Genomic DNA, 57264 nt, shown 5'->3' on the forward strand with positions numbered 1-57264 from the left:
GATTATCATGCCGATTTCTTAGTTCTAGACCACAATCCACTTGATGATATTAAAGCACCCCAGCAAGAAGATAAAGTCGTTTACAAGGGTGGAATTAAAGAAGTTTAATTTTTAAATTGAAACCAAATTAAAACACCAATTCCAAATCAATGGAATTGGTGTTTTTTAGTTTAAATGAGTTAATTTAGAAATTCTTAAACGTAGTTTCTAATTGTTGTAAGGAAGCTTTAGATTGGTAATAAGCTTTTTTATTAACCCGTCTTTGACTACCCTGGGTACTGACCCATTTTTGTAAATTAGATTTAACAATTTCCTTTTGTTGATTTAATTTGCTGTAATTCGGGGTTAAGTAATTAGCTCTTAACTTCTTGATGTCCTTATTACTTAAACCAATTACCTTGTGCAAATAATTATCCATATTACCATACTTAGCTTCAATCGTGCTATAGAAACGGTTTAATTGATTAATTTGGGTGACATAATTTTGACGTCCCTTATTTAAGCCAATGTAATAAGTGGATAATAAGTAGTCGTTATAAATGTTGCGCTTATTAACACCTAAAGCCGATAGCAATAGGACGCTGACGGTTCCGGTTCGATCACGACCACCGATACAATGGTACATAATGGCACCATTCTTGTTGTTCATGGCTGCTTTAAAAATATCCTTGTAAGAATTAACAGCAGATTTACTGAAGGCTAGTGGATAACCATAACGGTAAATTTCACCGTATTTATTTTTAGCAGGGGTGGTAGCAATCTTTTCCTTTAGTGAAATGACCGGGATGTTTTTAATGGGGATGTTTAAGCCAACACTATCTTTGACACCTTCACCTGGATCGGCAGCCTTTTTAATTTCCTGTGATTCACGAAGGTCAATGATTTGTTTAATGTTTAATTGATGGGCAGCTTTAGCGCCTTTTTTGGTTAATTTAGCTAAATCACTACCGCGAATCAAGCGCTTAGGCTTGACTGAGAAATTACCATCAGCAGTGGTGACACCACCAATATCGCGAGTATTCCATGATCCTTGTAAATCATTTGAATAGTAAAAATCCTGTCTTTGTTTAGCGGCTTTAGCGACTCTGACGTTACTTAGATATTGATTATATTTGCTTGAAATGCTGCTGGCAGCATAAGCTTGTGTCGTTGAGTGTTGCTGGCTATTGATTGCATTGAAACCAAAGAAACTTAGTCCGGCAATCGCAGCAATTGATAACTTAGTTGCTTTTCTCATTTCATGATTACTCCTTTAAAATAGACTAACGTTATATATCATACCTTTAATTGATTATTTCTTCAATTATTTTTAGAAAACATAAAAAGCAAATCTAAATCGATCGATGTCGGATGCTTGAATTTAAGTTAAATTAATTTTCAGCGTGATTAATGGCACCGTTGATGTCATCCTTTGAAAAATCATGTTTCATAAATTCTTCACTAGTTGATGGTAATTCCTGATTTAATTTGGGTAGTGCTTGTAAACTAAGTTCACCGTCTTTAACGTTAAATCCTAAGACGTGGCCACCAATGCTTAAATCATCTGCTAAGAAATGAAGATGGAAACCACCGACTGAAGGGCCATTAAAAATTTGTGGAGCGTAGTAACCAATCAAAGTTCCTTCCTTGTTTGTAGCGTAGCATCAAAAGTAGCTTGTTTATCAGCCATTTCAACTAAAGTTGGATAGGGCTCGTTTGCTTTATTGACTGATCTAGTATGAATATTTGAAAAAACACCGTGAATTTTGACCGCAAAGAAAATGTTTTGGTAATCATTTTGGTTAAAGATGTAGTCAGCTAATTCGGACTTATTAATGTTTTGAATCTGATTCAAACGGGTAAAGTGGGCAAAATGAACATCAGCAAATGGTACCATTTCCATACCAGTTAGCTTTTGAATTTTCCCACTGCCTTTTACTTGGTAACCCTGGCCGTTTAAAACAATTAATTCACCATCGAGTGAATCGGCGGTGCCAATTCCAGTGTCACCATGTTTTAAAATATCATTCAATGATTTCGTTCCTTTAAATAATCCGGGGACCATTAATGCAAGGGTGCCATATTGGTACAGTGTTTGATAATTCATTTTAAAAACCTCCTTATATAATTAATTATATCTTATTGTTGATATCAAGCGGTGTAAAGCAAATGAGTTTAAATTAGAATGAGATTATTAAGTGATTAAAATTATTTATTAATTCGATTAGGTATATAATGAACATATAGACCATTAGTTATTAAAAGAGGTAATTCGATGGATAATGCAATTAGTAAAAGTAGTAGACCAAAGCATAATTATCTGAGTATTGCGCTGCGAACAATATTATCCTTCATTGGAGTTAGTTTAATTGGTCTAGGCGCTGCCTTGATGCGTGAAGGACACGTTGGTCTGGATCCTTATACCGCCCTTAATATTGGTGTATCTGGTCATTTAGGGATGGAACTTGGGACCTACCAGTTAATTTCTAACCTAGTCATCTTTGTTTTTATTTTGATTTTTAATATTAAGCAAATTGGAATTGGGACGATTTTGAACATGGTTCTAGTTGGATATGAAATTCAATGGTTTTCAAACATCTATGAAAATATTTTTGGAGCTCAAATCAATTTCTTCGTTATTATTGTTGATGGTGCGATTGGACTATTATTCTTTACACTAGGAACTTCAATCTATATGTCGACTAAATTAGGGGTTGCTCCATACGATGCAATTGCGCCGACAATTTCAGAACGATTTCATATTAAGTACCAATATGTAAGAACAGTTCAAGATATCCTCTTTATGGTAGCTGCTGTTATTGCTGGCGGTGCTTATGGAATAATGACGATTGTAACAGCATTCTTTGCCGGTCCTTTAATCACTTTCTGGAATAAAAACGTCAGCGAATTTATCATGGAACATGTTAATCACTTCAGTAATGAACCATCCGTTAATAACGTTGAAAATGGGGTTTTAGGTGCTAGTCGTCAAAGTTATAACTGGTTGCATCGTGCATACCGTTCAACTGTATATATTCAAAGACATTTATCTGGTTATACTGATCAAGAATTAGAAGAGATTATTAATGAAAATAATCACCAGTTAAGACAAAATTTGATCTTTATGAAGCATCTTGAAAAACTTCACCATTCATTGAATGAAGAATTAAAACGCCGTGGTTTGAACCAAAAATAATTTAAAATAAAGTAAAATAAAACAGGGGATGAATTAATCATCCTCTGTTTTATTTGGTTTAATTAATATTATCTAACGACAACTGCGTATTGATGACATTTATTATAAACGTTCATGAAATGGGTCGTTGATACCCAGAATACCTTGTGTGAATCACTGGCATATTTATATGGATCAGCAATTAAAAAGGCACCGTATTTATAACCAACGATGGTTAACATGTGGCCAGTTGGATTACCATTCATATTTCTAGAACCAGCAAAAGCAACCGCATTATCGTGTTTAACTTCAGAAATTAACTGGGTTCTTGAAGCACCTGAAATATCATGGGTTGCTTTATCATATTCACGACCGTATTTAGCAAGCGGGTATGGCAAAATGGTCCATGATACATTAGTGGGGTTGTGCTTAAATGGATTTCCTCTAAAACCATACTTAGGATTATTGCTTCGTGGCATTTTATCAATAAAACTCTTGGTACTAATAAAACCACGGCCTTTAACTGACAAAGCAGTCTTTAAACTGATGGCTTCACAGGCATTTGGTGCGAAAGTAGGGTAAAGTTGACTATTGTACGTATATGGCAAAATATATGTAGAAGGTTTCTTTAATGCCTCGGCATTGATCCAACCATAATTGGTTCCTTTACGGCTAACTTTAAAGTAGGTTCTTCGATTGGACTGTGCAATTTCATTAACCTGCATTAATTGGCCGGAAAGACCTGATGCCTTGCGTTTAACTTTAGTTCCCTTAACGTAAGGTTGTTCCCACATTTTCCAATGACTACCATTAATGACCCTAGCGTCATAATTTCTAGCAGAGCTGATGGAATAATTGGAATTTGCAGAAGCCTTACTGTTTACCATTAAAAGGCCTAAAATAATGAAAAATCCCATTAAAAGGATTCGATTTATTTTATGCAAATTAAACAACTCCTTGTAATGAAATGATTATACAAATACATATTTTAGCATTGATATATAACAGATTAATGACGTGAATGTTAAGTTTTAGATACTAATTATTAAACAAAGGTGCAATGTCATTTTGATATGCATCGTCGATGATTTGGGATGCTTTGCGGCTCAACTGTTGGGCGTATTCCGGAGTATCATTACCGTTTTCATATTCATTACTAAAAGCAACGTGACAAGCAGCCTTTAAGTTCGTCTTTAATTGATCTTTGTCAGGAGTTTGGTAAGCTTTAGAATTAAGTCCCATATTGAGGTAAGCACGAAGGGTCATTAAGACTTCACTAGTTAATTGGTCTTTACTTTGAGCAGCTTGATAAGCCTTTTCAAATAGATTATGTTGAATTTTAATTGCAATTTTAATGTTGGTTTGATGTTCTTCTTGTTGTTCTGGCATCATGATGTTCCTTTCATGTAATAAAAAACATTCCATTGTTTTAAATGGAATGCCTTCATTTAATTTAATAAAATGAAATTACTTAGCTTCGAGGCTAACTGAACCATTATTGTTAGAAGCTTCGTATCGGCCTGGTTTAGTACTATTTTTATCAATTGCAGATTTGATTTCATCAATATCAACGTCGCCAGGGTAGAATGAAACAACGCTGCCCTTATATGCTAAGATTTGGTCACGTGATTTGAATTGAGTCATTTCGTCTTTATTTACATCGTATGCCATAATTGAATTACCTTCCTTTTTGTTATTCAGATTACAATTTTATTTTAACACCAGCCCTTCATTTTTTCATTGTTTTGTTTTGCAAAAAAAGTTTGAAATAAATTAACTAAAATACTTGAAAAATTAAAATATTGTTATATAATTATAAATAATCAATGAGAAACATTTAATGATTGCCCCGTAGTTCAGTTGGTAGAACAACTGCCTGTTAAGCAGAAGGTCACTGGTTCGAGCCCAGTCGGAGCAGTTAGATTTATGATGCCGTTCTGGTGTTTATAAATCTCATTTTTATAAATAAACTGATTTCTTTTGATTATTGCCCCGTAGTTCAGTTGGTAGAACAGCTGCCTGTTAAGCAGAAGGTCACTGGTTCGAACCCAGTCGGAGCAGTTGATGATAAATATTTCTTTTGTATTTATGATCTTTATTGTTGAACAATTGCATATTTTGATAATTGCCCCGTAGTTCAGTTGGTAGAACAACTGCCTGTTAAGCAGAAGGTCACTGGTTCGAGCCCAGTCGGAGCAGCTAATTAAAGGGAATCATTGATTAAATGATTCTTTTTTATTTACATTCATTGTTTACAAGTGTAAACTACTAATTGAATTGAATATTAACGAATAAACTTTTTATTTACAGTTTTAGTTTACATTTGTAGATTGAGGAGATGAAACGATGGAACAATTAGAGCAGATTACTAATTCTGAATGGAAAATCATGCGTGTAATTTGGACGCTTGGCCATTCAACCAGTAAGCAAATTACATCTTTGCTTAGTGAAAAAGAAGATTGGAAAGCTTCAACTGTTAAAACTTTATTAAGACGCCTTGATCGAAAGGGATTTTTAAAAATTGTTCGAAAAGGGCGAACCTATGTTTACTATTCAAAAATTGATGAGCAGACGGCTGCTAATGACGCTGTTTTAAATATTTTTCATAATATTTGTGCAATGCATGCTGGAAAAGCTCTGAATAGTGTGATTCAGAACGTTCCAATTAGTAAAAATGATATTCAGGTGTTAATTCAAACTTTGCATCAAAAAGCCAAAACGGCACCTGATAAGGTTCCATGTAATTGTTTGAAACATCAAGATTGCGAAGGGAGGAAAATGAGCTATGAACATGAAGAATGATGATGATCAAAAAAAGATGAATATGGATGATCACAAAATGGACGGCAAACATAAGATGGATTGCTGCAAGAACATGAGTGACAAAGATATGAAAAACATGGATATGAAACACCATGATAACCAAAAAATGAGTGGCATGAAGATGAATCATAAGAACATGAAGATGGATAACCATAACATGAAGCATATGGATCATATGGATATGAACTCAAAATCTGGTCACGACTCAATGAAAATGAACGGCATGAATATGGATCACCACTCAATGAACATGGACCATGGATCAATGGATATGGACCACATGGACATGGGCAATGGCGGCATGATGATGCATGGCGGCCACATGATGAATATGGGTAATCTAAAACAAAAGTTCTGGGTATCATTAATTGTGATGATTCCAATCATTTTAATGTCACCAATGATGGGCATGAAATTACCATTCACCATTCAATTTCCAGGATCCGATTGGGTTGTTGCCATTTTAGGTAGTTTCATGTACTTTTACGGCGGGAAACCATTCTTTAGTGGCGCTAAAGGTGAAATGGAAAGCCATAAACCAGCAATGATGTCATTGATTACGCTTGGCATTACGGTTGCTTACGCTTACAGTATTTACGCAACCATTGCAAATGATATTTTCCACGTTACCCCCATGGTTAATAATTTCTTCTGGGAATTAGCAACGTTAATTGTCATCATGTTACTAGGCCACTGGATTGAAATGAATTCAATCATGAATGCCGGTTCGGCATTGAATGCCCTTGCTAAATTACTTCCAGATAGTGCTCACTTAGTTACATCAAACGGTGACACTAAGGATGTTTCTGTAAGTGATTTAACCCAAGGAAATTATGTTCTAGTGGAACCAGGTGAAAAAATTCCTGCTGATGGTGATATTAAAAAGGGTCAGACCTTAGTTAATGAATCATTGGTTACCGGTGAATCCAAGAAACAATCTAAAAAGGTAAATGATAAGGTTATTGGTGGTTCAATCAATGATAACGGAACGATTACCGTACAGGTCACCGGCACTGGTAAATCTGGCTACCTTTCTAAAGTAATGAACATGGTTAGCCAGGCTCAATCAAGTAAATCGAAAGATGAGAATATGGCTGATCGGATTTCGGGTTACCTATTCTATGCGGCCCTTGCAATTGCAATCATTGCAACTATTATTTGGATTCCAATCAATGGCTTTCCATTTGCCATTTCAATTGCCGTTTCAACCCTTGTCATCGCTTGCCCCCACGCACTTGGTTTGGCAGTACCCCTAGTTGTTTCTAGAAGTACTTCGATTGCTGCTCGAAACGGGCTATTGATCAGAAACCGCAATGCTTTGGAACACGTTAAAAATATTAAGTACGCGCTAATGGATAAAACGGGAACATTAACCCAAGGCAACTTCAAAGTTAACCATTTTGAAAGCCTTGACCAAAATTATTCTAATGAACAGGTTTTACAAATTATCGGTAGTTTAGAACAAGGGTCAAGTCATCCACTAGCAGAAGGGGTTTTAAACCTTGTTCACAGTAAGAAAATAAACCTATCTAGCGTTAAAGATGAACAACAGGTAACTGGCGCTGGAATTGCTGGAACGATTGATAATCAACGCTATGCATTACTAGCTAGTTCATATTTGAACCAACACCAAATTGCATATAACCATGATTTATTCGATCAGTTATCCAGCCGGGGGAATTCTGTTAGTTTCCTTCTTCAAGATGATCACGTTATTGGGATTTTAGCTGAAGGTGATCAAATCAAGGCTAATTCTAAAGAAATGGTTCAGTACTTGAAGGCTCATCATATTATTCCAGTCATGCTAACTGGTGATAACCAAAAGACAGCTGCATCGGTTGCCCACCAATTAGGCATTGATAAGTATGAAGCTGAATTACTTCCTGAAGACAAACAGAAGATGGTATCTAGATACCAAAATGATGGTAAGGTTATCTTTATCGGTGATGGAGTTAACGATGCACCTAGTTTAGCTAAAGCCAATATTGGGATTGCCATTGGATCTGGAACTGATGTTGCCATCGATTCTGCTGATATTGTATTAGTTAATAGTGACCCTAAGGATGTTATCAGCATGCTTCAATTAGCAACTAAGACCAATCATAAGATGGTGGAAAACTTATGGTGGGGTGCTGGTTACAATATCATTGCTTTGCCATTAGCTGCTGGTGTTCTAGCATTCATTGGGATTGTCTTAGACCCAATGGTGGGTGCCATTATCATGTCATTGAGTACCGTCATTGTTGCTTTGAATGCCATGACGCTAACGATTAAAAAATAATTTTAAATGAAACTAAAAAAGCACTTCATTATGAAGTGCTTTTTTTTATTCACCATGCTTTTTACCCCGCATGACATGGTCAGAATGGGCAATCGTTTCATTAACGACATCTAAAATATGCGGATCATTTAACTGGTAGTACCTTGCTTTACCAATTTGTTCTGAACTAACGAGCTGAAATTTTTTAAGGTGAGCCAGTTGATGTGAAACAACGGATTGTTCAACGTTTAAAATTCCACCAATTTCTTTAACGTTAAGTCTCTTTTGCTCTAATAAGTGTAACATTTGAAGCCTAGTTGGATTACTTAATAGTTTAAATATTTTTTGTGATTCCTTTAGGTGTTTTTCATCGATTAAATGAATTGAATCTTGCTTCAAGAGAAACCCCTCCATTTAAATTAATTACAGCTTATTATAGCTTATTTTCGGCCTTCTTGAAATGATTCCAAACCCTCACTAAAGATGAAGTAAACTAAGATTAAGGCGGCAACTGAATCTGCCCACCACCAATTCAAAAGGTAGGTTAATAGTGTTCCTAATAGGACGGTACCAGCCATGTATGCACATGTAATGTTACACATGCCATCTTCAACTAGTGCGTTAGAGTGGAGTGCTTTTCCCATTTTTCGTTTTAAAATTGTTAAAATGGGCATTAAGATGACCGAAGCAACTGAGATTAGTAGACCGGATAAACTATTATCAGAAGCTTGGTGGGTAAAAAGATTATAAAGAGAAATGACGACAATATAGACTGATAGCAAGATTAAAACAGATCCAACAATTAATGATGATCTTTTTTCAGCTTTCATAATTGACTGTGAATCATCACCGTTCATTTCCTTCTTTAATCGCCAGATGAGGGCGCTCCCCGAAATGATTTCTAAAAAGCTGTCCAATCCAAAGGCAATCAATAGAATTGAGTGGGCTTGTAATCCAGATATGAAACCAACAATGAATTCAAATGCCATCCAAGCGGTCGAAAAGTATTCAATCATCAAACCATTGTTAACTAAGTGTTTGTTATTTTCCATTTTTATTTTCTCCTTTAAATATGTTTTAAATAACATATGTTAATAATAACATATTTATAGCAAAATAAAAGAGTTTAATCAATTTGATTAAACCCTGAAAAATATTATTTATTAGAAGTATAAGCATGCGAATGCTTTTTAATATATTCTTTGCTCATATCATAAAATTGATCTTGAGCCTTATGACTACCGTTTAATAAGTCTTTGCTGATAATATCGTATCCAACTCCAGCTGTGAAGTACATGTATCTGCCATCAGTCTTGTAATTGTGGATTTGATTGATATTCATGTGGTGTTTGGCATACCATAATTTGATCATACGATATAAAAAACTGCGGAGTGGGATGGTATATGTAGCATGGTACGACATTGAAGTTGCGTTTAAACTATGCATGTCATCAAAAAGATGTTCATCCACTTGATTCATTCTCATCTTACGAAGCATTAATAAACCTCCTTTCATAAAAATTCATTACTTTCAATTATAATCATTTTCATAAAAAATTAAAATAAAAAAAGCACGCTAGTAAAAACTAGTGTGCTTATTTCCTCAGCAACAATTTATCTACTTTTATTGAATTAATTTCGATCCTTAGAGAACAAGTACTGAACCAACTACAAAAGCAACTAATAGAGAACCAATTGAGATATCTCTAGTGCGTTTCATATTAACTGCTTTATGGTTGCTTTGGATTCCAAACATTACTAATGAATATAATAATGTTAGAACGGCTAGAACGATGAAAACTGTTATGCCTAAGGTTACCATATATAATACACCTCCATGTGTTATATACAGTACATTTAGGAACAATCTTAAGACACTATATATACTAGAACCTCGTGTCCGCACTTAACTCAAAAGTTAAGAACTAAAACATATTGCGTCTTAGTACGTTATCAATGTTAGGAGTATGACCTTTTCTAGCAAGATCAATTCTTCTAACGAACATGTATACTAAAGCAACAAAAATAACCAACATAACTAAGTTTGCCATATACGAGCACCTCCAAGTGTTTATATACAGTACATTTAGGAACAACGAATTTTAGAGGGACTATATATACTAGAACCTCGTACCCCCTAGAACTGCGCAGCATTGGTTTGCTTAGCTTTTGAAAATGAAATTAATCATTTCACGGTGTGTCCATAGCCTTATATTCAGTTGTAAGTTACTGCTTCACCAGCAACTTATGACTATAATATACTTTTAAAAGTATATTTGCAACCTTTTTACCTATTTTTATTTCTTTTTTTAATATAAAATGATAAGATAAAGTTTGAAAGGGTAATTGTACTCTTTATTAATGGCATAGATTGAAGTTGTAGAGGAGGACTTTTTATGGCTCGTCGAGTTCGGAGAAATATGTCACAATTGCAAAAGTTAGAAAAGGATGCTTCTAATTTGGAAATGCATTTGAATGATGTTTCCCAAAACTTCTTATCAAAAGTGGTAAGTGAAGCAAATTCTGACCAGGCAAAGAAATTTGAACATCAAGATGTTATTAATATTGATTTGCCTCGTCAAAAAGCTCAGCAAAGAAAGCTTGCTAGGATGCGAAAACAAATTCGTGATTTACAACAATCACAGAAGGAAGCTTAATCTGAACTAACTTTTGTTAGATTAAAAAAGAGTATTCCTATCGTTAATATTAACTATTATTGATAGGAATGCTCTTTTTAGTTTGTTCTAATAGGCGACATCCTTTATCAAAAGCATATTTTCTTTTATAATGTGATTGTTTATCTTTGACTTAATTCTATGAAAGGAAAGAATATAAATGACATTTAAAGAAGAAATTGATGATATTTTAGAACGTAATCAAGATCTTAAAAAGTGGCGGATTGATACTTCTAAATCCGCTTGGGATCAAATCGTAAAAAAATTACAAGACTTAGCTGCTCACGGTTATACCCAGTATGAATATGAAACTCACCATGAAAATGATGATAACCAAGATAACGTTAATGATTTAATTAGTACTTACTGTATTCGGGAAGATATTGAAATTAGAAACTATACTAAGGATCAAGATGGTTTCTTTTCATGGTTAAATGCCGATACTAATACCAATGTTGCTGTGATGTCATGGTATCAAATTCAAAATGATCACCAGACAGATGATAATACACTAGGTGATAAACTGTACCGAATGGCTCGTGAATGGAACCATAAAAATTTCCCAATGGGTGATTTTAATGACAAAATGCTAACCCACGTTAAAAATATGATTAAACATAATGCAGAACAGCAGGCTGGTTTAACACTTGTTAGAAAAGATGATTTCGATCACTACGTCACTAACAAACAAATGGAAAACCTAGCTCAATATTTTGAAAAACAGGGATTCAAGATTAATATCAAAAATAGATACAATGGTAATTTAGCCTTTGTCGTTAGATTTTAGGATAAAATCTTAATCATAGAAAGTGGGGCGGTCATGTGACTGTCCCATTTTTATTTGGATTTTTAAATCATAATTGTTGCATCTTGTGTGACACAATGCATATACTAGCTATGATTAATAATAAAGGAAGTGATACTATGATTTCTAACCGTTTAAGAGACTTAATTGATGAACGTCATATTAGTATTTCAAATTTATCTCGTCAAGTGCACTTATCAAGAAATACTATTTATAATTTAATTAATAACCAAAATTTACATGGTTATCAAATTCAGACGTTGAATAAAATCTGCAGTTTCTTCCATGTAAATATCGGTGATGTTTTAAACTTTGTTGAAGATAAATTGACCGTTAAATTTGACCCGAAACAGGTTCGGATGACTCAATCTGTTAATCATAAAGCTTTTTATGTTTCCGTTGATTGTTCAATTATTCACCACAAAAAGGAAATTGGTACCGTTAAATTAATGACCAAAATTGATATTACTTATCACCATGTGATTCGTTTGATTTACCAAATTGATAGTGAAGGCGGTTTAAATAAAGATTACGTTAAGGCCGTCTTTAATAATCCAGAAAATTTAGCTCAACCAGTCGTTCAAATTTTAAGCTTGCCACATATTCATAATTTGATTGATGATAATTATGACGGTGAAATTCTTCCAGTAACGGGTGCTGGTGATAACGATCAACAGAGTTTTGATTTTGATTGGAACAATCAAAAAAAGACCATTGCTAATTTTAAAAAGACCAATCTTAAGAGTGGCTATTTAAATCCGCATGATCGCTTTATTTTTCAATAAATGTAGTTATTTTTGATGATCATCATTTTGATGATCATCTTTTTGATTGGCTTCCTTTTCCTTCATTTCCCTTTTATCGTGAACAAAACCAACTGCTAGAAAAATAGCTAATAAAATTAAAATAATGATGATTAATCCCATGCTAATCGCTCCCTTAGTTAAATTAGTTTAATTATACCAAAATTTGTTTTGAATTGTTTGGCAGTTTGGGTATATAATAATAATTGGTTGTTAGGTATTGCAGCCTGATTGGTTTCTTGATTTTTCAATGCATTTATACGATCCGTTATGGGAATAAGGAATTATATAAATATATTGAAGAGTTTTAAGTTACTGACATATTTTCTTAAACCCTTCTAAAAGTAGTCGTTAAAGACCAGTATGTTAAGTCATACTGGTCTTTAATTTATGTTAAAATTAATTTTGAAATGAAATTAGTAAAAAGAAGGGAAATCGATGGATAAATTAAATTTAAATATTAATGTTAAATTTTTTGACCGTAACGATGCTGTTAAAAAATTACGGTCATTAAGTGGTGCTAGTAAGAAATTAAGTAGCTACTTAATTTCTGCTAAGCAAAAAGATGTTGATAAAGCAAAACTGGCAAAACAACTTGGCATTTCTGGCCATCAATTGGACCAAGCTGCTCATGAATTACTGAATGATCAAATTGTTAAAAAATTAATTAGAGCATAAAAAATCCCATCAAAATGATGGGATTTTATTTATTATGCACGCTTGCAAATATCAACGTATGCAAAAATATTTAAGATGTGGCCGACTAAATCAACGTCGTAATCAGTTGTAAAATTAAATCCAGCGTCTGCATCAGTTCGCTTAATTTCATTTTCAATGTCTTCTAAAATTAGCTTCATCGCTTTTTTATAACTTTGCGGTGTTGAAGCTAAGATTGGGTCTGATGATGCGGTGTAATAATTCTCAACAAATTCAAATCCATCTGGAATATCACCACCGGAAGCAACCGGCATAGCATTAGTAAATTTAGATGGGTATTTTTCATCATCATTTACTTTAATTGATGCCTGATGTCCATCGTTATTTTCCTTAGCTACGGATGGTTTATCAACCGAAGTTTCTCTGTGCTCAGATGGAGGAGTTTGTGGATTGATTTCATTTAAATTGGCAGAATTTGCTTGTGATTGTGAAGCATTTCCTGGAATTCTTGAATCAACATTAGATTGTTGTTTAGAAACCTGGCTACCACTGCTTTCCTGTGTAACTGGTAAATCGGCCGTGAAGTCGCCGTTAGCATGCTTAGCTTGATTACAGGCACCTTTTAAAATATTAGCAGACTCCTTTAAGTACTTAGCTTCGTCTTCATCGTTGTAATTTAATTTAAACTGATCACGATTGGTTTTGACCACTAAAGCATGATCTTCAAATGTAATTGCTTGAATATCAAACAGGAAGACGGAAGTAATAAAATGAAGTTGTTCCTGATTTCTGAAACTCATTACCATTCGATAGTTACTAAAGTAAAAATCACTGTTATCAAACGGAGCAGGGTGTTTCATTGAATATGACCAGAACCAAATTTCGTTTTGGTAATCTGAATCATGACTGCCCATTTTATCCGTTAAATCTTCAGTAATGGGATTTTTACCTTCATCATCTAAAATTTGAACAAGTCGCTGTTTGGATTCATCGGATGAGAATTGATTGTTAGTAAATTGTTGATCTAAAATAACGTTAAAATTCATAACCTCTACCACCTTTAGACTATTCATTATCATCATAGCACGGATTGCAACCAATAGCGGTTAGATATTTTTATTAATTAACGTTAATTTTTCCCAATCATTAGATTGACTTGAGTATACGAACCCGTTAATTAATTTATTGTGGCTTATTTGAAGCCATTCCGTATGGTTTTGTAAATTGAATAAATCTGGGACGACTGCTGAACGATCATTAGGAGCCAATTCAGAAATGACCTCATTACTGTTACCGATTAAATAACGGGTGTTAACCATCGTAAAATCTTCTGAACTTAATTCACGTTTACTAATTTTATATCTATGATGATTGACAGCTACTTCCCATGTCTTGCGGTTATTGCTTTTAATTTTAATCACCTGATTGGGAATTAAAGTTAATTTGTGTTTTCCATGAATGACAACTTTTTTAATCATTGTGACATTGACATCGAAATGACCAATGCGATGCTCATAACTAAAATTAGACTTTAAATGTGGCATCAGTGTTTCAGAAGTTCTATCTAATGCCTGATAGTGATTAGGACTGAACTGATTAAAACTACCATTTAAAGAATAATTTTCATTTGCATGGGCATTGATTCCGCCAATTGAAGCAATCATAAAAGCCATTAACATTAAAATTCGTTTCATTTTAAACCCTTCAATCACGGTGTAATTTTAATTTATTGCTTAAAGGTCAAATATTCAGGATTCCAAGCATGTTGCTTGCTGCTGTAAACGTAAGCTGCATATACAACTTGATTTTGATTAACTTTTTTAGCAGAATTACTAATAATCCACTTTAAACCATCGTTTAATTTAAAATTAGATGGGACCACTGCTTGATGATCACTTGGTGCATATTGTGAAAAAACTAGATTTGCTTTATCAAGACCACTTGTCATCACATTCGTTTGCTTAGTTGAAACCGGGGCCCAAAGACTAGTGCCTACTTTAACAGCAATGTTTTGGCCATTGGCTTGCATGACATAAGTTCCATCACTTTGTTTTTCAAATTGATATGGAGTATTACTGTCAGCAATCGTTTTCCCGTTTCCATCAACTAAATTATTTCCAAATGGTAGGTATCCACTGACAAAGTGATCACTTGGGATGTCATTATCAGCCGTTTGATACTTAGATTTGTACGTTGGGGCCTGAATCTTGATTTCCTTCATCCATTTAGTATTTGGCTGCCTAGTGAACCATTCGGATGATTTAGTTTGCTTTAAGTTATTATCAACGATGCTCCAGAATCCATTGATGTTTGGATCGTATGCTGCAAGGGTACGATAACCACGTTTAAGGGTCCTAGTTGACAAGATTTTATTAGTTAAAGTATGGTTCTTAACTTGGTATCGGTAGACTTTAATGCTTCTTGTTAATTGAACGTAACGGAACTTCTGCCAGTATGAGTTAATTTTATATGTTTTAGCAGCCCTAACTTTTGGCATTTTGGTTACTTTAAGCCATTTGGTACCATTTTGTCTAGCAAACCAAACCTTATTCTTGCTCTGTTTAATATTATTACCCATAATATTCCACATGCTTTTGGCATTTTTATCTAAAGCAACATATACTTTAGTACCACGCTTCAAGTGCTTTTTGGCGGTAATTTTTGAAATGGTACGGTGCTTGATTTTATATTGGTCGATTGTGATTGGTTTACTTAATCTGACATAATGAATTTTACTCCAGTAATTGACGCTTTTTTTAGACATTGCATTAGCAGTAGTTGGTGTAATTAAAAAAATACCAGCTGCCATTAATGAGGTGATCATTGTTGACTTTTTCATGAAACGTTCACTTCCTAAAAATATATTCTATTGGCATTCTAACATACATATAATCCGAAAATTGATATCATAATTTTGAAGGGGTATAATATTTTTTTTAGTGGGGTTGATAAAAAATGAAAAAAATTTGTTCAATTATATTAGTGACAATTATTGGGGTTCTATTTTTAGGATTTTCAAATGTTAGTGCTAAGGGACACCATGTTCACCATTACCATACCGTGATGGGATTAAGACGTGCTCGTCATCCAAAATTTAAAGTAAATTCAAAAGTTTATCTGGAAACGGGCGCTAGAAAATATATGCGTCATTCACACGCTAAAGTCGTTGGTGTTTATCGCAGTAAATTATATGAAGTTAATTATCGTCCTAAACATCGTAAACATGTGATTAGGCACTACCATTGGCTCGTTTATAAGCAAATCAGTGGTCATTTAAGACGTGGTGCCCATGTTCGTTTGAAATCTAATTATGGCCATATGCGTAGTGCGTATGCTACAATTATAGATATAAATAACGGTCCTGCATATATGGTGAATTACAGACCAACTAATGGCGGATATGTTATCAAAAATTATAAGTGGTTATCACAATCTGAATTGAAGCGACGTTAAATCTATATTTCTAATTATGATATAATTAAGAATAGTTTAACAAAAGTTGAAAGAAGAGGCTTCTTTATGAAAATGAAACGTTTGTTCAATTTTGGATTTGACGAACCATATATTTTATTCGTCAGTATTTTCTCCGGTTTGATTTTAATTGGTTTTAATTTTAAAAAATCATGGCGCTGGGGAGTATTATTGTTATTATTTGGTTTGTGGATGGTTTTTGCTAATTGGCAAAAATACCGTTTGATTGACCGATTGATTAGTAAGAATGATTTATCAAATGTTAAGAAGGGACTTGATTTAGGATCTGGCAGTGGCTACTTCTTAATCGATGCGGTTAAAAATACCAAGTTATCCTATTTCGTTGGGGTTGAAGATCAATATCAAAATTCAAAACGAATTCGAAGGAACGTTGATAAGTACCACGTTCAAAACCAAGTTAACATTATTAACCAGGATATTCATGAGTTATCGTATGCTAATCGTTCATTTGACTTAATCACAGCATCAAATGAAAATAATAGTAATATTACTTCGACCAATGCTAAAGAATATCAAAGCCTCTGTGATGAAATCTATCGCATGCTAAAACCAAACTGTAAATTTATGATGGTTAATACGCCTCGAATCACTAAAAAAATGGCAAAATATTTTGAGTCCAAAGGTGCCAATGTCCAAATGTCTAAGATTAAAATTCAACCATTATGGGGACTAAGGACTTTAGTAATGACTAAAAAATATTAAATGGGGTGTGGTAATTGCAAAGAATATTAAAATATTATTTGGTTAATTTTATTCAATTGATTTTAATATTGATTGTTTTGCTTGGCTTATTGATTGGATCATTGATGATTCCAGATTCAAATGTCAAAATAATTGCAATTGCCGTCATTCTTCTAATGCTGATTTTAATTGCTAGATCGACTAGTTCGTATTGGATTGAAAGTGCAATGATTAAAAGTATTTTTAAATATTTGCATTTACATAAATCATTCGTCGTTTTAGATTTAAGTAGTGGTAATGGTTACTTATTAAATCAACTTGCCAATCAGCCTTCATCAAAAATTGTCGGGATTGAAACCCATCACCAGGAAAGAATGCTGAAGCGTGCCCGACAAAACGTTAAATTTAAGCGAAATAGCTATAAGACAAGTATCATGAATGGTAATCCTTATGATTTACCGTTTGATAACCAAACGTTCAATTTAATTACAATGTGCGATACAAGAAAAAGCATTTTTAGATATTCGCAAAACTATAATTTAATGATGAACGAACTATTAAGGGTATTGAAAAAGAACGGTAAAATTTTAGTGATTGCTAGGAAAAGGCCGTTAGTTAAAATTGCTAATATTTTGGATGGCCGAAACGCAAGGGTAATGATGTATGATTACCATTTTCAATTTCTATTTAGCCTGAGGGCAATGGTTGTATCAACCAGTACTAAAAGGTTTAAAAAATAAAATGATGACCAATATGGTCATCATTTTTTATTTTAGATTATTTTATAATTTTACTTAATTGTGGATATATAATTGCAAAAATAATGCCAATGACGATTCCTTTGATTATATTAAAGGGAATCACAGCAATTGCAACTAGTTTTGGAACTGAAAATGATAATTTTAAGCCAATCATATTAATGTATAACGGCGTTACAACGTATAGATTTAATAATGACATTGCAATGGTTAAAGCTAACGTTGCTAGGATTATCATCATGATCCATTTTAATTTACGGGTGTGACTTTTAAAGGATTTTAAAACGAAAAAGACCGCTAACAATAAAACAATTGAAGCCGCCCATGAAGAGAAGACCCCAATGAGACTTGGCAAGGATGCACCGCCAATTGTAATCCAATACAGCAATGATTTAACAGTTGCAATTGTGATTCCAGCGGAAATTCCCATCATCATCGTCCCAATTAAAATCGGCAGGTCGCTTAAATCTAGTTTCATGTACGGTGCAACTGGAATAATTGGGATGGCAATCAACATTAAGACGTATGACACCGCTGCCAAAATTGCCAACTGAACTAATTGCTTAACATCAAAATGATTTTCCATAATATAAACCCCTTATTTGAGGCCTATCTTCAAGAAAGATATGCAATGATTGATTATATCTTCTTCATACCAGACTTTAACAGTCGGCTTTGGACTTCCACCAAATCAACTACCAATTGGTAGGTCGTGGGCTTTTACCACCGGTCGGGAATTTCACCCTGCCCTGAAGATAAACCATTTTTAATTTCTTAATAATTATAATATTAAAACCCGTTTCAAACAAGAAACGGGTTTTATTGATTAATGATTTAATTTACGTTTGCGATAAGCTCTAGTAACAAAGTAGAATGGAATGGCAATAATTAATGAACCAAAGCCCCAGATTAATTTAGATGGGTCAGTATTAATTAAGAGCCAGAGTGAAACTAGAACCGCAATGATTGGAATCACCGGTCCAAACGGTAATTTAAACGATCTTTTGGCGTTCTTCATCTTATGTCTGAAGACAATCACTGCAATACAAGTTGGAATAAATTGAGCAAATCTAGAAACGGCACTAATTTGAGCTAACTTAGTAAAGGTTCCGGTGTATGCCAATAGTAATACCAAGATGGTTGAAAAGATGATGGCAACGTATGGGGCATCACGTTTGTTGGTCTTTTCAAAGAACTTGGGCGTAATTCCATGCTTTGAAAGGGCAACAACTGAACGTGGCGTGATGAATGATTGGGCAATACAAATTCCACCAATTGATAGGACAGAACCAATTAGAATTAAAATCCCACCAAATGGACCCATAATCCTAGTTAACGTTGCTTGAAGAGGAACCGTAGTATTTGCTAATCCTTTTCCTAAAACCCCAATACATGCAACCATGACTAGGATATAAATGGCAGCAACAATGCTTAAAACTAACATCACAGCTCTTGGAAGATTCTTTTTGACGTTCTTCATATCACCAGCAGTCACAACTAAACCTTCGAAGCCAGTGAAAATATAGAACAAAGTCAAAGCGGCGTTTGAAAAGTTACCAGACGTTGTTAATTTGGGAACGAAGAATGGGTGGAAGTTAGCGGGGTGAATAAAGAATAATCCCAGAACGATAACTAAGATAATCGGAATTAATTTTCCAGCCGTGACAACATTATTTAAAATTGCCGTCATTCTAATTCCAGAAATATTCAAAGCCATCAGTAAAATTGCAATAATTGATACGATTACATTTTTAGCAACGGGAGTGTTTAAACTGGGGAAGAATCCGCCAATCGCAGTTGCTAATGCAACGTACATGGATGCTTCAGCAATGATTCGGATTACCCATGCTGCAATTCCGACTTCATATCCAATGAAGTGGCCGAATGCTGCATCGGCATATATGTACGATCCACCAGTTTCATCAAAAAGTCCAGAACATTCGGCAAAACACATTCCAATGGTAAATGCTAAAATTGCATCGAATATGAGAATTAAGATACTTGCTGGACCGAATAATTTCATTCCGGTTGTTGGCAATAGGAAAATCCCTGATCCGATGATGGCATTGATACCAAGCATTACAATACTTAAGAAGTTTAATTGATTTGCTTTAGCTTTTTTCATGTCGAATCATCCTTAAATATAAAATTTAGTTACTTATCTATAATAAGTTAAATTGAATGATAATTCTAGTCATTGTAATTTATCTTTTGATTTGTTTTTGATATTTAGGGACTTCTTGGTTGATGATTTCAATTGCTTCGCTGGTATTATGGTATTGATGGTAATTAAAGTATTGAGATCCCTTAATCATTGCTGATAAGTTTTTATGTTTAGGATTATTCAATACAATTGCTGGAATCTGTAACTGTTCAGCATATGCTAGTTCGTATCCAACCCCTAAACTGGGAATCGATGTATCAGCAACAATTAAGTCACTGGATTTTAACCAGCCAATATCACGATCATGAACGAATTTGTCACTGAAATGGCTTTGACCTTTAGCAGTAAGTAAATGTCTGCCAAGGTGTTCCGTTAAAACATCCCCATAATTTTGCAGTGCAGCGATTAATTTATGATAAATTTTGACATCTTCTTCACTGCCACGAATGGAACCAGAAAAATAAATTCTCATTGGAAATTTCACGCTAATCACTTCTTCCTTATCTATTTTAATTATACTACGATCATTATAATAGTCAGTAAAACCGAAATTCACGTTAATCTATATTATACTGTAATTAGGTATAAATAAAATAATATAAAAAAGGGGTTGTCTAATATGGCTTCAATCTATGACTTTAAAGAAACTGAAATGGGCGGCGAAACAATTGATTTTAATCGTTATCGAGGACACGTCTTATTGGTTGTTAATACCGCTAGTAAATGTGGGTTAGCACCACAATTGAAGGGAATTGAATCCCTGTATCAAAAATATCATGAAAAAGGATTCGAAGTCATTGGACTACCATCCAATCAATTTCATCAGGAATTTCAGGATGATGAAAAAACCGACCAGTATTGTCATTTACATTATGGGGTTACTTTCCCGATGACAAAGCATGTCGCCGTTAATGGTGACGATGCCGATCCACTTTTTACCCATTTAAAATCGGAATCAGGTCATGGAAGGATTAAATGGAACTATACTAAGTTCTTGATTAATCAATCTGGTGATTTGGTTCATCGTTATGCTCCCGTTACGAAACCTGAAAAGATGGAAGCAACCATTAAATCATTATTGAATGAATAGGAAGTTCTTCGATGGATTCACAAAAAATTACCCTCTGTATTAAATGTAAAAAAAGAATTCCCAATGATGCTACTTACTGTCCATATTGTGGCACCAATCAGACTAAACAATTAAAGAAGCGTTCTAAAAAGCATCAAATTAATCTAACCAAACAAAAAAGGCCTAGTATTGATTTACACATTGCACCACCGAATGATAATCGCCATCAAATCAATGCTGATCTTAAGGCATCACGGATTATTGATTATAAAAAACGGATGGGGATGTCCGATCGCATCGACAACGTCCTATACCTTAACAATAGTTACTACCGTCGCAAGTTCTTGTTCGGCAAGTTGGGGCTTATTAACGACCAAAATATTTTGATCGATTTTGAAAAGGATGGATTGCTATTTATTGGTTATACCATGCTAGGTCATTTGAGTGGGCACAATGCATTTATTATGAATCAACAAATTAAGCAAATTCAGATTAAACAAAGTCGATTGCAAAATTTATTGATAATTGATTTAAAGCAGCGCCATTTAGAATTTCCAATTGCTAACATTTTACTGAGCAAAAGTTGGCAGCGTGATAATTTTAAAATTTTATTATCTAAATATTCTTAATGATGATTACCAATAGATTTCAAGTTAATTTCAATTTCTTTTCATTTTAAGAGAACGTGTTGACCGTCATGAATATGTTAAATACAATTGAAAATGAATCGTGATATGAAATGAAATTTGAGGGGCATTAAAATGAAATCTAAGTTATTATTGGCAGCTGCTGTTTCATTCTTGGGGCTTTCAACCATTGGTGGAACTGCAAGCGCTAAGCAAAAGTTATTAAGAATCCCTAACCAGTATCAAAAAACTTGGCAAATGAGTGGTAATCATGATAAGACACTACAAGTTTATCGTTACACTGCTTTTTACAATAGTAAAAGTAAATCTGATCGTTACCGCATGCGGCTTCATTTTAAGAAAATGGGGTATGGTAAATATGGCGTTGTTACTAATTCTAACTACATGCCATTTAATTTTAAAATGAGGAAGCACCATTTAGATGTTTACTACCAAAACCGAATGATCCGTTTCTACGTTCAGGACCATGCGCAAAGTAATGACCAAAATTTAAGCCGTAGTCAACATTTGAAATTAGACGTCAGTGCTTATAATGAATTATTGCAAAATAATTCTGACGTTCCATTTGGCACGTCATTTAACTACGTCAACGAAAATGGAAACCGTAGAGATGTTGCTAATAGCTTGAATTATTTTGTATACGCTGATGGTGATTTCCAAAGTAATCAACCAAGTGATTATCAAAATAGTTACGGCTATTATAGTGTTGCTTATGTTAAGAGGATGCGGAAAAATATGCTGGCTTTAAACAATATTTTTCAGGATCAGCTAACTAAGTACCAAAAGAAACAAATGAATAAAATTGCTAAACAACTTTCTGGTAAGATTACGTCTAAAAACGTTGCTGATTACGCTGCGAATATTAATAATTTACCAAAACGATTAGCTCAATATATTAAGTAAATCAAAAAATCCCAGTCAATTTGAAATTGATTGGTATTTTTATTTACATGCATTTTTTAATTTTGGGCAGCGCGTTTAAAGAAATCAGCAAATAGCTGATCCTGTTCAGAATAATGTTCAAACATATTTTCTGGATGCCACTGGACTCCCTGAATGCTAGCGTCTGAATTTTCGATTGCTTCAATAATGTGATCGTCTGCTCTGCCAACCACTTTTAATGATTGGCCAACTTTTCTAACTGCTTGGTGGTGCCTAGAATTAACGAACGGGTGAACGCCACAACTTTTAGCAACCTGGCTATTTGGGTCTAATGTGATGTGTTGGGTTGGAATGGAACCGTCTTCTTTTTGTTTGTGTTCTAAGATGGGATGGGCATTTTGCTTTTTAAAAGCAACGTCTAAGTCCTGGTAGAGATTGCCACCTAAACCAATGTTAATGGTTTGCATGCCACGGCAGACGCCTAAAACGGGTTTATTTTGCTTTACAGCCGCTTTAAAAAGTGCTAATTCCGATGCATCACGGGCAGGGTAAGTTCTTCTTACTTCTGGAATCCTCTTTTGGTGGTAGAATTTTGGATCGATATCAACGCCGCCAGTTAAAATTAACCCGTCAACCATTTGAATGGCGTCATCCGCCATCCTAGGTGGTAGGATTGGAAAACTGATTGGTAAGGCGTTGTGTTTAACTGCCACGCGAACAAAACCGTTCGGGACAAAATTAGCTTTTTTATCGTTAATGAAGCGCGCTTTTCTTAGAAAAATGTCATCTGTAATGCCAATTTTTACGATATTATAACCTCCATTGAAAAAATAATCATAACCATAATTATGGAACTAATTTATGGATTGTCAACCATGTATATGAGTGTACTTTAACCTAAAAAACATATAAAATTAATGTAAGGAAACAAAATCATTTCTCTTTATAAGACCTTTTAAAATCAAAATTAACCTTGATAAAAATATATTGATAGGAGTCAAATCTGTATGGATAATTTTAATAATCCAAAATATTTTAATAATCGAGACCTTAGCTGGATCGATTTTGACGATCGAGTCTTACGGCAAGCTAAGGTGAAACAAAATCCGTTATTGGAACGGTTGCGCTTTTTAGGGATTACCCAGAGTAACATTGATGAATTCTTCAATGTACGGGTTGCTAAAATTTTGAATGCCATTAAAGCTGGTGATGGTCCTGACGATTCGGGGCAGACACCAACGCAAGTTTTATCGAAAGTCATCAAAAAAGCCCACTGGTTCGTTAGAAGGCAGTATCATACATTACATGATGATTTAATGCCAGCTTTGGATCAACATAATATTCACTTAATTAATTATGAAGATCTAACTAAACACCAGCGCGAATTCATTGATCGCTATTTTGAGCAAAATTTATACCCGACCATCACACCAATGACGGTTAATTTTTCACGTCCATTCCCGTTTGTCCGCGATAAACAACTAAACGTTGTTGCTGATATTGAAGATAAAGAGGGACGTCAATTCTACGCGATTGTTCCAATTTCGAATGCATTTTCCCGGGTCGTTAAATTACCGGATGCCGAAAATGATTTTATTTTACAAGAGGAAATCATTAAACATCACATCCATGATTTGTTCCGTGGGGTTAAGATCAGCAAGACTTCGAGCTTTAGAATTTGCCGTGCCATGGATCTAGAGGTGAATGACCTCCACACGACTGATTTTAGAAGCGAAGTACAGCGTGACTTGCAGCAATTACAGTATGGTAAACCAGTTCGCTTGGAAGTTGAAGCATCCATGAGTGACCGTTTAAAAAAATGGTTAACACCACACGTTAAACTAGACTTACATGATATCTATGAATTGGATGGCCCGGTTGATTTAAATTTTGTGAATGGCATTATTAAACAGGTTAAAGGCCACCATGATTTATTGTACAAACCCTTTACTCCATATTATCCTAAGATAATCAAAAATCATAACTTATTTAAGGTGATTTCAAATCACGATATCTTTTTGCATCACCCTTATGATTCCTTCACGCCCGTCATTGATTTAATTAGGCAGGCATCAAGTGATCGAAAAGTAATTGCGATTAAGATGTCACTTTACCGGGTTTCGTCACATTCACCCATTATTACAGCATTAGAAAAAGCCGCATCGAATGGTAAACAGGTTACGGTTTTGATTGAATTAAAGGCTCGTGGTGATGAACAACACAATATTCATTGGTCACGTGAACTTGAAAAAGCGGGATGCAATGTTATTTATACTTTGGCTGGTTTAAAGACCCATTGCAAGTTAACTTTGGTCGTCAGAAAAGAGAAAAACGGGATTAAGCGTTATATGCACATGGCAACCGGTAATTATAATGATAAGACGGCTAGATTGTACACAGACATGGGCATTTTTACGGCAAATGAAGAAATGGGTAATGATGCTACCAAAATCTTTAATATGATTTCAGGCTTGTCAACATCATCATCTCTGCACTTGAAAAAATTAGTGATTTCACCCGATGGCATCAGAAATTATTTGATGAAGATGATCGATAATGAAATTAACAATGCTAAAAAGGGTAAGAAAGCGTTAATCCAAATGAAAATGAATTCATTATCAGATGGTCCCATGATTAAAAAATTATATGAAGCTAGTTCAAAGGGTGTTAAAATTAATTTAATCGTAAGGGGACTCTGTAACTTAAGAGTCGGCATTCCCAAAGTAAGTGATAACATCGTTGTTCATTCAATTGTGGGTCGGTTGCTTGAACATAGTCGAATTTATTGTTTTCATAATGGGGGTCATCCGAGGGTCTTCATATCCAGTGCTGATTTAATGAAACGTAATTTAAGCCGCCGGGTTGAATTATTGATTCCAATTGAACAACATAATATTAAGAAACGGATTCTTCATATTTATGATCTATTTTGGCATGATAATGTTAAAACCAGTGTTTTACAGCCGGATGATCATTGGAAACTATTAAAACCAGGGGATGAAAAACCACTTGATGTTCAACAGTATTTGATTGACCACCGGGTTTCGATTTCCGATTCATTGTTTAAGCCAACGCCGCACTTCAGTTTTAAAAAGCAATTAAAAAAGCTATTAAAACGTGGATAATTTGAAAGGATTTGTGAAATTAAATGGAAAATTATTGTGTAATTGATTTAGGCTCCAATACAGTTAAATTGACCGTTACCCAAATTGATGATCAAGGTCGAACCAAAAATATTATTAGTGATAAGAGAACGGTTCGTTTGTCGGAAGACATGGGACCTGAAATGGTCTTAAAAAAACCAGCGATTGACCGAACCATCAAAGCCCTTAGTGATTTTCATAAGGAATTCGCTAATTTACCTAATTTAACGGTAAGGGCAGTTGCCACCGCCGCAACCAGAATGGCTAAGAATAAGCAGGATTTTATAAAAGCTGCGGAAGAAAAAGCCAAGATCAAAGTTGACGTCATTACTGGGAACCATGAAGCATACTATGACTACTTAAGTGTTGTGAATTCACTTCCGGTTGTTAACTGTGTCATCATGGATAGTGGTGGTGCCAGTACTGAAATTATTTTAGTCCAGGATAAGCACATTTCTAGGTTAACCAGTATCCCACTGGGTGCAGTTACATTGACTGAGAAATACTTGCATACCGATAAAGTATCTGCTAGTGACATGTTCAACATTTTTTCTAACATGGAAAACCTATATAACAACATGTGGTGGCTTCATCAGGGTCAAAATTTACCGGTAGTTGCCCTTGGTGGATCAAACAGGACCCTTGCTAAAATTCAAATTAGGGCTGATAATGCCAAAAAATATTTAGATGTTCATGGCTTTAGAATGTCTAATTACACTGCTAATCATATCTTTGATCAAATCATTTCCTCTAATTTAGAACAAAGGAAACAAATCCCCGGTTTATCTAAGGATCGCGCTGATATTATTGTCGGTGGGTTAACCCCCGTTATTTCACTCCTTAGACATCTTGATTCGGACCGGCTGATTTTCTCAAATAATGGTTTGCGAGATGGAATTTTACGTGAACATTTAAATTATTTAAGAAGTAATGGTGATATTGGTAAATAAATTATTAATTAGATAGGGATGATTGAAATGTTATGTGTAATGAATTTTAAAACTAAGATGCCGATCAAATCACAATTAAAAATGATGAAGGAAATTGAACAAAATCAGTTTCAACCGCGATTGTTGGTTGCACCTTCGATTTTAGAACCGAATCATTATTCTAACTTTGAAATCGTGAGTCAAGATTTGACGACCAAGGCTAGAACGGTCGGGGAAATTCCTGACAATGCATTAAAGTATTATGGTATTAAATATGCTTTTATTGGTCATATTGAACGTCGGACAATGCTAAAAGAAGATTATGATGTAATTAATAATAAGTTGCAAAATGCCATTCGAAATGGAATTACACCCATCATTACCGTTGGATTAAGCGGTGATCAACCATCTAAAATTATTAATGAATTTAATCAAATCGTCCAAAAGGTTGATTTAAATCACCATAAGATTATTGTTGCCTGGGAATCCATGGCGTCTGATAAAGCTGGCAAGCAGATGTATACTAATCCAGAGGCTAAGAATATCTTTAGCACCATTAGAAAACGTTTAGATCAATATAATGGCATTCAGTATCAACTATTGTTGGGCGGCCATGTTGAAGCCGATGAAGCTAAATTGTCTAAAGAAATTGGAATTGATGGCGTTTTAATTGGTGATCGTTTTAGAACCTTTGCTAGTTTGAAACCAATTTTAGATGGCCTATCTGATTAAGTAAATAGTTCTAAATAATCATCCTTTAATGAGGGTGATTATTTTTATTGTTTTATTTGAAAACGCTTTCACATAATTTGAAATCATGCTATAATTGATTTAAATTAAAAGGAAAGCAGGCGCAAACATGCCGTTTATAGTTTTAGCCCTCGGAATTCTATTCCTACTAGTTTTAATCATTAAGTATAAATTAAATACCTTTGTCGCTTTAATTGTGACTTCAATTTTAGTTGCATTAGGTCTAGGAATGAATCCTGCCCAGATTGCAGTTTCAATTAAAAACGGGATCGGCAGTTCAATGGGCGAGTTAATCATCGTTTTTGGATTTGGTGCGATGATTGGCCGTTTAGTTTCAGATTCTGGTGGATCCTACCGAATTGCACGAACGTTGATTGACCGATTCGGTAAAAAGCAATTGCAAATTGCAATTGTGATTGCATCATTTATTATCGGAATGTCTCTGTTCTTTGAAGTTAGTTTAGTTCTCTTGACACCGATCGTTTTTGCAGTTGCACTGGAAGCCGACGTCCCATTTGTATATTTGGGGATTCCGATGGCGGCAGCTATATCTGCAACGCAAGGGTTCTTGCCACCACAACCTGCGCCAACAGCAGTTGCAACGGCTTTAGGTGCTAATATCGGTCAAGTCTTACTATTTGGGATTATCGTTGCAATTCCCTGTGTAATTGTCGCCGGCCCATTGTTTACTAAGTTTGCTCGAAAGATTGCACCGGAAACTTTTGTGATCAAGAAGTCCCTGCCTGCATTTGGAAAGGTTAAAAGTTATAAAATCGCGGATACCCCTAGTTTTGGCATTTCAGCTTTGACATCATTGTTACCAGCAATTTTCATGGCAATTTCAACGATTTATGATATGGTGGTTAACGGTGGGGTGGCTCCTAAAGATCCCCACGGGTTAGATGCAATTGTGATGATGCTTGGGAATCCAATGATTGCAATGACAATTACATTGCTCTTTGCCATGTGGTCAATGGGCTTTCACCGTGGTAAAAAAATGAAGGATATTTCAAATACGTTAGAAGAAGCCATCAAATCCATTGCAATGCTATTAATGATTATTGCTGGTGGTTCTGCATTCAAACAGGTCCTAATTGATGGTGGCGTTGGTAAAGCCGTTCAATCAATGATGATGCACGTTAACCTCTCACCGTTGATCTTAGGATGGTTGATTGCCGTGATTCTTAGAGTATCACTTGGATCAGCCACTGTTGCTGGGATGACAGCTGCCGGTTTAGTAACTCCATTGATGCACTCATTAACGGTCAGCCCAGTTTTGATGGCATTAGCAATTGGTGCTGGTTCATTAGCAGCTTCACATGTCAATGATGCTGGTTTTTGGATGTTCAAAGGGTACTTTGATTTGACCGTTAAACAGACTTTGAAAATCTGGACGACTTTAGAAACGGCGATTGCTGTCGTTGGTCTAATCATGGTAATGATTTTAAGCATTTTTATTCATTAATTTAATTATTAAAATAAAAAAGACTAAGGTAAAATAAATACCTTAGTCTTTTGCCATGTTCTATTTGACGTGTCCAATGACAAATGCACTAATGATAATTAGAATTAAACCAATAATGGTGTATAACATTTCACGTCTACTTTTATGTTCGTGTAGGAATACGATTCCACCGATGGTAGCAACGACGGCATTTAATTGGGTCAACGGAAATCCGGTTGCAACCCCATTTAATTTGGATGAAATTAAATAAGAGAAAGTTCCACTTCCGGATAACCATCCACAGGCGGTATTCATAACTGTATCACGTTCGGTCAAGAATTTACCATAATGGTGAGGATGAATAATCAAACTAACGATTAAAGCAGTGATAACTTCACCAATGGCTTGTGGTAAGATTCCTGATAGGCCAGTTGCATTTGGGACTCTTGGTAGGGTATCACATAAAATATAACCAAAACTACCGAAAATTAAGCAAATCATTCCATTTCTGCGATCCCTAGCATTGGTTTTCTTCTTATCATGTTTATCTTGAATACTTGTAAAACGAATTCCGATGAACAATGCAATGATACAGATGGTTCCAATTACTTTAGAATTGGTTGAAGCCCATTCATTCAAGAAAAGAACACCAATAATTGGGGTACCGATTAATTGAAGACCGGTAAAAATGGGCATTGCTGTCGACACGTCCATCTTAGTAAACGAGTAGTACTGCATGAATTGACCAAGTGCCCATGATACGCCCGCTAAAAAGCACCATATAAAATCATTAGCAGTAATGACCGGGTGGAAAATGAAGACTAGGATTAATGCAATCATTAACGTTCCATACGTGGTTCCTGTTAATTGTTGAACCGGTTTACCACCGATTTTAGTTGTTACAATTGGGGTTACACCCCAAAATAGCGCTGGAAGAATCCCAACTAAAATACTCATAAATGATATCCTTTCAATTTAATGTTATAACGAATAATATTATAACATTCATCTAACTAATTGTTAGTAAAAAAACAACCTCCCGGATTGAACGAGAGGTTGTTTTATTAGTCATTTAATTTTGATGATGATTTTGATTCTTGTTTTGGATGACGCTTCCTTAAAAGATAGATAAATGCCGGTAAAATTGTTAAGGCACTGATTAATGAGTAACCAGTATCTAAGACGGTAATTAAACCAAAGCTTTTAAGAACGGGAAAGCTTGCAAACATGATGGCTGAGAAGCCACCCATGACGGTTAAACCGGAAACGGTAATGGCTTGGCCAACCGATTGGATGGCATCTTCAATTGCGGATTTAATTTCAATTCCACGTTGCTTTTCTTCCCGGTACCTTTCGACAATCAAAATTGTGAATTCAGTGCCGATCCCGAGCACTAATGAACTTAAACCGATGGTGACTGGATTGTACGTCGTATGCAGGAGATGAAGGGTAAGCGGTGATAGACCTAGAACAATGATGATTGGAATAACAGGATACAAGCTCAAACGCCAATTTCTGTATACCAATAACATCAAAATGAAAATAATTAATAGTCCAGAAATGACAATTAATTCATGGTTTGCACCCATGTTATTGATTCCTTGAAGCATCATATTTTCGTTCCCGGCGTTTGAAAATGTCATGCCATTATGGGTGCCAGTAATATCATGTGAAATCTGATCCATCAAATTTAACTGTTGTCTAGAAGCTAAATTATTGTTAACTTTAAATTGAAGTGAAGTATATTGATTATCACTACTAACTAAGGTTTGCTTTAATGATGCTGGCAGTTTATCAAGAGCTTGATTAATGTTTGCCTGACTGTCATTTAAATTTACATTGTTTTGTTTCAATGTGGTTGCCAAACTGGTGACACCAGTAATATCTTTATACTTATTACTTTCCTGATTGCCAATTTGTTCAAGCTGATTTAGCGCCGATTTATCTCTGACGTCATTATTTTTAACTAGGTAAGTAATGTAAGTGGTTGAGCCAATTTTCTTTTGAAGCTGTTTAGTATTCTTTAAACTAGTTAAATTTTGTGGAATCATATGCTGAATATTGGTGTCCAATTGAATGTTATGCTCGATTGAAAAACCAATCCCGCCTAAAATGAAACCAACGATTAACGTGATCCACGCATGTTTGATGATGAATCCGGCATAGTGTTTCAGTTGCATCGATAACCACGTTGGACTTGTTTTTCGATGGTCACTGACCTTAGTTGCCAATAATTTTGGATTTTGATCACGAAGGTTTAGCGTACTGAAGATCAACGACATTTCAACGATGTAGGAGCAGATGACACCAATACATAGCGTCAAACCAAATTGTTGCATTAACGGGGCTTTAGCAAGGTACATCGTTAGAAATGAACAGGACATAACAATTAATGCGATGCCAACCGATGGTCCCATGTTGCTGATTGATTTTTCCAATGCGTCTAACGGCTTGTCATTCTTTTTGTACTCTTCTTCGTAGCGATTCAAGAATTGAACCCCAAAATCAGTTCCTAGCCCAATGATAATTGGCAATGTTGCCATGGTGGCTAAGGTTAATGGGATGTTTAACCAACCCATGATGCCAAAAGTCCAGACTAAGCATACTAATACGAATGCTAGTGGTAAGAGGCGCCTTCTAACGGGGAAGACAATCATTAAAATGACAACCATTAAAATAACTGCAAAGATAAGCATGATTGCCATGTTGTTGATGACCGAACTGTTAACTTGACCCATAATGTATGGGTTACCAGCTAATTTAGCCGTTACATTTTTATTAAAATGGGTCTTTTGAATGGCCTTTTCAACATCTTTTGATAGTTGAACGTCAGTACTCATATCCGATGCTTTTTCGGAAGTGTTGATGATAATTAAATTACTTTGCCCATTTTGTGGTAATAATTGGCTCAGCTGATTTGGAACTTTGCCGTTATTACTTAAAAAGATATCATGTAACAATTGGTTCGACATGTCTTGAACCTTAGGCATTTTCTTCATAATTTGATTTGCTAATGCCTGCTTTTGCTGACGGTTCAAAATTGTCATTGTGTAAGCTTTAATCTTTTGTTTTTGCTGATTATTCAATAATTTTTGTTGTAGGGTTTGTTCTTTAAATTGAATTTTCTTTTCAGCATTAATCATCGATTTTTGGGAATTTGATTTCCCAGCATCAAACATTTTCTCAAGCTGCATGCTTTCGGCTTGTTCTTCCTTGAGCATTGCTACTTTTTGCTTGTTGTTCAATAAACCGGTGCTATATTGTTGAACCCTTTTCTTTTGTGAGTCTAATAAACTGGATTGAATGTTATTTTGAATCTGATCCTTAGTTGAATTAGGCAAACTGTTCCAAAGATCTGACTGTAATTTTCCATTATTAGATGAATGGTTTGATAAATTAGCGACATTTTGGTTCTTAATTTCATTATTTAATAGTGTAAGAACACTGGTGGTCTTTTTAATATTGTTGGTACCATTTAATTGGTCGTTAAACTTAGCGATGTCTTGCATGGTTTGATGGCTTAAAACATCTTTTTGAGCTCCACTGAGTGTTAAATATAATGATGATCCGCCAAAATGTTTTTGATAAGCCTTTGAATTTTTGTATAGTGGCTTGTTTTGACTAACGAAAACATCATTTCCCATTTTCATTTGAATTTTAGGGAGGCCAAATGCAAAAATAATGGTTAGAATGGTAATGATTCCAATCCATAATTTGCTGTGATGATGGATGTTGAGTCCTAATTTATGAAACAGCTGGTTCATTTCCTCATGCCCTTCCTTGAAATAATTAATATACAACTGTATTATAATTAACAAATGTAAGTTTATCAAGAATATTTTTAAATATTTTATAAGGATATATTGAAATGCATGCGAGGATGTGAAGAATAAAATGGATTTAAGAATTAAGAAAACGTATAAAGCTTTAATTAACGCTTTTTTAGAATTGATTCAGCAAAAATCATTTAAAGAGATTTCAATTCAAGAATTATGTGATCATGCCCTGGTAAGAAGGGCAACTTTTTACCACCATTTTAAAAACAAGGAAGCATTTGCTAATTTCATTACTAATTATTTTGTTAGACAAATTTTTCCCGAGAATTTTATTAAAAGAACAGTCTCTGATACTTCAGAGTTAACTTTAGAGGAAACATATCGAAAGTACATTAAATTTCTTTTTGAGTACATTGATCGCCACAAAAAATTGATTGATTCATTAAATTTAAGTCAAACCTTACCAATTGTGATTGACGCGCTATCCGATAATTTAGTAGATTTTTATAAGAAATATTTAAAAGTTAGAAATAAGCGGGATGATATTCTGCAAAATGTTGATCCTAATTTAATGGCAAACTATATTGCAGGAGGACTGATTTCTGCACTAAAATATTCTTTTAGAAACAATTCATCAAGTTTAAGTCGTAAAACGGCAATTAATCACATTGCTAAAATTATGTATAAACTATTAAATTAAGGAATGATATTGATAAATGACAATTTTTTATATTTTAATTGGATTTATAATCGGTGGACTAGTCATTGCCATGGGTGGTGGCGGTGCCGCTTATTATCTTGGAATTATGACGGCAGTGGCAGGAATTGCTCCTGCTAGCGCTGCAACCACTTCCTTGTATACAGCACTCCCTTCTTTAATTATCGGTGCTTATAGTCATTACCGAACGGGGAACATGCGAATTCATTATGCTAATCAACTTTTGATTACTGCCGTTCCAGCAACCGTTGTTGGCAGTTTGATTTCACCATATATTCCAAGTTCTTTATACACATGGTTAATTTTCATTATCTTTTTGATCTTAGGAATCCAGGTTTTGATGCGGGCATTTAAAAAGAAAGCACCCACCGAGAAGATTAATAAAAAGGAAGCATATGTTTACGGAACCGTTAGTGGATTGATGGTCGGTGTCGCCGGATTAAGTGGCGGTGGCGCATTTGTTGCCGGGTTACTATTAATGGGGTTAACGATGCCTGAAGCAGCCGCCACTTCTTCCTACGCATTGATTGTGACTTCGATTGTTGGCTTACTCATGCATATTACAGAACAAGGCAATATTGCATGGAAAGTCGGCACTTTGATGCTCGTTGGAGCCATCGTCGGTGCTTGGCTGATGCCGCATTTCCTAGCCCGTTTTGATAAAGAAAAATTAACTAAAGTGATGAGCCCGATTATGGGAGTTCTGATGATCTTCATGGGAACGTACATGTTGCTTGCTTTTTATCACATTTTATAGCAAATGAAAAGGGACCCTTTCAAATTAAATTGAAAGGATCCCTTTCTTGTTATTTTCTAATAATTTTTACATCGTAATCATATAAACGAAATTCAATAGGATAAAACCACATAAACTTAAATTAAAAATGCTTCCCGCAAAAATAATTTTTCGATAGTGTGGGATTGCCTTATTTTTATCATCTTTAATCCAGTTGTGTAAGTATGAAGCAGACATATAAGCATTAATGGCCATCCATACAATGAAACCGAAATCGACTAAGTATGATGCATCAGTGTTGTACTTAAATTCGAATACCATTCCAATGACCATTGCGATGATTGGAACGATGATTCCCATTCCAGCAGACAGTATCTCAACATTCTTATTCTGAATTTTATTAATCTGTATTATCTCCTTATTAAGTTACTACTATACTAATAACAAATAATGACTGAATATTCAAGTAATATTCACAATTAATTTGAGAAGATTAAATCAATTCTGTTATAATACCACTAATTTCACTAAAAAGGGGATTATTTATTTAATGGTAAAAACCACTAATTTCTTTAAAATCTTAGCTAGTTGGATTGGTATCATCGTGATTAGTTTCTTAGTGCACCTAGGGCTACACCCATTCAACGTTCCAATATCAGTTCATCTTTTGATTCAAGATTCACTATTTGTACTTTTTATTTGGTTTGTTAACCACAAATGGTATCATCAAACATTTCATTTTCAAAGGGATTTGGATGCTAAAAATAACGTTCTGCTATTAATTGTTGTTTTAGCTTATAATTTTTATATTGTTAGGGCTGTTTTAGCGACTAGCTCAATCAAACATATTAATTTTGGTAAACTATTTTTACCAGCCTTGATTATAGCTGTTTGTGCTGGCGTCGCCGAAGAATTTATTTTTAGGGGATTAATTTTTACATATGTATGGGACAAGGTTACCGATCACCATATTATCCCGGCAGCTGTAATTTCAAGCTTATTATTTGGGATGACCCACTACATTAATTTAACCCAACAAACATTTTCAATGACAACGCTTCAAGTTATCAATGCATTTTCACTTGGTTTAATTTTTGTTGCCATTTACGTTCGAACAAAAAACTTGTTATTGCCAATGTTTTTACACTTCTTAAATGATTTTGTTGCATATTTTTCAAGTGGTGGGAGTGCAGTTGAAAAATTACCACATCTTCCGGGAATTGCTCCTTCGGCTTTGTTAAAATTTATGTTCCTAGCAATTATTATTAAATCAATTATCTTTATTATCATTGCATGCGTTTGGATGCGTAAATCAAAAGTTAAATGGTAAAAAAATAGGCGCTTAATTTTAATGGATAATATTATTCATCAAAATTAGGCGTCTATTTACTATCTCGCATGTTTTACAATTTAGTGATGAAGAAAAAGATCACAAGGGCAAAGAAAGAAATGATACTAGACATTCTCATTTTTGCAATGTTGCTATTTTGCAAACATTCACAAACGACCCACATAATTGCAAAATACAAGAAGACAGAAAGAAAAATTAAATTAATGACTTGAAGTAAAGCAGCCATTGTCATTTTGAATCCCTCCAATCCACAATTTTATTATAAGGCTTTCAAACTGTAGATGAAAGGTGACAAAAAAAGCAACCATCATTAAATGGTTGCTTTCATATTAGGGCGATCGGTGGGACTCGAACCCACGCATGCCAGATCCACAATCAGGTGTGTTAACCAACTTCACCACGGTCGCCATTCTTTTATTCATTGCTGTTTCGTCAACAACATTTATTATAATATAATATTTTAAGCTCAAATGCAACCCTAAATTGTGATAAAATTGTTATGAGTTAAAAATCAAGGGTGGTTTTGATGAAAAAAGATTTAAAAAATTACTTGTACAGCATAGTTGTATACATTGTGATAATTCCTATTTTAGGTTTTGTTTTTCATTTGCCCTTAACGATAATCGAAAACATTGCACTCCTATATTTGATTGTTTATACTATCATTTACTGGGTTGTCATCTTAGTTAAGAATTTAAAAAATCGGGGGTAATTGAATTGAAAATTGAAGTTCCATTAGATCATGGATACATTGCTGATAAATATAGCAAGGGTTCAACCAGTGAACAGCAAATTAATCATCAGCCGTTCATTTCATTTCCAGTTAAAATTAGTGGGGTTCCAGAAAATGCAAAATCATTAGCGCTATCGTTAGTTGATTTTGATTCAATTCCAGTCGTTGGAATGGTGTTTGTTCACTGGGTGGCTGCTAACATTGATCCTCAAACGACTTTAATCCCAGAAAATGATAGTCAAAAGGGTACCATTCAAATGACCCATGGTAATAATAGTCTTGCTGGTCCGGTTGCCGGTCCACTAGATCCTAAAATTAGTCAACACTATGCTGGACCAACACCACCAGACAAGCCCCATGATTATACTCTAAAGGTATACGCATTGGATGATAAATTACCATTAAAAGATGGCTTCTGGTTGAATGAAATGATGCACGCAATGAAAGGTCATGTCTTATCAACGGCTAAGTTCATTGTTCCTGCTAAAAACTAAAAATATATGCAATTTAAAAAAGGGACGGGGATTTGTTTCCTGGCCCCTTTTTGAGTAAACAACATCCGTTAAAGGTGGGATGAAGTATGTTGGTTGACATTCCTAATGAATACTTAGAAAATAAAAGTCTCTTAGAAATATATTCTAAGTCACGTGATAATTTTAACTACAGTAATTTTGCTTTAGGTTATATTATTAAAGATTTGGGACCATATTTCATAGTTAAAACCATTGATGATTATGGATTCTTGGATTCGTATACGATCATGTTAAAAAAAGACATATCAAGATTGAATCCTAAATCAGCATATTTAGATTTGTTTAAATATTATATTCGTTACAATAAAAGCATTGATAAATTTGATCCGTTTAATTTAGCATTAAAATTTAAAGATATGCCTAAAGATAACCTTTCAAACGTTTTAAATTACTGTTATCAAAATAAAAAAGCAATTAATATTTACAGCGATAATTCTGATTATGTTAAACAGGGTTCGATATTAAGATTTGATAAAAATAATGTTATTTTAAATGAATTACAATATTCTAGAAATGTTGGTACTAATGATGTAGAAAGTAATGAAAAAACAAAGTTATCTTCTATCATGGCAATTGATATTTTGAGTAAAGAAAATTTCTTATATGATCAATATTTAAAAAATAAAATGAATTAATAAAGAGGTTGAAACATATGTTTCAACCTCTTTTAATTTACTTTCGATTAATATTTGTCATCCGTTTAGCATTAACCCACCGGTCGAAATTACTTTCAGAAATACCATCTTTAATGGCCGCTTCCTTTAATTTTAGACCGTTCTTTTGAGCATTTTGAGCAATTTTAGCACTCCGTTCATAACCAATGTGGGGACTGAGTGCTGTAACCAGCATTAATGAATTATCGACTAACGTTGCCATGCGTTTGCGGTTGACGGTTAAGCCATCGATGAGTCGTTTAGTAAATGAATCAATTGACTGTCTTAAAATGGTAGCACTTTCTAAAAAGTCGTTGATGATGACTGGCTTATAGACGTTCATTTCAAAATTACCCTGGCTTTCAGCAAAGTTAATCGTGGTGTCATTACCCATGACCTGGGCACAAACCATCGTCAAAGCTTCAATCTGAGTAGGGTTCACTTTTCCAGGCATGATGGATGAACCGGGTTCGTTGCTTGGAATTGACAGTTCATCGTATCCAGCACGGGGACCACTTGATAGGAATCTGATGTCATTACCAACTTTAACCAAATCGGCCGCTAGATTTTTTAGTAAACCGTGCATCATTGCAATCCCAGAATGGTTAGCTAATCCTTGAAATTTATTGGGTGCCACGACAAATTCTTGACCTAGTTGTTTGGATAATTGTTTAACCATATCAACATCATAATTTTCAGGGGTGTTCAGGCCGGTTCCGGTTGCCGTTCCGCCAATTGGGAGTTCCAATAGGGCGGCTTGGTTATTTTGAATGAAATCAATATTGTGTGCAATCGCACTGACCCAGCCACTGATTTCCTGTCCAAAGGTAATCGGGGTCGCATCTTGCAAGTGAGTCCGGCCAATTTTAACGACTTCTTTAAATTCATGTTCCTTCTTTGTTAATGATCGATTAAGTTGCTTCAAAACAGGTAGTAATTCATTAATGGCCTGATTAGCAACCATCATCATTGCAGTGGGGAAGGTATCATTCGAGCTTTGTGATTTATTGACATCATCGTTCGGATGAATCGGTAAATTAGGGTTAATTTGTTTGGCTAAATGACTGATGACTTCATTGACGTTCATATTGGTTTGGGTGCCACTGCCGGTCTGGAAAACGACTAGCGGAAATTCTTTTTGATAATCACCGGCTAATAATTGATTGATGGTTTGTTCAATCAAATGGGCTTTTTCGGATGATAAAATATCATCCTTAGCATTAACAATTGCGGCAGATTTCTTGATTTGTAACAATGCTTTGATAATTTGGGACGGCATGCGTTTACCAATCTTAAAATTATTACGACTGCGTTCGGTTTGTGGTCCCCAGAGAACATCAGAAGGGACTTTGACGTTGCCTAAAGTATCGCGTTCAATTTTGTAATTAGATGACATATGAATGACTCCTTATAAATTAATTATCTTTATTTTAAACGAATTAAATCGAGGATGGTAATTATTCATTGATTAAATGTTTATAGATCCCATTTTTATTTATTAATTCTTCATGAGATCCTTGTTCAACAATTTTTCCCTTATCTATTACAACAATATTATTTGTTTTTTTAGCAATATTTAAACGATGAGCAACAAATATGATTGTTTTATTTTTTAATTTTAGTAAATTATTAACAATTTTATTTTCTGTAATTGTATCTAAACTACTAGTTGATTCATCGAAAATAAGTACTTTTGCTGGAGTTAATAAGGATCTAGCAATACTTATTCTTTGTTTTTGCCCTCCTGATAGCATACTGCCATTCTCTGATAATTCGGTATTATATTTTAATGGCATTGATTCAATATCATGACTTATTTCAGCAATTTTACATGCCCTCATTATTTCTTCATTTGTTACGGATTCTCTGCTTCCCAATAATAAATTATCTCTTATAGTTCCATTAAACACATACGGTTCTTGAGGTAAATAATTAATGAATTTTTTAATTGTATGTTTATTAATATCATTTATGTTTTTATTATCTATAAATATTTTTCCTTCTTGTGGTGTGAAAAAATTTGATAAAAGTTTTACTAAGGTTGTTTTTCCAGACCCACTCATACCAACAATAGTTGTCTTACAGTTGTTGGGAATTATTAAATTAATGTTTGATAAAACATTTTTACCAAATCCATATTTAAAACTTACATTTTTCATATTAATTTGTTTAAATGATTTTGATATTTTAGAAATTGATCTTTTATTTTTAAATTCTGATTTAACTAAATATATTTCATTCAATCGATTATTCGCTACTCGTGCCATTTGTAATTTTGTTTGTAAATTAATGATATTTTGAATTGGATTTGTAAAATATGATAGTAATGCATTATAAGTTATTAATTGTCCAATACTTAATTCATTTTGAATCACTAATCTTGATCCAATCCATAATATTAAAACATTTACAGTTAATTGAATTGTAGTTTTCATCGCTTGCTGCATAAAATCTAATTTAGAATATGTAAATTCGGATTTTAAATACTTTATGAATTCTGAGTAAATTTTATTATAACTTTCGTTTTCAACATTTAGTGATTTGATAGTTTCTATTCCATGAATATCTTCTATAATTGAGGAACTTAATTTTGAATTATTTTCCATAGATTTTTGATTATATTTTTCAAAGGGATGAAAAAACACATAGATTACAGTTGCATATAGTGGTATTAAGATTAATGAGACCATAAACAATAGGGAACTTTGCATTGATAAAACTATTGATAGAATTATTATAATGAATAAATCTAAAAAAATAGAAACAATAGTACTGGCTAAAGCATCAATAATTTTACTTGCGTCTGTAAATCTCGATACTATTTCACCTGTACGTCTTGTAGAAAAGAATGACATGGGTAAACTAAATACGTGTTTGATATAGTTTAAAATAACGTTGACTGATAATTCTTGACCGAAAATGGTTAATAAATAATTCTGAACAAATGTTAATATTTCTTGAAAAATATATGCAGTTATTAATCCAATCGATATAATAGAAATTGTATTTATGATTTTTTTAGGAATAAGAGAATCTATTAATTCTTGAAAATAATATGATCCAATAATACTAATAATAGTAACAATGAATGCAGTTATAGTAATTTCTAAAATTAATTTACGTTGTTTGAAAAGGAGTGGGATGTAACTAAGTAGGCCATTCTTCTTTTCTTTTTTAGGCACATATGCAGGTGATGGTTTCATAAAAAGGGCAACACCTGACCATTCTTTTGCAAAATTTTCTTTACTCATTTTTTTTATTTTATCTGAAGGATCTGGATCTGCGATGATTAAATCATTTTTATTATTTTTTAAAATTACATAATAATGTAAATATTTTCCATCTTTTAATACATGAACAATAAATGGTAATTTTAAATTCTTTTTATTGAAAATAGACATATCAGCTTTTACGGCTTCTGTTTTTAGTCCAGTTTTTTGAGCAGCTTTAACTAATCCTAAAGCAGTGGTTCCTTCGTTGTTTGTTTTTGCTAATTGTCTTAACTTTGCTAACGAATACCTAGAATGATAAAATTTTAAAATTGTAGCTAAAGCTGCTACTCCACAATCTCTTTCGTCTACTTGTGGAACGTAATATTTGTAAAAAAACATTTTAATTATTATCCTCCTTTATATAAAAAAGCTATTGAATCAAATTATTGATTCAATAGCTTTTAAAACTAATTATTTAATTTATTAATTAGCAGAATCAAATGAGAACCAAAGTCCAGCAGCATATGCATTATCTCTTCTTCTAATACATCTTAATGTATAACATTTCATACCGCCATTTACTTTTTCTAATTCATTTTTGCTTAATTTCTTCATAGTGGTATCTCCTTATATTATATTTAAAATAAATTCTAAAAATTAAATTTCATTTACTTTAATTTCTTATTTAATTGATTTAATTGGTTTAATGAAGTTTTTGAATCATTATAATGACTAATTATTTTATTACCTTTCATAGCAAAGATTGCAGGAATTTGTTCTAATTTGAATTTTTTATCAATTAAATAAGACATGGTTTTTACCAATTTCTTGTTTTTCATTAAATTCTTTTCATCAAATTGATTTACTTCGAAGTAATAAACCTTTGCTCTTAATTTCTCATTAGTAAATTTCTTTAATGTTTTAGAAAAATTTCTACAATAGGGACATTCAATAGATCCAAAGAAAACAAATTTGTTTTTCTTATTATTAACTATTCTATTTAAATTATAAATATTTAATTTTTTTGTCTTATTTAAATTATATTTATATTTTTTAAATGAAACTTTAGTAATTTTTCTTTGCTTGAATTCAATTTTATTTTCTTTGGATAAATGATGTCTTTGACTAGCATTTGCATTTATTCCTACTAAACTTACAACAACCAATGCTATTATTGATATAGAAAATAACCAGCCTTTTAATGATTTCATATGATTTTATTCACCTCTTTTGCTTATATATTGAACTTGCAAGTTCAATGTCAATATATACCAAATAGTTATTTAATGTCAATAATTTTATTAAAGCTCATTAAAAATATGTCTATCATTGCCTAACTTTTATTTAACTAATAACATAAAAAAATTAGGGATTGCTAAAAAAAGTTTAAAAAATGAAAAAAATATTGTACAATAATAACTGAAAAGAAAAGAAAGGTGATGTCTTGTGAGTCAAAACGCAGGAAAACATCGTTCACATATGGGTGGATTAATTAAGTATGCGAATGGTGAATCTCTTCAAGAGATTAATGGAACCGTTGAAGTTCCAAAGAATTTAGGTTTCTGGAAAACTTTATTTAAGTATTCTGGACCAGGTGCTTTAGTAGCCGTTGGATATATGGATCCTGGTAATTGGTCAACATCAATTACTGGTGGTCAAGATTTCGGATACTTACTAATGTCCATTGTTTTAATGTCTAGTTTAATTGCGATGTTACTACAATATATGGCAGCTAAACTAGGTATTGTAAGCCGAATGGATTTAGCTCAGGCTATCCGTGCACGTACTAGTAAGTCATTAGGAATTATTTTATGGATCTTAACAGAATTAGCCATTATGGCAACCGATATTGCTGAAGTTATTGGTGCCGCTATTGCTTTAAATTTGCTGTTCCATATTCCGTTAGTCATTTCAGTATTTATTACCGTATTTGATGTCTTACTACTATTGTTGCTTACATTCATTGGTTTTAGAAAAATTGAAGCCATTGTTGTTTGTTTGATTTGTGTGATTTTATTTGTATTTGCATATGAAGTTATTTTATCTAGACCAGAATGGGCAAATATCTTTAGAGGATTAATCCCAGTACCACGTGCATTTTCAGGTTCTAATCCAGCTAAGGTTAGTGGTGATACTCCGTTAAAGGATTCATTAGGAATCATTGGAGCTACCGTTATGCCCCATAACTTATACTTACATTCATCAATTTCACAAACCCGTAAGTATGATTACAATGATCCAAAAGATGTTGCCAATACGGTTAAGTTCACCACTTGGGATTCTAACATTCAACTATCATTAGCATTCGTTGTTAACGCATTACTATTGATTATGGGTGTTGCAGTCTTCAAGAATGGTGCTGTTAAAGATACTTCATTCTTTGGATTATTCCAAGCATTATCAAATACTTCCATGTTAAGTAACGGAATTTTGATTGCCGTTGCTAAAACTGGTGCATTATCAATATTGTTCGCCGTTGCTCTACTGGCATCTGGTCAAAATTCAACCATTACTGGTACCTTAACTGGTCAAATCATCATGGAAGGTTACGTTCACATGCGAATGCCTCTATGGATGCGTCGTTTAGTAACCCGTTTGATTTCAGTTATTCCAGTTCTAATTTGTGTATCAATGACTGGTGGCGAACCAGCAATTAAGGAACATTTAGCTTTGAATGAATTGATGGAAAACTCACAAGTATTCTTAGCATTTGCACTTCCATTCTCAATGTTACCATTGATTATTTTAACTGATAGTAAATTTGAAATGGGACAATTCAAGAATCGATTATGGGTATCAATTTTAGGATGGATTTCGATTATTGCCCTTACCTTCTTGAATATGCAGAATTTCTTTGGTGATGATGGTGCAATCGTTGGTTTTATTAGCCAAAACCCAACTCCAAGTCAAGTTAGCTTAGCTAATAATCTTTCATGGTTCATTATTGTTATTATCATGGCACTTCTAATTTGGACTATTTATGATATGTACAAGACTTCTAAGTCACTTAGAAAAGAATATCCAAATGCTTTAGAAGCTCGCCAAGAAAACATGGATAAATAAAAGGCTAGGTGAATACGATGGCTGATAATGATTTTGATTTTAAACGCATTTTAGTCGGTGTCGATGATTCAGATGATGCAATTTTAGCATTTCACTATGCAATTCATCGTGCGATTGAAACTAACGCTGAACTAATTATTGCTTCCGTTTTAGAAGGGGACGATGTTAACGTCTACCAAGCTTTAACTGAAGATTTTGTTCATGGAAAAATTGATGATTTAAGAAATCATATCAAGAAATACCAGGAACAAGCTAAAAAAGCCGGTGTCAAGCATGTTCAAGCACTTGTTGCTGAAGGTGCTGCTGGTGAAACGATTGTTCGCGATGTTATTCCGCATGTAAGACCTGACTTATTAGTAGTTGGATCACGTGCTAAGAAGGGCATTTCAAAGCGTTTTGGTAGTCAAGCTGCTTATATGGCTAAGTATTCTCCAGTTTCCGTAATGGTAATTAGATAGTTAGTTATTAATACAGTAAGAAAAGACCATTTCAATTAATTTGAAATGGTCTTTTTTAGTATCTTAAATTTATTTTTAAATGGGATTAATAAAAATGTGTTGATATATTACAAGTTGGTTTTAATCATGCATAATTGAATATAAAAAAGAGCTAATGTTTTAATAAACACTAACTCTTTTAATTTTCTAAATAATTAATTTTATTGATTTAAATTTAATAAATGATCATAATAATTGGACATCGTTAGATCATAATATGGGTAGATCCAAATTAATGCGATTCCTAAAGTGATATGGGCTAGAATTAACCAGCCAATGAAACTTAATTGTAAGACAAAGTATTCACCTAAATGACCCTTTAATAATTCACGGCTTTTTGTAATTGATTCAAAATAACCAACGCGATCATTATTAATGATTGAATCATAATAAATGAAGAATGCTTGTGAATAACTTAAATTCTTAATGAACATCACAATTAATCCAGCAAAGAAAACGACAATATCAATACTAACTTTATCACTAGGGTTAATCGGTAAGAAAGCAACAGCCACTCCGATAATTGTAAAAATAATACCCCATAAGAATAACAAAACAAATTTTGCCAAGAAAATTAAAATGCTTCCCCAGAAATATCGAGCTTTGCTAATGATAAAAGTGGACTTTACAAATGGTTCTTTGTAATTATTTTGACCACGAATTGAATTCAATGTCACTAACAAAACTCCGCATGCTAATAATCCGGCAACAATTGAAATGATTAGAATTCCAAAATTAAATGATAAGGATGGTGTTGGGGTAGTTGAACTAACATCACTAGCACCCTTATAAATATTTTGGAGATTTGTCATACTTTGTTGAAATTGTTGTGCAGATTGAGAATTACTCATTATATTGACAATAATATTTAAAATGACAATTGGAAGAAATAAAAGTGCAAAAAATTTAAAATGACCATTTAAAACACTTTTAGCCTCCTCCTTTAATTGACGGCGATTCATATGCCATCTCCTTCCGTAGAATGTATAGTTAAAATTATATAATGAATCGGGTAAAAAATGCAAATTGACGCCAATTTTACGCCAATTTGCATTTTTAATTATTCCTGTTTATTTCTTATAATCGTTTCCAAGCATCGTGAGCAATGGATGGGAAGATAAATGGTTCTAAATATTCAATTTTTTCACGGTCTAATTTTAATGCAATGGCAGGGTATAAGTAGTCAATTACATCTTCAGCATGATCGCTAACTTCGGCTGCACCAACTAATTGATCTTGTCGATTAAAAATTAAGGTGTATTTAGCAATTTCTTCTTTATCAACTTGCCGATACCAATCGTCTTTAATATTTTTACTTTTGATGATATATTTTTCAGGATTTTGCTTAGCTTGATCGACTGTTACACCCACTTGTGCAATTCGAGGTGAAGTAAAGACGGTTGATGGAATTGGTGGAAATTGGATGGCATCCTTTTTTTGACCACTAAGTAATTTAGTTAAATATTTGGATTCAAACGTTGCAGCGGGGGTTAATTTGGGTTCACCAGTATCGGCAACATCGCCTGAAGCATAGATATTAGCTTGCGATGATTGAAGGTGATCATTGACTTTAATTCCCTTTCGATCATAATCAACGCCTGCTTTACCAAGGTTTAAATTTTTAATGTTCGGAACCCGACCGGCAGCATCTAAAATCCAATCAACATTTAATATTTTACGATTGCCATAATGAACTTGATAGCCTGAATCGTTTTGAGAATAACTTGCCACATTGGCATTCTTAATAAAACTAACACCATCATGCTTTAATTCATCGACAACTGATAGAACGTATGGTTGATAAAATTGACGTAAAACTTTATCACGGTGCATTAAAATGGTGACTTTGGCACCGGCTTCACTGGCAATCGTAGCAAATTCTAAGGCAATATATCCAGCACCAATAATGGCAATGCTTTTAGGTAGTTCGTCTAAAGCAAGAAAATCGCGGCTATCATGGGCATATTCATTGCCGGGTAGATTAATGATGTTGGGATGCTGTCCAGTTGCAATTACGATTTTATCTGAAGAATATTTTTTATTATTGACAGATATTGTGTGTGGATCAACAAATGTTGCCCAGCCATCAATTGTGTCGATGCCGGCAGCTTGTTTTTCGTTCTTTTGTTTGCCTGAAAAGCCATCAATCAGTTCATGCTTATGCTTCATATTTTGGGACCAATTGATTGATAAATTGCCATTCACAATTTCTTTCATTCGTTTCTGCTCTTTGGTTAATTTGATCGGTTCATCTAATGCAATTTTGGCGTTACAACCCCAATTTGGGCAGGTGCCGCCATAACGGTCACCTTCAACAACGGCTACTTTTAATCCCTTTTTAGCAAGGGCAATTACGCCATCAACAGCATGACCACTACCAATATATAGAACGTCATAATCATATTTTGTCTGCATCTCAATCAACCTCCATTTGTCTAATGAATATAGAATACATTATGTTTTGAATTAAATGAAAGCATTTTGATTGATTTCTTAGGCAAATTTGACTTTTCTAATGATTTGATTGATAATGACTACAATTTATTTTCAAAAAGAATATCATTGGGGGATTTGGATGCCAACAGTAGATTTAGAGATTTTGAATGCAAACGTATTAAATGTTTTTTCACGTCAATTTGAAAAGAACTCATTGTGGATTAATCATGGTAAGATTGTTGCCACCGGCAATCGCAAAGATTTAGATGCCAAACAGGTTAATGATATTCATGGTAAGTACGTTGTGCCAGGATTCATTGATGCCCATGTCCATATTGAAAGTTCGTTATTAGTGCCATCTGAATTTGCAAAGGTGGTACTACCGAAAGGAACAACTTCTGTTTTTATCGACCCGCACGAAATTGCGAACGTGATTGGAATTGACGGAATTAAATACATGATTAAGGATTCAAGGCAGACACCATTGGATGTCTTTACGATGTTGCCATCATCAGTTCCTTGCGCACCATTTGAACATAATGGTGCCACTTTATTAGCTAAGGATTTGAAGCCACTTTATAAGGAACCAGAAGTAAAGGGCTTAGCCGAAGTCATGGACTATCCGGCGGTTTTGAAACATGATCCCCAAATTATGGATAAGATACATGATGCGATTCAATTAGATTATCAAGTTGATGGGCACGGTGCCGGTTTAAACCGTTCCCAGTTAGACATTTATCGGCAGGCACACATCAATACCGACCACGAATGTACCACTCAACAACAAATTAAAGACCGTTTAAATGAAGGCTTCTACGTTTATTTACGTGAGGGGACCGTTGAAAGAGATTTAGCCAATACAGTTGCCGTTGTGAACGAAGGCAATGCCCAACGGTTTGCACTATGTACTGATGATAAATATGTTAATACGATTCTTTCAGAAGGCAGCATTAATGCATGTATTAAATTAGCCATTAAACATGGTATCCGTCCTGAAACGGCTTATACAATGGCTAGCTATAACGCTGCTAAATCTCACCACGTTGATCATTTGGGTGCATTGAGTACCGGTTTTAATGCCGACTTAGTTATTGTGAATGACCCTTATAAAGTCGATGTAAAACGGGTGATGAAGAACGGTCACTGGATTTCAAATGATGATTTTAAGACGAAACCACTTGAATTTAACCGCAATACGATGCATCACCACGTTCAAAAGAAAGATCTAGAGTTAAAATTAACCGGTGCACATCCGAAATGCCACGTCATCGATGTTCATCCTAATCACATTGATACTGGTAACTTAGTTTTGCCAGTTAATTCTAAAGATTCTAAATTTGTTGCAGATACCAAGAAAGATATTCTAAAAATTGTGGTTTGTGAACGCCACCATAATTTAGGAACCGTTGGCGTTGGCTTGGTGCATGGCTTTAAATTAAAGCAGGGCGCCGTTGCCGGAACAATTGCCCACGATTCACATAATATCATTGCCGTTGGGACCAATGATGATGCCATTTACCGTGCAATTGAAGAACTAACCCGCGTTGGTGGTGGAATATCCGTTGTTGACAATCAAAAAGTCCTTGCTACGATGCCGTTGCCGGTTGCTGGTTTAATGTCCAACCAACCATGGCAAATTGCATCTAAACAACTGACCAAAATTTCAAATGCTTATGATCAAATTTCCCATGATATTAACTTTAATCCGTTCATCACATTATCATTTTTGGCTTTGCCAGTAATTCCAACGATTAAAATTACTGACCAGGGGCTATATGATTTTGATCAGCAGAAATTTATTAACGTGCAGGCAAAATAAATAATAAATTTAAAATAAAAGGATAATCCAATTTGATGGATTATCCCTTTTTTAGATTAATACTTATTATTTTTTAGAATGTTTAAAACTAATCGAAATTGAAATTGCAACTAGAATCACTATTAAGAACAAGCATCCAAAATCATACTGAACACCACTTCTTACAATCGATTTATATGGTAATTGTGGATTCATGTTTTGTTTGATGGTAATTATTAACGACATGATGCTGATACCGACAGCACCACCGTAAATTTGAATTGCATTGAAGGCGGCATTCCCATCACTCGTGAATTGTTTTGGCAATCCCTTTAAACCGTTCGTTAAGATGTCTGAAAATGATGAAGCAAAACCAGCACTGTAGATTGCGTATGCAATTGAAATAACGATAAAAGTAAGATTATTAGTAATTAATGTCATCGTTAGGAAGAATAAACTGACCACGATTAAACCACTGTAAATCGGCTTTTTAGCACCATAGTGATCTAAAGCAGCACCAGAAATTGGCATGCAGATCATTCGTAAAATACTACCAGGCAGGACGATTAATCCAGCAATTAGGACGCTTGCACCTAAAGCAATCTGTGAAAAGTTAGGAATTAAGAAACCGCCTAAACTAATATTAGTTAATTGAAGACCAAAGTATGCTAGAAAGCTGAATGTGAAGGCAGGGTATTTAAAAATTTCCGTATTGATTAAAGCCTTTGGATTTTGATATTCAATTTTACCAAAACCAAATAGGGATGCGATTCCAATAACTAATAAAATGATGGTCGTGATTGAAAAATGACCGAGTGAACTAACACCAATTGTTAGTGTAACCAACATAATTGCGGCTAAAATAAAGCCATTCCAATCTAATTTTAAATTCTTTTCAATTTGAGGTTGATTCTTAATGGTAAGTAATCCACTAATCAAAATGATGATTGAGATTGGTAAAATTAACCAATATGCGGCTTGCCAACTAAAATAGTAGCTCATGAAACCACCGTATGTCGGACCTACAGTCGGTGCAACCGAGATAACCGCGCCACCAAATGACATGTAAAAACCAATTTTACTACCCGGAATTTTTTGCGTAATGATATTGAACATCAAGGGGGTTGCGATGCCAACACTAATCCCACCGATGATTCTTCCGAGTAGTAGCATCGGATAGTTAACGGCTAATCCGCAAATAAAAAAACTGATAATTAAAGTAACGGCACCCGCAACAAAAATACTTTTGAATGTAAATCGTTTACTTAAAAATGACGAACACATCATCGTACATGCTGATGCAATCATGTATCCAGTGGTAATCCATTGAATCGTTGATAGTGGAACGTTAAAATCTTTCATCAATTCTGGAAAATTAACGTTCATTGCGGTGGTCATTAAAATTCCCAAAAATGCAATTAATCCAGCACTAAAAATTGAAATTAATGTTTTAACTGAAACATTTGATTGAGATTGATCCATTTTTCCATCACCTCTCTAAAAAATCCAAAATAAAAAAGATAACTTCTTTGAGCTATCTTTTCTATTTTAGTCTTTTTAATTTTATTTTTAAAAGTTTAAGAATGATGGAACGTGACCAGCTAATCCATAATATTGGACAAAGTAGTGCCATGCTAAGATGAGAGCTAAAATTCCTGTAACCACTTCGATTAATCTTGCTGGAATATGTCTAACAATCTTCGGGCCAAAGTATCCACCAATAACAAAACCGATTCCTAATGGAATCACAATATCCCAACGAACATAGCCTTCATAGGTGTACATAACACCGGCAACCACGTTAGCAGAACATAATGCAACGTTTCTGATGGCGTTGTATACTGGAAATGGTTCGGTACTTGTGTGGGCTAGAACAGCTAACATGATAACACCAGCGGCAGCACCAAAGTATCCAGCGTATGCACCTAAAAGAAAGATTCCGATGACGGTTAAGATTGGTTTCCAGATCCGATTCCAGCTGCTTCCTTCATTAGAACGAAGGTTTTGGGCAGCCTGACTGTGAGCAACCTTATGTGGGAATAAAATCATAACTCCAGCTACTAAAATAAAAAGCGGAACAACGGTTTGGAATGCCTTAGCAGGTGCTAAAATTAGTAGTAGGCAACCAAAAATACCACCAACAAAAGTGATACATAGAATTTTACCTAATTCTTTCCAGTGGCCCTTTAATTCTTCTCTGGATGAAAATGCAGAACTAATTCCAGTAAAGATCAATGCCGTTGTGTTAGTAGCATTAGCAATGACAGCTGGGAACCCAGCGATGACGGTTAATGCTGGAAATGATACCAATGAAGCTAATCCGGTAACCGTACTTAAGATTCCAGCTAGAATTCCAGCAATAATCATGATAATAAAAAGCGATAAAATAAAAAATTCCTCCTTGAATAATTCACACCTAAAAATAACAAAATCAGCGCATTCAATCATATAAGAAAGCGCTTTTATTATATTATACTAGATAATGTTAAAAAATGAAAATCAATTTTTTTAAAATCCATCCTTTTTATTCTTTTGACAAAATGGTACAATATCTTGTGTCAGTAAATTAAGATAGTACAACCGGTTGTATAATTTATAAAATGTTTTGAGGGAGATATTAAAATATGGGTAATTATTTAAGATTCTTAATCCAACAACTGAAGGGATGGCCGAAAGCAAATTATTATTTATTTTACTTTAGTCTTGGATGCCAAATTATGACATTGGTTAACCAGCCAATCACAATCTTAAGTATTTTAACATTTTTTGGAACTGAATTGGGTGTTTTATGTGTATTAGCAATCAATGCCGCTAAATCAATTAATGGTTGGTTAGGGATTATATCTGCAATCTGCATTATCATTACTAGTTTTGCGGCTACTAATTACTTAGCAATTGGCGAACAGTTAGCATATGTAATTACTTTAGACGTTCCAGTGCTTTTAAGTGCTAATTGGAACGTTAACATGGTTTCTAAAATTAGAAAATTCACTGGGAAAACATGGGTTTACGCATTATTGTTTACCGCCATTGCTTACTTTGTATCTGGATATGTAATTTCAACCTTTACTAATGATGGCAGACCTTGGGTAGATGCAATTAGTTTTTCAATTTCATTAACTGCTGGAATTATCTGTTTCTTGAGATACAATAATCAGTACTTCTGGTGGCTAGCATCTGGAATTGCTCAAATGGTTCTATGGTTCATTTCATTTAAACAGGGTGCGGCTTCATTAGCTATGTTTGTTAATAGTTCCATTTACATTATTAATGATATCTTAGCCTTCACCGTTTCACCATGGTACAATCAAAAAGAAAGACAACGGGTTGAACAACAAGAAATAAATCGTGTTGGTCAACAACAATAATTTTTAATTTAAATTAATGAAAAAATTCCCGAGTAATTATAAATTACCCGGGAATTTTGTAGAGAAAATAAGAATTAATTGTTAAAATTAATAATAACGAATTAAAAGGAAGATGATTGGATTGGATCCAACGTTGCTTTCCGGGATCATTACCGCAGCGGTAACTTTAATTACAGTCGTATGGGAATTACGTTCATCTGATCGTCGCGAACGTAATTTTTATTATGACCGTTATATCATTGAAGCAATTAATGATGCCTATCAACGCTTAGATCATGTTGAAGAAAATTTTATTGATCGTCATAGCATGGATGAGAATGAAAAGCGCGATAATCAGCGGAATACTAAAAGTGATCTAAATGAAATTATCACCAATCTAAGCGTGATTAGTGATACCGAATTGTATCGACAGATAATTAAATTTGCAAGGGACTTGAATTTAAGCTCTAAGGCGTTAGTTCGGCATCAGATTGAATTAGAAGATTTTCGTAAAAAATGGCAGTACCGTTTTTCGAAAATTAGAGTAGGTATGATTTCATATCGAAATGAAATCTTTACTAAAATGAAACGTTAGTTAAAATAAAGGAAGCGATATTTAGTAATCATGGATAAACATTGGCGCAAAAATTTGTGGGTGCTCTGGTTTGGAACTTTGATTGATGGAATGGCTTTTAGTGAAGTGATTCCATTTTTATCTTTATACGTCAATCAACTAGGACGATATAGTAAGGGTGAACTATCAATCCTAAGTGGGGTTGTCTATGCAGCCTCATTTGTTATTGTTGCTGTGACAGCACCCATTTGGGGTCGTTTTGCCGATCGTCATGGTCGAAAACGAATGGTGTTGCAGACTAGCCTTGGTTCAGCCATTACACTTGGCTTAATGGGATTAGTTACTAACACTTGGCAATTAGTCCTATTAAGGACGATTCAGGGATTTTTTGCAGGTGTCATTCCAAATTCAACGGCATTAGTTGCAGCTGAAACGCCAAAGAAACACGCTGGTTATGCAATGGGAATTATCACGACTGGATATATTGGTGGAACTTTAGTGGGTCCATTATTAGGTGGGTTCCTAGCTAATATTTTTTCAATTCGGATTACATTCTTCATTACATCAGCAATGTTACTTTTCTCATTTGGCTTAACGTTCTTGATGGTGAAAGAAGATTTTCATGCACCAAAAAAGAAACAAAGTTTAAAATCACTATTTAACTTTCATCTTTTAAGGGGATTTACCAACGTTCGATTCATCAGGTGGATGCTAATTTCAACTGTAATCGTCCAAACCGGATTATTTACCATTTATCCAATCATTAGTCTATTCGTTAAAGATTTAATGCATAACCATGGCCCCATTACCGAGGTGGCTGGACTAATTGCGGCATTACCTGGGATGGCAATGTTCTTATCATCATCAACATGGGGTAAAATTAACGACCGCCATGGTGCATACCACACCTTAGTTGCTGGATTTATTTTATCCGCCATCTTTTACTTCCCACAGGGGTTAATTACCAGTATTTTGATTTTAGGAATTTTACGGTTCCTGGTTGGGATTTCAAATGCCGCCATTTATCCGACTATTCAAACGTTGATTGCGAAAGCTTCACCAACCTCAAAGACTGGGATGGCATTTAGTTTAAATCAATCTGCTCAAGCCATTGGCGCGGTTTTAGGTTCACTCATTGGTGGAATTATTTCGAATTTATTTGGATACGGCGGCGTCTTTATTTTTAATACAATTATTTTGTTAATTAATTTATTACTATTAGAATGGAAAGTGCCAGAATTAAAAAAGGAGTAATGATCAATGAGTCGAAGACATAATTCTCATATTATTGAAGTGAGCGATGCTCATATTTCAGAAGATGTGCTCGCTAAACCAGCTTATCAAGTTAGTAAACCAGATTTAAAGAAGTTACTAGCACAAAGTCAATATAAATCAGAAAATCAGGGGATTTATATTGCTAAATATTCATCCCACCATGAAAATGATGATACATACGATGCCATTGGCACCTATGATGATTATTTAGATCAAAGCATGAATGATTATTTAAAGCATTTTGATAATACCCGCGAAGCCGCTAAAAAGCATTTTCATCAGGAAATGACTGTTAGATATTTTATTGATGAATATATCGCATTGTTACACCGCAAATTTGAAAATCATCAGGATCCAGATTCATTAGTAATGATTACAGCATATGAAAAGGAAATTGACTAATTAACCTTTTAATGATGAGAAGATGATAGTGTGAAACAAGGGGTTAATTGGCGTAGAAACCTATGGATCCTATTATTTGGAACGTTTATTACCGGAGTGGCATTTAATGAAATTATTCCATTTATGTCACTTTTTATTATCCAGTTAGGTCATTTTACGCACAATCAGCTTTCAATTTTGAGCGGGATTGTTTATGCCGCTTCTTTTTTTGTCGTTGCTTTTACGGCCCCGTTTTGGGGCGCATTTGCCGATCGGCATGGTCGAAAACGAATGATTTTACAAACGTCATTAGGATCAGCAGTTGTAATTGCTTTAATGGCGTTTGTCACAAATGTTGATCAGTTTATATTCTTGCGTTTCTTGCAGGGCGTTTTTGACGGTGTGATTCCAAATTCAATTGCGCTGGTTGCAACTGAAACACCGAAGAAACACGTTGAATGGGCGCTGAGTGTTCTATCAATTGGGTACGTTGGCGGAATGTTAATTGGACCCATTATTGGTGGCTATTTAGTTGCCATTTTCTCAATCCGTTTAACATTTATTATTACTGGATTATTGTTATTTGCATTTTTTGGATTAAGTGCGTTGGCGGTAAAAGAAAATTTTACGCCACCGAAAAATTCAAAGAAAATGCATTTTTCCATCCATGTTTTCAGACGGTTTCCAAAGCCACGGTTCATAATGTGGATGCTAATTACAACCATCAGTATTCAAATTTGTATTAATTTGATTTTTCCAATTATCACTTTATTTGTTAAACAGTTGATGCATAATCAAGGCCCCATTTCCCAAGTAGCTGGAATTATTTCGGCCTTACCAGGGATTGCAATGGTGATGACATCTACTCCCATGGGCAAGTATGGTGAAAATCATGGAACTGGAAAGGTATTAATGCTCGGTTTTTGGATTGGCATTATTTTTTACTTTCCACAGGGATTTGCAACTGGGGTATGGATGCTCGGTTTATTTAGATTCTTAAATGGAATTTCTAATGCAGCCTTGTTTCCGGCCATCCAAACCTTATTGGCGAAGAATACGCCCCAGCAATCAACCGGGATGGCATTTAGCTTAAATCAATCTGCTCAGGCAATTGGGGCAGTGATTGGCGCAACTTTTGGTGGCTTGATATCTAATTTATTAGGCTACCGAGGTGTCTTTTTCTGTGCTGGCATTATTTTAATAATTAATTTAATTTTATTGAAACTATTCGTTCCTGAATTGAAAAAGGAATAAAAATAGCCATTGGTGATTACATGAAAAATCATCAATGGTTATTTTTTACTAGTTATTTGTTTCTTTTGAATCGTACTTAACAAAGTAAATGACTGTCATTACAACCAAGAAAATAATTCCAATAATTAATGGAATTCTAGTTTCAGAATTGAATAACATGAATACTAAAGCTAAGAATAAAAAGAATAATGTCACGTAATTGGAAATTGGTGATAATGGCATCTTGAATGGGTGGTTCTTAAGTAATTCCGGATGTAATTTACGGAATCTAATTTGTGAAATCAAAATGACAATCCAAGGGACCATTCCAGGTAATACACTTGAACTGTAAACATTGACGAAAATGGCGTTCGCATTTTTATAAAAAATTGGCAAAATTAAATTTAATAATACCCCAATAAAAATACCAACGGACATTAAAATGACGGGATAGTATGGAACCCCGTGTTTATTCAATTTAAGAAATTTTTGTGGTAATTTATGATCCTTTGCTAGTAAGTAGATCATACGACTGGCACTATAAATTCCCGAATTAGAACCTGATAAAGCAGCAGTGATAACAACAAAGTTAATTAAACCAGCCGCAAAAGTAATTCCAATCTTAGCAAATGTTTCAACAAATGGTGATCCGATTTGACCGATTTCGTTCCATGGGTAAATACTTAAAATGACGAAAATTGCACCAATGTAAAAAATAAGAATTCGGCCTAATGTTGACTGAATTGCTTTGACAAGGGTGTGCTTAGGATCCTCAGCTTCACCAGCAGTAACCCCAATTAATTCAATTCCTTGATATGAAGCTAGAACGATGGCAAGTGCGAATGCAAACCCTTTAAACCCACCGGTAAAGAAACCATGGGTCCAAAGGTTACTGATGCCCACTGGATGCATGTGATTACCAAATCCAAAGATAATTACGCCTAAACCTAAAATGATCATAATGATGATGGTAACAACTTTAATAAAGGCAAACCAGTATTCAAGATCACCAAAGGTACTAACTGAAATTAAATTAGCTAAACATAAAAAGACAATTGCAATAAATCCTGGAATCCAACCGGGTAAGTTTGGCCACCAATAATTAAAATAAGTTCCAATTGCAATGACTTCACTCATACCCACAACAATGTATTGAAAAATATTTGCCCAGGCAGTTAGATAACCAAAGACCGGATGCATATAGTGACTAGCAAATTGGGCAAATGAACCGGTAATGGGGTGAACATATAGCATTTCACCTAGTGCTCGCATAACTAGATATAAAAAGAGGCCAGCAAGGGCATAATCAATTAAGACTGACGGTCCCGTCCAACCAATGGTAGATGCAGATCCCTTGAAGAGGCCAACCCCAATGGTTCCACCTAGCGCAATCATCTGCATGTGTCTAGAACTAAGCTTTCTTTCTAATTTCTGTTTCTGAATTATCAAACATCTCTTTTCAAACGATTTTGTATATTGTTTTTATACATATGTTTATGTAAACTATACATTATGCTTATATATTATAGCTGAAAAAGGATAAAGACGCAAAAAAAGCTGGAATTATTTTCCAGCTTTTTTACTTTGGTTAAATTTTAATTTAGTAAAATGATGGTTTGGCGTAGTAAGTATTTGGTTCACCAACGCCTAAACTAGCGTGTTGGTACTTAGGTTCATCATCACAAATAATATTATAAATTAATTTAGCAACCGCTTGTCTTGTTACTTGAGCTGATTTTAGTGGTTGGTCAGGAGTTGTTAATTCGTAATTTTCATCACCATTTTTGTTATATAGCCAGGTTGGTCTTAACA

64 protein-coding genes, 4 tRNA genes and 1 riboswitch (2 of these 69 cut by a window edge) are annotated in these 57264 nt (G+C 34.2%); of the genes, 34 read left to right on the top strand and 34 right to left on the bottom strand.

Translation table 11 applies throughout. The features are described from left to right. Positions 1-108: the 3' portion of a metal-dependent hydrolase family protein gene (locus WR164_RS01755; RefSeq protein WP_286135839.1), read on the top strand. 1092 nt of this gene lie to the left of the window's left edge; 108 of the gene's 1200 nt are visible here — the last part of the coding sequence; its start codon lies beyond the left edge, outside the window; it ends in the stop codon at positions 106-108. A 76-nt stretch (positions 109-184) separates the two neighbouring features. Here WR164_RS01755 and WR164_RS01760 read toward each other — a convergent pair whose 3' ends face one another. The 3 genes from WR164_RS01760 to WR164_RS01770 form a co-directional block, all read right to left on the bottom strand. After that, positions 185-1237, bottom strand: coding sequence for a tyrosine-protein phosphatase (locus WR164_RS01760; protein ID WP_286135840.1), 1053 nt, complete (start codon positions 1235-1237; stop codon positions 185-187). A 133-nt stretch (positions 1238-1370) separates the two neighbouring features. Next, positions 1371-1616 (bottom strand): acetolactate decarboxylase, encoded by a 246-nt coding sequence (locus WR164_RS01765; protein ID WP_286135841.1) that lies wholly within the window; start codon positions 1614-1616, stop codon positions 1371-1373. Further along, positions 1613-2086, bottom strand: a complete 474-nt coding sequence (locus WR164_RS01770; protein WP_286135842.1) for an acetolactate decarboxylase — start codon at positions 2084-2086, stop codon at positions 1613-1615. Before WR164_RS01770 ends, WR164_RS01765 begins: the two co-directional genes overlap by 4 nt. A 168-nt stretch (positions 2087-2254) precedes the next feature. Between WR164_RS01770 and WR164_RS01775 the strand changes: the two genes are divergently transcribed. After that, positions 2255-3175: a YczE/YyaS/YitT family protein gene (locus WR164_RS01775; RefSeq protein ID WP_286135844.1), complete on the top strand. Its 921-nt coding sequence runs from the start codon at positions 2255-2257 to the stop codon at positions 3173-3175. A 68-nt stretch (positions 3176-3243) separates the two neighbouring features. Here the strand turns inward: WR164_RS01775 and WR164_RS01780 are convergent, their stop codons facing one another. The 3 genes from WR164_RS01780 to WR164_RS01790 all read right to left on the bottom strand — a co-directional run bounded on the left by WR164_RS01780 (position 3244) and on the right by WR164_RS01790 (position 4825). Beyond that, the gene (locus WR164_RS01780; RefSeq protein WP_286135845.1) at positions 3244-4098 is read right to left on the bottom strand and encodes a C39 family peptidase; all 855 of its coding nucleotides are present in this window, start codon (positions 4096-4098) and stop codon (positions 3244-3246) included. Positions 4099-4192: 94 nt separating this feature from the next. Next, complete coding sequence (locus tag WR164_RS01785; RefSeq protein ID WP_286135846.1) at positions 4193-4543, bottom strand: hypothetical protein; 351 nt, start codon at positions 4541-4543, stop codon at positions 4193-4195. A gap of 78 nt (positions 4544-4621) precedes the next feature. Continuing rightward, positions 4622-4825 (bottom strand): hypothetical protein, encoded by a 204-nt coding sequence (locus tag WR164_RS01790; protein WP_286135847.1) that lies wholly within the window; start codon positions 4823-4825, stop codon positions 4622-4624. 174 nt (positions 4826-4999) lie between these two features. On the opposite strand from WR164_RS01790, the gene WR164_RS01795 reads away from it, so the two are divergent. The 5 genes from WR164_RS01795 (at position 5000) to WR164_RS01815 (ending at position 8258) form a co-directional block, all read left to right on the top strand. Beyond that, positions 5000-5072: transfer RNA gene (locus tag WR164_RS01795), tRNA-Asn, on the top strand. Between the two features lie 70 nt (positions 5073-5142). Continuing rightward, positions 5143-5215: transfer RNA gene (locus WR164_RS01800), tRNA-Asn, on the top strand. Positions 5216-5280: 65 nt separating this feature from the next. Further along, positions 5281-5353 (top strand) — tRNA-Asn (locus WR164_RS01805). Between the two features lie 147 nt (positions 5354-5500). Then, entirely contained in the window at positions 5501-5956 is a 456-nt protein-coding gene (locus WR164_RS01810; protein ID WP_286135848.1) for a CopY/TcrY family copper transport repressor, read from the top strand. 73 nt (positions 5957-6029) lie between these two features. After that, positions 6030-8258 carry a heavy metal translocating P-type ATPase gene (locus tag WR164_RS01815; protein WP_286136879.1) on the top strand — a complete coding sequence of 743 codons (2229 nt, stop codon included), beginning with the start codon at positions 6030-6032 and terminating at the stop codon, positions 8256-8258. Positions 8259-8303: 45 nt separating this feature from the next. Here the strand turns inward: WR164_RS01815 and WR164_RS01820 are convergent, their stop codons facing one another. The 5 genes from WR164_RS01820 to WR164_RS01840 all read right to left on the bottom strand — a co-directional run bounded on the left by WR164_RS01820 (position 8304) and on the right by WR164_RS01840 (position 10288). Continuing rightward, positions 8304-8651: an ArsR/SmtB family transcription factor gene (locus tag WR164_RS01820; RefSeq protein WP_286135849.1), complete on the bottom strand. Its 348-nt coding sequence runs from the start codon at positions 8649-8651 to the stop codon at positions 8304-8306. 26 nt (positions 8652-8677) lie between these two features. Continuing rightward, positions 8678-9289, bottom strand: a complete 612-nt coding sequence (locus WR164_RS01825; protein WP_286135850.1) for a cation efflux transmembrane domain-containing protein — start codon at positions 9287-9289, stop codon at positions 8678-8680. Positions 9290-9393: 104 nt separating this feature from the next. Continuing rightward, a complete protein-coding gene (locus WR164_RS01830) occupies positions 9394-9735 on the bottom strand; it encodes a hypothetical protein (protein WP_286135851.1) in 342 nt (113 codons plus the stop codon). Positions 9736-9882: 147 nt separating this feature from the next. Beyond that, entirely contained in the window at positions 9883-10059 is a 177-nt protein-coding gene (locus WR164_RS01835) for a hypothetical protein (protein ID WP_286135852.1), read from the bottom strand. Positions 10060-10162: 103 nt separating this feature from the next. Further along, positions 10163-10288: a hypothetical protein gene (locus tag WR164_RS01840; RefSeq protein ID WP_286135853.1), complete on the bottom strand. Its 126-nt coding sequence runs from the start codon at positions 10286-10288 to the stop codon at positions 10163-10165. Positions 10289-10633: 345 nt separating this feature from the next. Here WR164_RS01840 and WR164_RS01845 point away from each other — a divergent pair, with 345 nt between their 5' ends. From WR164_RS01845 to WR164_RS01855, 3 genes are all read left to right on the top strand, one after another. Further along, entirely contained in the window at positions 10634-10894 is a 261-nt protein-coding gene (locus tag WR164_RS01845) for a hypothetical protein (RefSeq protein ID WP_286135854.1), read from the top strand. Between the two features lie 178 nt (positions 10895-11072). Further along, a complete protein-coding gene (locus WR164_RS01850; RefSeq protein ID WP_286135855.1) occupies positions 11073-11699 on the top strand; it encodes a hypothetical protein in 627 nt (208 codons plus the stop codon). Between the two features lie 137 nt (positions 11700-11836). After that, on the top strand, positions 11837-12502 hold the full coding sequence (locus WR164_RS01855; RefSeq protein WP_286135856.1) for a helix-turn-helix domain-containing protein: 666 nt from the start codon (positions 11837-11839) through the stop codon (positions 12500-12502). A gap of 6 nt (positions 12503-12508) precedes the next feature. Here WR164_RS01855 and WR164_RS01860 read toward each other — a convergent pair whose 3' ends face one another. Continuing rightward, positions 12509-12643, bottom strand: a complete 135-nt coding sequence (locus WR164_RS01860; protein WP_286135858.1) for a hypothetical protein — start codon at positions 12641-12643, stop codon at positions 12509-12511. Positions 12644-12958: 315 nt separating this feature from the next. Between WR164_RS01860 and WR164_RS01865 the strand changes: the two genes are divergently transcribed. Next, on the top strand, positions 12959-13198 hold the full coding sequence (locus WR164_RS01865; RefSeq protein ID WP_286135859.1) for a hypothetical protein: 240 nt from the start codon (positions 12959-12961) through the stop codon (positions 13196-13198). Between the two features lie 32 nt (positions 13199-13230). Here WR164_RS01865 and WR164_RS01870 read toward each other — a convergent pair whose 3' ends face one another. Genes WR164_RS01870 through WR164_RS01880 form a run of 3 tightly spaced genes read right to left on the bottom strand, consistent with a single transcriptional unit; the run spans position 13231 to position 16016 of the window. Further along, positions 13231-14223, bottom strand: coding sequence for a hypothetical protein (locus WR164_RS01870; protein WP_286135860.1), 993 nt, complete (start codon positions 14221-14223; stop codon positions 13231-13233). 60 nt (positions 14224-14283) lie between these two features. Then, the gene (locus WR164_RS01875; RefSeq protein ID WP_286135861.1) at positions 14284-14871 is read right to left on the bottom strand and encodes a hypothetical protein; all 588 of its coding nucleotides are present in this window, start codon (positions 14869-14871) and stop codon (positions 14284-14286) included. 32 nt (positions 14872-14903) lie between these two features. Further along, entirely contained in the window at positions 14904-16016 is a 1113-nt protein-coding gene (locus WR164_RS01880) for a hypothetical protein (protein WP_286135862.1), read from the bottom strand. A gap of 116 nt (positions 16017-16132) precedes the next feature. Here WR164_RS01880 and WR164_RS01885 point away from each other — a divergent pair, with 116 nt between their 5' ends. The 3 genes from WR164_RS01885 (at position 16133) to WR164_RS01895 (ending at position 18090) form a co-directional block, all read left to right on the top strand. Then, entirely contained in the window at positions 16133-16630 is a 498-nt protein-coding gene (locus tag WR164_RS01885) for a DUF1541 domain-containing protein (protein ID WP_286135863.1), read from the top strand. Positions 16631-16696: 66 nt separating this feature from the next. Then, positions 16697-17371: a class I SAM-dependent methyltransferase gene (locus WR164_RS01890; RefSeq protein WP_286135864.1), complete on the top strand. Its 675-nt coding sequence runs from the start codon at positions 16697-16699 to the stop codon at positions 17369-17371. A 14-nt stretch (positions 17372-17385) separates the two neighbouring features. Further along, a complete protein-coding gene (locus tag WR164_RS01895) occupies positions 17386-18090 on the top strand; it encodes a class I SAM-dependent methyltransferase (protein ID WP_286135865.1) in 705 nt (234 codons plus the stop codon). Positions 18091-18127: 37 nt separating this feature from the next. Here the strand turns inward: WR164_RS01895 and WR164_RS01900 are convergent, their stop codons facing one another. The 3 genes from WR164_RS01900 to WR164_RS01910 all read right to left on the bottom strand — a co-directional run bounded on the left by WR164_RS01900 (position 18128) and on the right by WR164_RS01910 (position 20744). Continuing rightward, complete coding sequence (locus tag WR164_RS01900; RefSeq protein WP_286135866.1) at positions 18128-18694, bottom strand: ECF transporter S component; 567 nt, start codon at positions 18692-18694, stop codon at positions 18128-18130. 53 nt (positions 18695-18747) lie between these two features. Continuing rightward, positions 18748-18869: riboswitch (FMN riboswitch) on the bottom strand. A 65-nt stretch (positions 18870-18934) separates the two neighbouring features. Then, positions 18935-20233 carry an APC family permease gene (locus tag WR164_RS01905; RefSeq protein ID WP_286135867.1) on the bottom strand — a complete coding sequence of 433 codons (1299 nt, stop codon included), beginning with the start codon at positions 20231-20233 and terminating at the stop codon, positions 18935-18937. Between the two features lie 79 nt (positions 20234-20312). Beyond that, entirely contained in the window at positions 20313-20744 is a 432-nt protein-coding gene (locus WR164_RS01910; protein WP_286135868.1) for a nucleoside 2-deoxyribosyltransferase, read from the bottom strand. Positions 20745-20891: 147 nt separating this feature from the next. Between WR164_RS01910 and WR164_RS01915 the strand changes: the two genes are divergently transcribed. From WR164_RS01915 to WR164_RS01925, 3 genes are all read left to right on the top strand, one after another. After that, entirely contained in the window at positions 20892-21362 is a 471-nt protein-coding gene (locus tag WR164_RS01915) for a glutathione peroxidase (RefSeq protein WP_286135869.1), read from the top strand. 11 nt (positions 21363-21373) lie between these two features. Continuing rightward, a complete protein-coding gene (locus WR164_RS01920; protein ID WP_286135870.1) occupies positions 21374-21970 on the top strand; it encodes a zinc ribbon domain-containing protein in 597 nt (198 codons plus the stop codon). A 132-nt stretch (positions 21971-22102) separates the two neighbouring features. Further along, positions 22103-22891: a hypothetical protein gene (locus WR164_RS01925; protein WP_286135871.1), complete on the top strand. Its 789-nt coding sequence runs from the start codon at positions 22103-22105 to the stop codon at positions 22889-22891. 56 nt (positions 22892-22947) lie between these two features. On the opposite strand, the gene WR164_RS01930 is transcribed toward WR164_RS01925, so the two are convergent. Next, positions 22948-23679 carry a gamma-glutamyl-gamma-aminobutyrate hydrolase family protein gene (locus WR164_RS01930; protein WP_309297713.1) on the bottom strand — a complete coding sequence of 244 codons (732 nt, stop codon included), beginning with the start codon at positions 23677-23679 and terminating at the stop codon, positions 22948-22950. A 198-nt stretch (positions 23680-23877) separates the two neighbouring features. Between WR164_RS01930 and ppk1 the strand changes: the two genes are divergently transcribed. From ppk1 to WR164_RS01950, 4 genes are all read left to right on the top strand, one after another. Further along, on the top strand, positions 23878-25995 hold the full coding sequence (gene ppk1 / locus WR164_RS01935) for a polyphosphate kinase 1 (RefSeq protein WP_286135873.1): 2118 nt from the start codon (positions 23878-23880) through the stop codon (positions 25993-25995). 23 nt (positions 25996-26018) lie between these two features. Further along, positions 26019-26963: a Ppx/GppA family phosphatase gene (locus WR164_RS01940; RefSeq protein ID WP_286135874.1), complete on the top strand. Its 945-nt coding sequence runs from the start codon at positions 26019-26021 to the stop codon at positions 26961-26963. Positions 26964-26990: 27 nt separating this feature from the next. Continuing rightward, on the top strand, positions 26991-27674 hold the full coding sequence (locus WR164_RS01945; protein WP_286135875.1) for a triose-phosphate isomerase: 684 nt from the start codon (positions 26991-26993) through the stop codon (positions 27672-27674). 127 nt (positions 27675-27801) lie between these two features. After that, entirely contained in the window at positions 27802-29157 is a 1356-nt protein-coding gene (locus WR164_RS01950) for a gluconate:H+ symporter (protein ID WP_286135876.1), read from the top strand. Positions 29158-29217: 60 nt separating this feature from the next. Here the strand turns inward: WR164_RS01950 and WR164_RS01955 are convergent, their stop codons facing one another. Together WR164_RS01955 and WR164_RS01960 are read right to left on the bottom strand one after the other, a co-directional pair. Beyond that, a complete protein-coding gene (locus WR164_RS01955; protein ID WP_286135877.1) occupies positions 29218-30093 on the bottom strand; it encodes a GRP family sugar transporter in 876 nt (291 codons plus the stop codon). 107 nt (positions 30094-30200) lie between these two features. Beyond that, complete coding sequence (locus tag WR164_RS01960) at positions 30201-32900, bottom strand: hydrophobe/amphiphile efflux-3 (HAE3) family transporter (protein ID WP_286135878.1); 2700 nt, start codon at positions 32898-32900, stop codon at positions 30201-30203. A 130-nt stretch (positions 32901-33030) separates the two neighbouring features. Between WR164_RS01960 and WR164_RS01965 the strand changes: the two genes are divergently transcribed. Beyond that, positions 33031-33612: a TetR/AcrR family transcriptional regulator gene (locus WR164_RS01965; RefSeq protein ID WP_286135879.1), complete on the top strand. Its 582-nt coding sequence runs from the start codon at positions 33031-33033 to the stop codon at positions 33610-33612. Positions 33613-33628: 16 nt separating this feature from the next. Continuing rightward, on the top strand, positions 33629-34387 hold the full coding sequence (locus WR164_RS01970) for a sulfite exporter TauE/SafE family protein (RefSeq protein WP_286135881.1): 759 nt from the start codon (positions 33629-33631) through the stop codon (positions 34385-34387). A gap of 66 nt (positions 34388-34453) precedes the next feature. Here WR164_RS01970 and WR164_RS01975 read toward each other — a convergent pair whose 3' ends face one another. Continuing rightward, positions 34454-34726, bottom strand: a complete 273-nt coding sequence (locus WR164_RS01975; RefSeq protein ID WP_286135882.1) for a hypothetical protein — start codon at positions 34724-34726, stop codon at positions 34454-34456. A gap of 190 nt (positions 34727-34916) precedes the next feature. Between WR164_RS01975 and WR164_RS01980 the strand changes: the two genes are divergently transcribed. Continuing rightward, the gene (locus WR164_RS01980; RefSeq protein WP_286135883.1) at positions 34917-35696 is read left to right on the top strand and encodes a CPBP family intramembrane glutamic endopeptidase; all 780 of its coding nucleotides are present in this window, start codon (positions 34917-34919) and stop codon (positions 35694-35696) included. A 73-nt stretch (positions 35697-35769) separates the two neighbouring features. Here WR164_RS01980 and WR164_RS01985 read toward each other — a convergent pair whose 3' ends face one another. Together WR164_RS01985 and WR164_RS01990 are read right to left on the bottom strand one after the other, a co-directional pair. Further along, entirely contained in the window at positions 35770-35949 is a 180-nt protein-coding gene (locus WR164_RS01985; protein ID WP_286135884.1) for a hypothetical protein, read from the bottom strand. A 100-nt stretch (positions 35950-36049) separates the two neighbouring features. Next, positions 36050-36125, bottom strand: a tRNA-His gene (locus WR164_RS01990). Positions 36126-36434: 309 nt separating this feature from the next. On the opposite strand from WR164_RS01990, the gene WR164_RS01995 reads away from it, so the two are divergent. After that, complete coding sequence (locus tag WR164_RS01995) at positions 36435-36944, top strand: YbhB/YbcL family Raf kinase inhibitor-like protein (protein ID WP_286135885.1); 510 nt, start codon at positions 36435-36437, stop codon at positions 36942-36944. 86 nt (positions 36945-37030) lie between these two features. Further along, entirely contained in the window at positions 37031-37618 is a 588-nt protein-coding gene (locus WR164_RS02000; RefSeq protein WP_286135886.1) for a hypothetical protein, read from the top strand. 37 nt (positions 37619-37655) lie between these two features. On the opposite strand, the gene WR164_RS02005 is transcribed toward WR164_RS02000, so the two are convergent. The 4 genes from WR164_RS02005 to WR164_RS02020 form a co-directional block, all read right to left on the bottom strand. Continuing rightward, positions 37656-39032 (bottom strand): class II fumarate hydratase, encoded by a 1377-nt coding sequence (locus tag WR164_RS02005; protein ID WP_286135887.1) that lies wholly within the window; start codon positions 39030-39032, stop codon positions 37656-37658. 61 nt (positions 39033-39093) lie between these two features. Continuing rightward, positions 39094-41247, bottom strand: coding sequence for a peptide cleavage/export ABC transporter (locus WR164_RS02010; RefSeq protein WP_286135888.1), 2154 nt, complete (start codon positions 41245-41247; stop codon positions 39094-39096). 84 nt (positions 41248-41331) lie between these two features. Next, a complete protein-coding gene (locus WR164_RS02015) occupies positions 41332-41463 on the bottom strand; it encodes a bacteriocin (RefSeq protein ID WP_286135889.1) in 132 nt (43 codons plus the stop codon). A 53-nt stretch (positions 41464-41516) separates the two neighbouring features. Then, positions 41517-42059: a DUF6568 family protein gene (locus WR164_RS02020; protein ID WP_286135890.1), complete on the bottom strand. Its 543-nt coding sequence runs from the start codon at positions 42057-42059 to the stop codon at positions 41517-41519. Between the two features lie 268 nt (positions 42060-42327). On the opposite strand from WR164_RS02020, the gene WR164_RS02025 reads away from it, so the two are divergent. Both WR164_RS02025 and WR164_RS02030 read left to right on the top strand, forming a co-directional pair. Then, positions 42328-43911, top strand: a complete 1584-nt coding sequence (locus WR164_RS02025) for an Nramp family divalent metal transporter (protein ID WP_286136881.1) — start codon at positions 42328-42330, stop codon at positions 43909-43911. Positions 43912-43928: 17 nt separating this feature from the next. Beyond that, complete coding sequence (locus tag WR164_RS02030) at positions 43929-44369, top strand: universal stress protein (RefSeq protein WP_286135891.1); 441 nt, start codon at positions 43929-43931, stop codon at positions 44367-44369. Positions 44370-44569: 200 nt separating this feature from the next. On the opposite strand, the gene WR164_RS02035 is transcribed toward WR164_RS02030, so the two are convergent. After that, entirely contained in the window at positions 44570-45370 is an 801-nt protein-coding gene (locus WR164_RS02035; protein WP_286135892.1) for a DUF975 family protein, read from the bottom strand. 115 nt (positions 45371-45485) lie between these two features. Further along, entirely contained in the window at positions 45486-46823 is a 1338-nt protein-coding gene (locus WR164_RS02040; RefSeq protein WP_286135893.1) for a dihydrolipoyl dehydrogenase family protein, read from the bottom strand. Between the two features lie 160 nt (positions 46824-46983). On the opposite strand from WR164_RS02040, the gene ade reads away from it, so the two are divergent. Beyond that, positions 46984-48663, top strand: a complete 1680-nt coding sequence (gene ade, locus WR164_RS02045; protein WP_286135894.1) for an adenine deaminase — start codon at positions 46984-46986, stop codon at positions 48661-48663. Positions 48664-48729: 66 nt separating this feature from the next. Here ade and WR164_RS02050 read toward each other — a convergent pair whose 3' ends face one another. Both WR164_RS02050 and WR164_RS02055 read right to left on the bottom strand, forming a co-directional pair. Then, positions 48730-50124: an MFS transporter gene (locus tag WR164_RS02050; RefSeq protein ID WP_286135895.1), complete on the bottom strand. Its 1395-nt coding sequence runs from the start codon at positions 50122-50124 to the stop codon at positions 48730-48732. Positions 50125-50211: 87 nt separating this feature from the next. Next, positions 50212-51090: a sulfite exporter TauE/SafE family protein gene (locus tag WR164_RS02055; RefSeq protein WP_286135897.1), complete on the bottom strand. Its 879-nt coding sequence runs from the start codon at positions 51088-51090 to the stop codon at positions 50212-50214. Positions 51091-51266: 176 nt separating this feature from the next. Here WR164_RS02055 and pnuC point away from each other — a divergent pair, with 176 nt between their 5' ends. The 5 genes from pnuC (at position 51267) to WR164_RS02080 (ending at position 55473) form a co-directional block, all read left to right on the top strand. Next, the gene (pnuC, locus tag WR164_RS02060; protein ID WP_286135898.1) at positions 51267-52010 is read left to right on the top strand and encodes a nicotinamide riboside transporter PnuC; all 744 of its coding nucleotides are present in this window, start codon (positions 51267-51269) and stop codon (positions 52008-52010) included. 121 nt (positions 52011-52131) lie between these two features. Next, a complete protein-coding gene (locus WR164_RS02065) occupies positions 52132-52584 on the top strand; it encodes a hypothetical protein (RefSeq protein ID WP_286135899.1) in 453 nt (150 codons plus the stop codon). A gap of 30 nt (positions 52585-52614) precedes the next feature. Next, complete coding sequence (locus WR164_RS02070) at positions 52615-53817, top strand: MFS transporter (protein ID WP_286135900.1); 1203 nt, start codon at positions 52615-52617, stop codon at positions 53815-53817. Positions 53818-53823: 6 nt separating this feature from the next. After that, complete coding sequence (locus WR164_RS02075; protein ID WP_286135901.1) at positions 53824-54240, top strand: hypothetical protein; 417 nt, start codon at positions 53824-53826, stop codon at positions 54238-54240. 30 nt (positions 54241-54270) lie between these two features. Further along, the gene (locus tag WR164_RS02080; RefSeq protein WP_286135902.1) at positions 54271-55473 is read left to right on the top strand and encodes an MFS transporter; all 1203 of its coding nucleotides are present in this window, start codon (positions 54271-54273) and stop codon (positions 55471-55473) included. A 48-nt stretch (positions 55474-55521) separates the two neighbouring features. Here WR164_RS02080 and WR164_RS02085 read toward each other — a convergent pair whose 3' ends face one another. Both WR164_RS02085 and WR164_RS02090 read right to left on the bottom strand, forming a co-directional pair. Further along, entirely contained in the window at positions 55522-56853 is a 1332-nt protein-coding gene (locus WR164_RS02085; RefSeq protein ID WP_286136882.1) for an amino acid permease, read from the bottom strand. A 199-nt stretch (positions 56854-57052) separates the two neighbouring features. Further along, positions 57053-57264, bottom strand: the end of a protein-coding gene (locus tag WR164_RS02090; protein ID WP_286135903.1) for an NAD(P)H-binding protein. 430 nt of this gene lie beyond the right edge of the window; 212 of the gene's 642 nt are visible here — the last part of the coding sequence; its start codon lies beyond the right edge, outside the window — the gene reads right to left on this strand; its stop codon occupies positions 57053-57055.

It is taken from the genome of Philodulcilactobacillus myokonensis (assembly GCF_027923585.1).
Taxonomy (GTDB): Bacteria; Bacillota; Bacilli; order Lactobacillales; family Lactobacillaceae; genus Philodulcilactobacillus; species Philodulcilactobacillus myokonensis.

Coding starts and splice junctions, on each gene's coding strand:
- WR164_RS01760 (WP_286135840.1), bottom strand. CDS start 1,237: ATGAGAAAAGCAACTAAGTTATCAATTGCTGCGATTGCCGGACTAAGT.
- WR164_RS01850 (WP_286135855.1), top strand. CDS start 11,073: ATGACATTTAAAGAAGAAATTGATGATATTTTAGAACGTAATCAAGAT.
- WR164_RS01905 (WP_286135867.1), bottom strand. CDS start 20,233: ATGAAAAAAGCTAAAGCAAATCAATTAAACTTCTTAAGTATTGTAATG.
- WR164_RS01950 (WP_286135876.1), top strand. CDS start 27,802: ATGCCGTTTATAGTTTTAGCCCTCGGAATTCTATTCCTACTAGTTTTA.
- WR164_RS01945 (WP_286135875.1), top strand. CDS start 26,991: ATGTTATGTGTAATGAATTTTAAAACTAAGATGCCGATCAAATCACAA.
- WR164_RS01960 (WP_286135878.1), bottom strand. CDS start 32,900: ATGAACCAGCTGTTTCATAAATTAGGACTCAACATCCATCATCACAGC.
- WR164_RS01830 (WP_286135851.1), bottom strand. CDS start 9,735: ATGCTTCGTAAGATGAGAATGAATCAAGTGGATGAACATCTTTTTGAT.
- WR164_RS02070 (WP_286135900.1), top strand. CDS start 52,615: ATGGATAAACATTGGCGCAAAAATTTGTGGGTGCTCTGGTTTGGAACT.
- WR164_RS01965 (WP_286135879.1), top strand. CDS start 33,031: ATGGATTTAAGAATTAAGAAAACGTATAAAGCTTTAATTAACGCTTTT.
- WR164_RS02040 (WP_286135893.1), bottom strand. CDS start 46,823: ATGCAGACAAAATATGATTATGACGTTCTATATATTGGTAGTGGTCAT.
- WR164_RS01815 (WP_286136879.1), top strand. CDS start 6,030: ATGAGTGACAAAGATATGAAAAACATGGATATGAAACACCATGATAAC.
- WR164_RS02035 (WP_286135892.1), bottom strand. CDS start 45,370: ATGAATCGCCGTCAATTAAAGGAGGAGGCTAAAAGTGTTTTAAATGGT.
- WR164_RS01900 (WP_286135866.1), bottom strand. CDS start 18,694: ATGGAAAATCATTTTGATGTTAAGCAATTAGTTCAGTTGGCAATTTTG.
- WR164_RS02030 (WP_286135891.1), top strand. CDS start 43,929: ATGGCTGATAATGATTTTGATTTTAAACGCATTTTAGTCGGTGTCGAT.
- WR164_RS01810 (WP_286135848.1), top strand. CDS start 5,501: ATGGAACAATTAGAGCAGATTACTAATTCTGAATGGAAAATCATGCGT.
- pnuC (WP_286135898.1), top strand. CDS start 51,267: ATGGGTAATTATTTAAGATTCTTAATCCAACAACTGAAGGGATGGCCG.
- WR164_RS01870 (WP_286135860.1), bottom strand. CDS start 14,223: ATGAATTTTAACGTTATTTTAGATCAACAATTTACTAACAATCAATTC.
- WR164_RS01825 (WP_286135850.1), bottom strand. CDS start 9,289: ATGGAAAATAACAAACACTTAGTTAACAATGGTTTGATGATTGAATAC.
- WR164_RS01770 (WP_286135842.1), bottom strand. CDS start 2,086: ATGAATTATCAAACACTGTACCAATATGGCACCCTTGCATTAATGGTC.
- ppk1 (WP_286135873.1), top strand. CDS start 23,878: ATGGATAATTTTAATAATCCAAAATATTTTAATAATCGAGACCTTAGC.
- WR164_RS01910 (WP_286135868.1), bottom strand. CDS start 20,744: ATGAGAATTTATTTTTCTGGTTCCATTCGTGGCAGTGAAGAAGATGTC.
- WR164_RS01915 (WP_286135869.1), top strand. CDS start 20,892: ATGGCTTCAATCTATGACTTTAAAGAAACTGAAATGGGCGGCGAAACA.
- WR164_RS01875 (WP_286135861.1), bottom strand. CDS start 14,871: ATGAAACGAATTTTAATGTTAATGGCTTTTATGATTGCTTCAATTGGC.
- WR164_RS01820 (WP_286135849.1), bottom strand. CDS start 8,651: ATGGAGGGGTTTCTCTTGAAGCAAGATTCAATTCATTTAATCGATGAA.
- WR164_RS02075 (WP_286135901.1), top strand. CDS start 53,824: ATGAGTCGAAGACATAATTCTCATATTATTGAAGTGAGCGATGCTCAT.
- WR164_RS02015 (WP_286135889.1), bottom strand. CDS start 41,463: ATGAAGAAATTAAGCAAAAATGAATTAGAAAAAGTAAATGGCGGTATG.
- WR164_RS02000 (WP_286135886.1), top strand. CDS start 37,031: ATGTTGGTTGACATTCCTAATGAATACTTAGAAAATAAAAGTCTCTTA.
- WR164_RS01980 (WP_286135883.1), top strand. CDS start 34,917: ATGGTAAAAACCACTAATTTCTTTAAAATCTTAGCTAGTTGGATTGGT.
- WR164_RS02005 (WP_286135887.1), bottom strand. CDS start 39,032: ATGTCATCTAATTACAAAATTGAACGCGATACTTTAGGCAACGTCAAA.
- WR164_RS01775 (WP_286135844.1), top strand. CDS start 2,255: ATGGATAATGCAATTAGTAAAAGTAGTAGACCAAAGCATAATTATCTG.
- WR164_RS01845 (WP_286135854.1), top strand. CDS start 10,634: ATGGCTCGTCGAGTTCGGAGAAATATGTCACAATTGCAAAAGTTAGAA.
- WR164_RS01925 (WP_286135871.1), top strand. CDS start 22,103: ATGAAATCTAAGTTATTATTGGCAGCTGCTGTTTCATTCTTGGGGCTT.
- WR164_RS01790 (WP_286135847.1), bottom strand. CDS start 4,825: ATGGCATACGATGTAAATAAAGACGAAATGACTCAATTCAAATCACGT.
- WR164_RS01840 (WP_286135853.1), bottom strand. CDS start 10,288: ATGGCAAACTTAGTTATGTTGGTTATTTTTGTTGCTTTAGTATACATG.
- ade (WP_286135894.1), top strand. CDS start 46,984: ATGCCAACAGTAGATTTAGAGATTTTGAATGCAAACGTATTAAATGTT.
- WR164_RS01985 (WP_286135884.1), bottom strand. CDS start 35,949: ATGACAATGGCTGCTTTACTTCAAGTCATTAATTTAATTTTTCTTTCT.
- WR164_RS01975 (WP_286135882.1), bottom strand. CDS start 34,726: ATGGGAATCATCGTTCCAATCATCGCAATGGTCATTGGAATGGTATTC.
- WR164_RS01970 (WP_286135881.1), top strand. CDS start 33,629: ATGACAATTTTTTATATTTTAATTGGATTTATAATCGGTGGACTAGTC.
- WR164_RS01785 (WP_286135846.1), bottom strand. CDS start 4,543: ATGCCAGAACAACAAGAAGAACATCAAACCAACATTAAAATTGCAATT.
- WR164_RS01890 (WP_286135864.1), top strand. CDS start 16,697: ATGAAAATGAAACGTTTGTTCAATTTTGGATTTGACGAACCATATATT.
- WR164_RS02085 (WP_286136882.1), bottom strand. CDS start 56,853: ATGCAGATGATTGCGCTAGGTGGAACCATTGGGGTTGGCCTCTTCAAG.
- WR164_RS01885 (WP_286135863.1), top strand. CDS start 16,133: ATGAAAAAAATTTGTTCAATTATATTAGTGACAATTATTGGGGTTCTA.
- WR164_RS02020 (WP_286135890.1), bottom strand. CDS start 42,059: ATGAAATCATTAAAAGGCTGGTTATTTTCTATATCAATAATAGCATTG.
- WR164_RS01860 (WP_286135858.1), bottom strand. CDS start 12,643: ATGGGATTAATCATCATTATTTTAATTTTATTAGCTATTTTTCTAGCA.
- WR164_RS02050 (WP_286135895.1), bottom strand. CDS start 50,124: ATGGATCAATCTCAATCAAATGTTTCAGTTAAAACATTAATTTCAATT.
- WR164_RS02010 (WP_286135888.1), bottom strand. CDS start 41,247: ATGTTTTTTTACAAATATTACGTTCCACAAGTAGACGAAAGAGATTGT.
- WR164_RS01920 (WP_286135870.1), top strand. CDS start 21,374: ATGGATTCACAAAAAATTACCCTCTGTATTAAATGTAAAAAAAGAATT.
- WR164_RS02025 (WP_286136881.1), top strand. CDS start 42,328: ATGGGTGGATTAATTAAGTATGCGAATGGTGAATCTCTTCAAGAGATT.
- WR164_RS01855 (WP_286135856.1), top strand. CDS start 11,837: ATGATTTCTAACCGTTTAAGAGACTTAATTGATGAACGTCATATTAGT.
- WR164_RS01955 (WP_286135877.1), bottom strand. CDS start 30,093: ATGAGTATTTTAGTTGGGATTCTTCCAGCGCTATTTTGGGGTGTAACC.
- WR164_RS01940 (WP_286135874.1), top strand. CDS start 26,019: ATGGAAAATTATTGTGTAATTGATTTAGGCTCCAATACAGTTAAATTG.
- WR164_RS02055 (WP_286135897.1), bottom strand. CDS start 51,090: ATGATTGAATGCGCTGATTTTGTTATTTTTAGGTGTGAATTATTCAAG.
- WR164_RS01835 (WP_286135852.1), bottom strand. CDS start 10,059: ATGGTAACCTTAGGCATAACAGTTTTCATCGTTCTAGCCGTTCTAACA.
- WR164_RS01865 (WP_286135859.1), top strand. CDS start 12,959: ATGGATAAATTAAATTTAAATATTAATGTTAAATTTTTTGACCGTAAC.
- WR164_RS01880 (WP_286135862.1), bottom strand. CDS start 16,016: ATGAAAAAGTCAACAATGATCACCTCATTAATGGCAGCTGGTATTTTT.